General features: G+C 70.6%; 39 protein-coding genes and 3 pseudogenes (1 of these 42 running past the window's edge). 16 read left to right on the forward strand and 26 right to left on the reverse strand.

Annotation, left to right across the window (positions count from 1 at the left end; translation table 11 throughout):
- Window positions 1-205: 205 nt before the first annotated feature.
- Window positions 206-574, reverse strand: a complete 369-nt coding sequence (locus SSP29_RS46290; RefSeq protein WP_089107015.1) for a VOC family protein — start codon at window positions 572-574, stop codon at window positions 206-208.
- 547 nt (window positions 575-1,121) lie between these two features.
- Here SSP29_RS46290 and SSP29_RS58970 point away from each other — a divergent pair.
- Window positions 1,122-1,283 carry a hypothetical protein gene (locus SSP29_RS58970; RefSeq protein ID WP_167450174.1) on the forward strand — a complete coding sequence of 54 codons (162 nt, stop codon included), beginning with the start codon at window positions 1,122-1,124 and terminating at the stop codon, window positions 1,281-1,283.
- Between the two features lie 95 nt (window positions 1,284-1,378).
- On the opposite strand, the gene SSP29_RS46300 is transcribed toward SSP29_RS58970, so the two are convergent.
- Both SSP29_RS46300 and SSP29_RS46305 read right to left on the reverse strand, forming a co-directional pair.
- Entirely contained in the window at window positions 1,379-2,278 is a 900-nt protein-coding gene (locus SSP29_RS46300) for an NAD-dependent protein deacetylase (RefSeq protein WP_089107017.1), read from the reverse strand.
- A 523-nt stretch (window positions 2,279-2,801) separates the two neighbouring features.
- Window positions 2,802-3,431 (reverse strand): hypothetical protein, encoded by a 630-nt coding sequence (locus tag SSP29_RS46305; protein ID WP_145969051.1) that lies wholly within the window; start codon window positions 3,429-3,431, stop codon window positions 2,802-2,804.
- Window positions 3,432-3,660: 229 nt separating this feature from the next.
- Here SSP29_RS46305 and SSP29_RS58975 point away from each other — a divergent pair, with 229 nt between their 5' ends.
- The gene (locus SSP29_RS58975; RefSeq protein WP_167450175.1) at window positions 3,661-3,810 is read left to right on the forward strand and encodes a hypothetical protein; all 150 of its coding nucleotides are present in this window, start codon (window positions 3,661-3,663) and stop codon (window positions 3,808-3,810) included.
- Between the two features lie 76 nt (window positions 3,811-3,886).
- Here SSP29_RS58975 and SSP29_RS46310 read toward each other — a convergent pair whose 3' ends face one another.
- From SSP29_RS46310 to SSP29_RS58980, 9 genes are all read right to left on the reverse strand, one after another.
- Window positions 3,887-5,665, reverse strand: coding sequence for a hypothetical protein (locus SSP29_RS46310; RefSeq protein WP_089107019.1), 1,779 nt, complete (start codon window positions 5,663-5,665; stop codon window positions 3,887-3,889).
- Window positions 5,658-10,874: a hypothetical protein gene (locus SSP29_RS46315; protein WP_089107020.1), complete on the reverse strand. Its 5,217-nt coding sequence runs from the start codon at window positions 10,872-10,874 to the stop codon at window positions 5,658-5,660. Before SSP29_RS46315 ends, SSP29_RS46310 begins: the two co-directional genes overlap by 8 nt.
- Window positions 10,871-14,065, reverse strand: coding sequence for a hypothetical protein (locus tag SSP29_RS46320; protein WP_089107021.1), 3,195 nt, complete (start codon window positions 14,063-14,065; stop codon window positions 10,871-10,873). Before SSP29_RS46320 ends, SSP29_RS46315 begins: the two co-directional genes overlap by 4 nt.
- The gene (locus SSP29_RS46325; RefSeq protein ID WP_089107084.1) at window positions 14,062-15,237 is read right to left on the reverse strand and encodes a Kelch repeat-containing protein; all 1,176 of its coding nucleotides are present in this window, start codon (window positions 15,235-15,237) and stop codon (window positions 14,062-14,064) included. Before SSP29_RS46325 ends, SSP29_RS46320 begins: the two co-directional genes overlap by 4 nt.
- 26 nt (window positions 15,238-15,263) lie before the next feature.
- Window positions 15,264-19,817 carry a DUF6603 domain-containing protein gene (locus tag SSP29_RS46330; RefSeq protein WP_089107022.1) on the reverse strand — a complete coding sequence of 1,518 codons (4,554 nt, stop codon included), beginning with the start codon at window positions 19,815-19,817 and terminating at the stop codon, window positions 15,264-15,266.
- A gap of 46 nt (window positions 19,818-19,863) precedes the next feature.
- Window positions 19,864-21,822 (reverse strand): S8 family serine peptidase, encoded by a 1,959-nt coding sequence (locus SSP29_RS46335; protein ID WP_167450176.1) that lies wholly within the window; start codon window positions 21,820-21,822, stop codon window positions 19,864-19,866.
- Window position 21,823: 1 nt separating this feature from the next.
- Window positions 21,824-23,794: a S8 family serine peptidase gene (locus SSP29_RS46340; RefSeq protein WP_145969052.1), complete on the reverse strand. Its 1,971-nt coding sequence runs from the start codon at window positions 23,792-23,794 to the stop codon at window positions 21,824-21,826.
- Window positions 23,791-24,756 (reverse strand): DUF6603 domain-containing protein, encoded by a 966-nt coding sequence (locus SSP29_RS59450; protein WP_089107025.1) that lies wholly within the window; start codon window positions 24,754-24,756, stop codon window positions 23,791-23,793. Before SSP29_RS59450 ends, SSP29_RS46340 begins: the two co-directional genes overlap by 4 nt.
- Before the next feature lie 836 nt (window positions 24,757-25,592).
- Window positions 25,593-25,754: a hypothetical protein gene (locus tag SSP29_RS58980; RefSeq protein ID WP_167450177.1), complete on the reverse strand. Its 162-nt coding sequence runs from the start codon at window positions 25,752-25,754 to the stop codon at window positions 25,593-25,595.
- A gap of 471 nt (window positions 25,755-26,225) precedes the next feature.
- Here SSP29_RS58980 and SSP29_RS46360 point away from each other — a divergent pair, with 471 nt between their 5' ends.
- The 5 genes and pseudogenes from SSP29_RS46360 to SSP29_RS46385 form a co-directional block, all read left to right on the forward strand.
- Window positions 26,226-28,298, forward strand: a complete 2,073-nt coding sequence (locus SSP29_RS46360; RefSeq protein ID WP_089107028.1) for a glycosyl hydrolase family 28-related protein — start codon at window positions 26,226-26,228, stop codon at window positions 28,296-28,298.
- A 683-nt stretch (window positions 28,299-28,981) separates the two neighbouring features.
- Complete coding sequence (locus SSP29_RS46370; protein WP_245883553.1) at window positions 28,982-29,779, forward strand: ion transporter; 798 nt, start codon at window positions 28,982-28,984, stop codon at window positions 29,777-29,779.
- A gap of 235 nt (window positions 29,780-30,014) precedes the next feature.
- A complete protein-coding gene (locus SSP29_RS46375) occupies window positions 30,015-30,254 on the forward strand; it encodes a hypothetical protein (RefSeq protein ID WP_150136256.1) in 240 nt (79 codons plus the stop codon).
- Window positions 30,254-30,634 carry a toxin Doc gene (locus SSP29_RS46380; RefSeq protein WP_089107031.1) on the forward strand — a complete coding sequence of 127 codons (381 nt, stop codon included), beginning with the start codon at window positions 30,254-30,256 and terminating at the stop codon, window positions 30,632-30,634. The genes SSP29_RS46375 and SSP29_RS46380 overlap by 1 nt, the downstream gene beginning before the upstream one ends.
- A pseudogene (locus SSP29_RS46385) lies at window positions 30,631-30,957 on the forward strand (ATP-binding protein); the annotation flags it as partial. The gene SSP29_RS46380 and the pseudogene SSP29_RS46385, both read left to right, overlap by 4 nt.
- A gap of 57 nt (window positions 30,958-31,014) precedes the next feature.
- On the opposite strand, the gene SSP29_RS46390 reads toward SSP29_RS46385, so the two are convergent.
- The 5 genes from SSP29_RS46390 to SSP29_RS46410 all read right to left on the reverse strand — a co-directional run bounded on the left by SSP29_RS46390 (window position 31,015) and on the right by SSP29_RS46410 (window position 37,397).
- A complete protein-coding gene (locus tag SSP29_RS46390) occupies window positions 31,015-31,653 on the reverse strand; it encodes a class I SAM-dependent methyltransferase (RefSeq protein ID WP_167450185.1) in 639 nt (212 codons plus the stop codon).
- Between the two features lie 200 nt (window positions 31,654-31,853).
- Window positions 31,854-32,525 (reverse strand): formylglycine-generating enzyme family protein, encoded by a 672-nt coding sequence (locus SSP29_RS46395; protein ID WP_089107033.1) that lies wholly within the window; start codon window positions 32,523-32,525, stop codon window positions 31,854-31,856.
- A gap of 12 nt (window positions 32,526-32,537) precedes the next feature.
- On the reverse strand, window positions 32,538-32,963 hold the full coding sequence (locus tag SSP29_RS46400; protein ID WP_145969053.1) for a transposase: 426 nt from the start codon (window positions 32,961-32,963) through the stop codon (window positions 32,538-32,540).
- A gap of 266 nt (window positions 32,964-33,229) precedes the next feature.
- Window positions 33,230-34,870, reverse strand: coding sequence for a carboxylesterase/lipase family protein (locus tag SSP29_RS46405; protein WP_150136257.1), 1,641 nt, complete (start codon window positions 34,868-34,870; stop codon window positions 33,230-33,232).
- A gap of 76 nt (window positions 34,871-34,946) precedes the next feature.
- Window positions 34,947-37,397, reverse strand: coding sequence for a glycoside hydrolase family 3 C-terminal domain-containing protein (locus SSP29_RS46410; RefSeq protein WP_150136258.1), 2,451 nt, complete (start codon window positions 37,395-37,397; stop codon window positions 34,947-34,949).
- 186 nt (window positions 37,398-37,583) lie between these two features.
- Here SSP29_RS46410 and SSP29_RS46415 point away from each other — a divergent pair, with 186 nt between their 5' ends.
- From SSP29_RS46415 to SSP29_RS52150, 4 genes are all read left to right on the forward strand, one after another.
- Window positions 37,584-38,735 (forward strand): ROK family protein, encoded by a 1,152-nt coding sequence (locus SSP29_RS46415; protein ID WP_089107037.1) that lies wholly within the window; start codon window positions 37,584-37,586, stop codon window positions 38,733-38,735.
- A gap of 287 nt (window positions 38,736-39,022) precedes the next feature.
- Entirely contained in the window at window positions 39,023-39,598 is a 576-nt protein-coding gene (locus tag SSP29_RS46420; RefSeq protein ID WP_089107038.1) for a hypothetical protein, read from the forward strand.
- A gap of 1,206 nt (window positions 39,599-40,804) precedes the next feature.
- Window positions 40,805-41,443, forward strand: a complete 639-nt coding sequence (locus SSP29_RS52145; protein ID WP_107436420.1) for a hypothetical protein — start codon at window positions 40,805-40,807, stop codon at window positions 41,441-41,443.
- The gene (locus SSP29_RS52150) at window positions 41,440-41,763 is read left to right on the forward strand and encodes a hypothetical protein (protein ID WP_145969054.1); all 324 of its coding nucleotides are present in this window, start codon (window positions 41,440-41,442) and stop codon (window positions 41,761-41,763) included. Before SSP29_RS52145 ends, SSP29_RS52150 begins: the two co-directional genes overlap by 4 nt.
- Here the strand turns inward: SSP29_RS52150 and SSP29_RS46425 are convergent.
- From SSP29_RS46425 to SSP29_RS46440, 3 genes and pseudogenes are all read right to left on the reverse strand, one after another.
- Window positions 41,760-42,371 (reverse strand): transposase family protein, encoded by a 612-nt coding sequence (locus SSP29_RS46425; protein ID WP_167450178.1) that lies wholly within the window; start codon window positions 42,369-42,371, stop codon window positions 41,760-41,762. The two genes, SSP29_RS52150 and SSP29_RS46425, sit on opposite strands and share 4 nt — an antisense overlap.
- A gap of 864 nt (window positions 42,372-43,235) precedes the next feature.
- A pseudogene (locus SSP29_RS46435) lies at window positions 43,236-44,007 on the reverse strand (ATP-binding protein); the annotation flags it as partial.
- Window positions 44,008-44,308: 301 nt separating this feature from the next.
- Complete coding sequence (locus tag SSP29_RS46440; protein ID WP_089107040.1) at window positions 44,309-44,797, reverse strand: MarR family winged helix-turn-helix transcriptional regulator; 489 nt, start codon at window positions 44,795-44,797, stop codon at window positions 44,309-44,311.
- 96 nt (window positions 44,798-44,893) lie between these two features.
- Here SSP29_RS46440 and SSP29_RS46445 point away from each other — a divergent pair, with 96 nt between their 5' ends.
- Window positions 44,894-45,277, forward strand: a complete 384-nt coding sequence (locus tag SSP29_RS46445) for a tautomerase family protein (RefSeq protein WP_089107041.1) — start codon at window positions 44,894-44,896, stop codon at window positions 45,275-45,277.
- A gap of 970 nt (window positions 45,278-46,247) precedes the next feature.
- Here the strand turns inward: SSP29_RS46445 and SSP29_RS59455 are convergent.
- From SSP29_RS59455 to SSP29_RS57825, 5 genes and pseudogenes are all read right to left on the reverse strand, one after another.
- Window positions 46,248-46,436 (reverse strand): hypothetical protein, encoded by a 189-nt coding sequence (locus SSP29_RS59455; protein WP_218036975.1) that lies wholly within the window; start codon window positions 46,434-46,436, stop codon window positions 46,248-46,250.
- A 711-nt stretch (window positions 46,437-47,147) separates the two neighbouring features.
- Window positions 47,148-47,855 carry an SDR family oxidoreductase gene (locus SSP29_RS46455; RefSeq protein WP_089107042.1) on the reverse strand — a complete coding sequence of 236 codons (708 nt, stop codon included), beginning with the start codon at window positions 47,853-47,855 and terminating at the stop codon, window positions 47,148-47,150.
- 48 nt (window positions 47,856-47,903) lie between these two features.
- On the reverse strand, window positions 47,904-48,338 hold the full coding sequence (locus SSP29_RS46460) for a GNAT family N-acetyltransferase (protein ID WP_089107043.1): 435 nt from the start codon (window positions 48,336-48,338) through the stop codon (window positions 47,904-47,906).
- Window positions 48,335-48,832: a YbaK/EbsC family protein gene (locus SSP29_RS46465; RefSeq protein WP_167450179.1), complete on the reverse strand. Its 498-nt coding sequence runs from the start codon at window positions 48,830-48,832 to the stop codon at window positions 48,335-48,337. Before SSP29_RS46465 ends, SSP29_RS46460 begins: the two co-directional genes overlap by 4 nt.
- Window positions 48,833-49,159: 327 nt before the next feature.
- Window positions 49,160-49,839, reverse strand: a pseudogene (locus SSP29_RS57825) (transposase); the annotation flags it as partial.
- A gap of 73 nt (window positions 49,840-49,912) precedes the next feature.
- Between SSP29_RS57825 and SSP29_RS46475 the strand changes: the two are divergent.
- Together SSP29_RS46475 and SSP29_RS46485 are read left to right on the forward strand one after the other, a co-directional pair.
- Window positions 49,913-50,302 (forward strand): hypothetical protein, encoded by a 390-nt coding sequence (locus SSP29_RS46475; RefSeq protein WP_089107045.1) that lies wholly within the window; start codon window positions 49,913-49,915, stop codon window positions 50,300-50,302.
- Between the two features lie 447 nt (window positions 50,303-50,749).
- On the forward strand, window positions 50,750-52,129 hold the full coding sequence (locus SSP29_RS46485; RefSeq protein WP_275539790.1) for a cytochrome P450: 1,380 nt from the start codon (window positions 50,750-50,752) through the stop codon (window positions 52,127-52,129).
- A gap of 2,118 nt (window positions 52,130-54,247) precedes the next feature.
- On the opposite strand, the gene SSP29_RS46495 is transcribed toward SSP29_RS46485, so the two are convergent.
- Window positions 54,248-55,093, reverse strand: coding sequence for a DUF6544 family protein (locus SSP29_RS46495; protein ID WP_145969055.1), 846 nt, complete (start codon window positions 55,091-55,093; stop codon window positions 54,248-54,250).
- Between the two features lie 221 nt (window positions 55,094-55,314).
- On the opposite strand from SSP29_RS46495, the gene SSP29_RS46500 reads away from it, so the two are divergent.
- Together SSP29_RS46500 and SSP29_RS46505 are read left to right on the forward strand one after the other, a co-directional pair.
- Window positions 55,315-56,250: an ABC transporter ATP-binding protein gene (locus SSP29_RS46500; protein ID WP_089107049.1), complete on the forward strand. Its 936-nt coding sequence runs from the start codon at window positions 55,315-55,317 to the stop codon at window positions 56,248-56,250.
- Window positions 56,247-57,671, forward strand: partial view of an ABC transporter permease gene (locus SSP29_RS46505; RefSeq protein WP_089107050.1) — the 5' portion only. Its footprint extends 213 nt past the window's final position; 1,425 of the gene's 1,638 nt are visible here — the first part of the coding sequence; its start codon is at window positions 56,247-56,249; the stop codon falls past the right edge of the window. Before SSP29_RS46500 ends, SSP29_RS46505 begins: the two co-directional genes overlap by 4 nt.

Consider the following 57,671-nt stretch of genomic DNA (forward strand, 5'->3'; position numbering starts at 1 on the left):
CCCGCGTGGGACGGCTGCGCGGCCGACGAGGTGGTCTCTGGCACGGCGCCGCAGCGGCCGGGCGGGGAGCACGGCTCCGTACTGACCCCGCCCGCGCCACCCACATGTTTCGCGCGCTGCTCGTCCTGGCGAACACTGAGGCCACTACCGGCAATTGATCGCTACTGCGGGTGGCCCACGACCAGCACAAGCCACCCGAACAGCGTCAGCGGGCCGGGATCGGCTGAGTGAGATTCACCGGGTTGCCGTCGGGGTCCTGGATGTGGGCGACGCGCTGTCCCCACGGCATGTCGTTGGGGCCGCCGCGGACCGAGCCGCCCAGCGCCACCACCCGCGCGAGGGTCTCGTCGACGTCGTCGACCCCGATGCTGAGCAGGATCCGCGCCCCCGCCCCATCCCCGGGGTCCGCCTTGGCCACCAGCCCGAGGTCGGTGTCGCCGATGCGCAGACCGAGGTAGAAGGCCGGGCCTTCCGCCGGCACCCGGAAGATCTCCTCAGCGCCGAACAATTGTGTGTAGAAGCCGAGCAGAACGTCCTGGTCGGCAGTCACGATCACTGGCTGGATGGTGGACATGGCGCTCCTGTCGAGGACGGTCGTGTTGCCGGATGGACCGTTCGAGGACGGTGAACTCATCGGCAGACCGCTTCGCCGGACGCCCCACACCACAGACTGCCGCCCACGACCAGCACGAGCAGCCCGAAACGAGTCCACGCCACCCTGCTGACCAGCCACTTCAAGACGGCGGGAACTTCCCTGCACATGGCCACCCCGCCTTCACCAGGGACGGCGCATCGTCCTGGAGGCCGTCCTCGGGCAGGATGCCAGCTCGCTCGCGGAGGCCCGCCGTGGCGGACCGCCGCGATTGCCGGACCGTCAGCGGGGACACAGGCCTTGGCACCGGGTCCGGCACGAAGGGACCGGTGCCCGGGCTACCTCGGCTGGAAGCTGCGCAGCGCCGACGCGAACGGCCAGCCGTTGGCGCCGCCTGACGGCGAGTTGGTGGCAGGGCCGAGCCCGTCAGGACACACGTAAGGCACGTTGGTCCGCGTTCGCCGACGAAGTTGTGGCTCAGGGGACATCCGGCGACCGGACCGCCCCGTTACTGCCCGCCCTTGAGTCCATGACGGTGCTGGTCGCCGCTGCCATCGTCCATGTCCAGGCCGCCTGGGGGCTGTTCTTCCGGGTTCGGTCGGAGCAGTCGCCGGATGTCACCGCGTACCCGGTGGAAGCCGCCGGCCGCCGTGTGCGAGGAGTCCACCCCGGGCTCGCGTATCGTCCGTGAGCTGGGCGCTCACGAGTACATCGACAGCTCGGAGACGGACCCCGGCGCGGCGCTGGCCGGCCTCGGCTGTGACCGCTCACCGGGTGGGCGCCGCCTCAGTCCGCGGACCCGCCGCCGACCGGGATGCCCAACCGGTGGGCCACGGTGGTCAGGGCCGGCCCGAGGGGGAGCGCGACCCGGGTGAGGGCGAGCGGGTCGCCCCGGGTCGGGTCCTGGTTGACGATCAGCACCGGCTTTCCCTCCTGGTGCGCCTGGCGGACGAACCGGAGCCCGGACATCACCGTCAGCGAGGAGCCCAGGACCAGTAGTGAGGACGCTTCACGGACCAGCCGCCGGCAGTGCTCGACGCGCTGCGGCGGAACCGCCTCGCCGAAGAACACCACGTCCGGTTTGAGGACGCCGCCGCAGTGGGCGCAGGGCACGATGCGGAAATCCCCGACCTGCGCGTCGGTGAGGTCGGCGTCACCGTCCGGGTTGATCCCGGCGGCCACCGGGTCGAAGCCCGGGTTCTCGGCCTCCAGCCGCCGGGCGAGTTCGCGGCGGGGGCTGAAGGCGCCGCAGGAGAGGCAGACGACCCGGTCGAGGCTGCCGTGGAGTTCCACGACGTCCTCGCTGCCGGCGGCCTGATGCAGGCCGTCGACGTTCTGGGTGATCACACCCGAGACGTGGGCGTGCCGCGCGTAAGCGGCCACGGCCCGGTGCCCGGCGTTGGGGAGGGCGCGGCCGAAGGTGCGCCAGCCGAGGTGGCTGCGCGCCCAGTAGCGGCGGCGCGCGTGGACGCTGCCGGTGAAGTCCTGGTAGGTCATCGGGGTGTGCCGGCTCAGGCTCCCGCCCTTGCCCCGGTAGTCCGGGATGCCTGACTCCGTGGAGATTCCCGCGCCGCTGAGCACCAGCACACCGCCGGTGTGCAGTGCGCGGACGACCGGATCCAGATCGGTGGTGCCCGGCGGCAGATCGGCGGCAGGGGTCCAGCTCAGGGTGGGGCGCATGCGCATGCCGCCAGGGTACGGAGTCGGCGGCGCCCCACAGCCTGCTCCGGCCGGAATCCCGCCGGAGCAGGCTGGGTCCGCCTTGAGGCGCTCTACGTGCGGGAGGCGAACCCGCTGTTCACAGGTCGACACATGCACCAGATCCCCGCGCACGCGACACCTCACCGGTTACCGCCCGGACCGCCGTGAGGTCGAGACAGCGTCAGTCGGGCTGCTCCAACCCCTCCAGGTTCTCTCCGGGGCCGGACCGCCGTGCTGGCGGCCGGCCGCGCTCCCGTCAGCGCCCGCTGCACCAGGGAGTGACCGACGCCCCGCGTCGGTGGCGGCCGAGAGCGGCGGGCAGGACGAGGTGGGCCAAGCGGACCAGATCCCCGTACTGCTCGACGAGGACGGACTCGACCTCCTGGACCGGCGGCCTGGCACCGCCTGCGGAACGTCTGAGCGGGCGAAGGCACATGGAGCGGAACGCTCTCGGATCAGATGAGGTGACACGGCGGTATGCCGCTCCGTCAAACGAGTGAGCGCCTCGTCAGCAGTATCTGCTGACGAGCCAGAAGCAGGTCCCGGCTCCCAGACCGAACACCAGATGTGCGCTCAGGTCGTCAGCCAATGTCCTCGGGCTGTACTTCCAGATCGGCTTGTAGAGCCCGGCCTGCGGGAGGACCAGATACGCACTGGCCCACACAGCCGCGCCGAAGGGAATGCCGAGCAACGGGTTCGGGCGCCGGACCGATCCGGCAGCGATCCCGTACAGCGCACCCCAGACGGAGCCGTAGGACCAGTGCATCGCGGTGCTCATGAGCCATGCCCACCGGTCAGGAACCTCGCGCTGGGTGAACCCCTCCAGGAGCCGCTTCGCCACCTTGCCCGGATCCGGGGCCTCTTCCCAGCCCTCGACCGGTGCGAACTCCCAGTCCTTGGGACTTTTGGTCCCTCCTGTGCGGCGATATCGCAGATAGCGCGTGGCATCCATGCAAATCGTCCCCGCGACGCCTGCGATGACGCCGTCGACGACGGCGGCCAGCGGCGTGAGGGGCCGTCGCCGTGGACGTCCTGTTCCCATGATGCCCATCACTTCAACCACCTCGGGCAACTGCCCGTGCCCAGGGTCGCGCTGTCGCCCCCTGACTCCCAGGAAGTACAGAATCCCACTGGTCACCTTCGCCCGCACCCCAGGAACGCACCGTGGCGCCAGGGCCGACCGGTGGCGGTGATCATCTTCGGGCCCATGCCCGCCCCTTGCGCTACCCCACCGTCCGCCCCCGCGCGGCAGCGTGAAATCGCACGGGAGTCTGTGCTGGAGGCTGTGCGACTTCGGCTTCCGGCGCGCACGATGTGAAACTCCCCGAAGTGGATGCAAGGACTACAACTGCCCCGGGAGCGGCGGAGTGGGCATCGGCGGCAGTCTGCGGGACATCTGTCACGACTCCGGCGGCTGGGAGCTGGTCTGGCTCACCAGCGGTACGGCCCAGAACCACGTCGGATTCGCGCCTACCTGGTTCATCAACTCCCCGCGCACGACCAACACCTGGGTATGACCTGAGAGAAGCGGCGGCCACCGACACCATCGTGGCCGCCGTTCAGGCACATGATGCGTGCCCAGGAACCAGGATGTCAGCCGGCCTGCTCGTCGCTGGGGATCAGTTCGTCGAAGCCCAGGCCGCTGGAACGCTCGCCGCGGCCGGTGTCGCGCTGGATGCTCAGCCACACGACCACTCGGCCGGTTCGGGTCCGGGTGCGGTTGTACGCCGCCGTCAGGCGGGTGCCGGAGCGCGGCACCTCCTCCTCGTTGATGTAGTACGACCGGCCGGCGTCCAGGCCCTCCCGCAGCAGGGCCGTCCTTGGCGGGACCGGGGTGGTGCCGTCGGCCTCGCTCAGCATGGATGCTCGCTGCAGCTGCACGTTCCGGTTGTCACCGGGGACGTGCACCGGGATGAACGGGATCCAGTTCTCCGGCACCGACCCCATGACCTCGTAGGAGATCGGCGCGTGCGGTGCGTCCGGAGTCCCGGGCTGGTGCAGACGGCGGCGGAAGGCGAGCGACTCCGCCGCGACCTCGTCGCCGGCCCGGCCTTCGCCGCTCGTCATGCGCACGGTCTGCTCGATGCCCCAGACCAGGTTCGCGCTCTCGTCGCGGACCAGTGCGACCTCTTCGAGCGCCGGGCCGGTCGCGACCTTGGGGGTACCGGGCGGGAGGAGCAGCCCGGCGTCACCGTCGAGGGTGTACATCGACCAGTGGCGCCGGTCCGTGCCCTCGTTGGCCGATGTGATCCAGCGGCGCTCACCGAAGACGTCGGTCACCGCCAGGCCCTGGATCTTGGCGAGCGTGCCGGCCGGCAGATCGCACGGCAGCTGATACCAGTCGTTGCTGAACACGAGAGCGAACTCGAGGAAGATCAGGCGCGCCAGGTCGGTGCTGTCCGGGGTGACGGCGGCGAAGTTCGTCCGCCCGTCCTCGACCGCCCACCAGCGCGGCAGCGGCATGCCCGAGAACCGCACGGGCGAAGGGAAGACCGTGCGGTTCAGGGCGGGCGGTGCCGTGCCGGCGCCGCCGAGCGAGCCGCCGTCCTCGACCGAGAACGCGTGCCAGTCGAGCTCACCGCCGGGATATTCGGGCGCCGTCAGTACCCGTTCCCCGTCGGGACCCGCGGCGGAGATGGAGAACCGGTGCTCCAGCCGTCGCGGATCCCACGCGTCGTCACCGCCCGGCTGGTCGATGAGTTCGTCGAACCAGGCGACCAGCCGGAGGCCGAGCGCGTCCAGCGCGTCGCGGTCCTGGCGGCGCAGGCCGGAGATGCCGTCGGAGGCGTGGCCGCCGCCCTTGACGTGCTGGTAGAGCGGGTATCCGTCCATGCGCCGGCCGGCCACCGTCTGAAGGGTTGCCCACACCTGCGGATGCGCGGTCGGCGCGTCGTCGGGCCCCGGCAGGGCGATCGGGTAGTCGTGGACGTACTCCTCGGCGACGTCGCGCCGGTTCCGCACCGACGACGCGGCGACCAGCTTCAGCCAGCGGCGGCCGAGCGAGAGCCGCAGGTCGAACGAGATCGGCTCGGCACCGAAGGCGAACGGCAGGGGCCGCCGTTCCGCCACCGTTTCCAGTGGACGGTCGGTGGGCAGCGGCTCGGCCTGGCCGCCGCCCGGCCGGAACCGGGTCGGTGGGCTCGCGACGACGGAGTAGGTCGCGGTCACCGGCGAACCGCCGTCGGTGCCGCGGAACTCGCCGAGCTGCCACTGCCGGGCCAGCAGCCACAGCGGGTCGCGGATCTCGGCGCGCAGCGCCCGGGCGAAGTCGGTGGTGCGGGGCCGCCCCTCCAGCCGGTTCCACACTCCGACCGTCGGGTTTTCGCGGCGGAGGAGCGCGCCGGGGAGGTCCGCGATGCGGGGCTCAGTCATGGTCTGCCTTCCAGCGCACGTTGGCGATCGCGAGGTCGGTGCTGATGGTGATCGGCTGCCGGGTCGCCGACAGCACGGTCGCCGGCAGCAGCTGGGCGTACCCGGTGCCGTCCAGGTGCGCCGGTTCGACCAGCCGGGTGCGCGCCAGGTCGAAGGTCTCGGTGACCGCGGCGACGAGGTCGGCGACGTCCCACGTACCGGTCCGTACCGGTGGGGCGACGAGCAGCATGCTCTGCGGCGGTTCGGAATCCGGGCTGTCGGCGTGCACCGCGATGCCGGTCGTCTCCTTGTCGGTGGGGAGCACCTCGGTCCACTCGTCGAACAGCAGCCCGCACTCGGTGTCGTCGCCGCGCGACGGTTCGTCCGCGTAGTGCGCGGTGAACAGCACACGGTCCTCGGTCAGGTCGGCGCCCGCGGCGAGTTCCATCCCGAGCCAGTGGTCGTCGGTCCGGAAGGGCAGCTGGATCGGCACCAGTCCCGGTTCGTCGTCCGGCTGACCGGACAGCAGGCCGTCGTCCCCGCGCAGCGCGTCGCTGAGCAGCACGACCCGTTCCCAGAGCCGGGGCATGTCGCGGACCCTGGCGACGCCGTGCAGCCAGTCGTCGACGGGGAAGTCGCGGCGGAACGGCGCCTGGGTCAGGTGCCGGACGAGCTTTCCGCTGTCCTCGAACGCGTCGTGCTGCTCGTCCGCGAAGTCGCCCGAGATGTCGTACTCGGGCACGACGAGGACGTCCGGGCCGAGCATCGCGCGCAACGCCCCGGTCGCGGCTGACGCGCGGTCCGCGGATGTCGCGCCGGGCTCGTCCGCGACGGCCAGCGCCCGATCGCCGGCGGCCACCCGGTTCTGGAGCTCGACGGCGAGGGTGCGAGCCCGCGCCAGCAGTTCGGCGCCGAACGCGACCACCCGGTCCTTCAGGCCGGTCAGGTCGAGGCCGGTGGGGTCGATGTCGGTCAGCGGCCCCAGGCGGTCGACCCGCTCCAGCAGGCCGCCGAGCGTCGTCTCGTCCGTCCCGGCGAGGGCCTTGAGGTCGTTCCCCCGGCCGCTGAAGATGTTCCGCGCACGGCGGATCGCCGAGAGGAAGTCGCGGGGCGTGCCCGGGCTCACGGCCGGTGTGGTGGTGAGCAGCCGCTCGATCGCGCGCAGCAGGCGCAACCGCTCCGGGTCCGGGGTGGACTTCGGCAGCTTGTCGTACGCGGCGAGCTGCGCGTCGGCGTCGGCCAGCGCGTGGGCCAGGCGGTCGGCGATCGCGGCCACCGCGGCCAGCACCTCTGCGTAGGCACCTCGCCGCCACGTGGTCAGCTCGCCCCAACCGCTGCGGACCACGCCGAACCCGGCCGAGGCCCCGGCCAGGCCGGCGTATCGGGTGAGGAAGACGTCGATCCGGTCCAGCACCTCGCCACGCCGTGGCGGGGCGGGCGCCGTCGGGTAGAGCCGTGCCAGGTCGCCGATGTAGTCGGCCACGTCGTCGGCGAGATCGGTGAGCGACTCGCGGACCGCCTGCGGCCGTTGCCGCGACACCGAGACACCGTCGTCGAGGGACCGGTCCGGGGTGGTGGGGCCGGCCGCCGGCACCAGGTCGCTCGGCCGCAGGGGCCGGCCGGTGGTCAGCAGCGTCCGCAGGGCGATGATCAGCGGCGAGAGCTCGAAGAAGGTGATCTTGTCGGGGATCCGTTGGGTGTAACGAATGGTCAGCTCGCGGTCGGGCCGCGGGTGCGCGTCGTCGACCACGGCGCCGATGATCCGGTCGTCGAGGTCGGTCATCGCGGCGTCCCCGACCGGCCGTACGGCCCACAGCAGGTCGATCGGCGCCAGGCCGATGTCGTCCTGGGTGACCGCGTGTTCCTGGGCGTGGCCCTTCTCGTCGGTCCACGTCACCAGCGCGGCGACGTTCCGCGGCGACGGCAGCAGGGACGGCAGCCAGTCGTTGACCGCAGGCTCGGCCTGGGCCCTCGGAGTGTCCCGGCCGGCCGGATTCAGGCCCGTCTTCAGCCGGAGACCGAACCGGTGGGTGAGCGTGGTTCCGCTGCGGGGCGTCTCGATCACCGCGGGCTCGGGCGGCAGCCCGTCCTTGGCGTAGGAGTCGAGGGTCGCGGCGGCGCGCTCGACGTTGCCGGCCAGCGCCTGGTGGGCGGACTCGGCGACTGCGAGGTCGGCGACCGCGTCGTTGATGTCGAGCAGCCGGGCCGCTTCGGCGGTGATGGCCGCGGCCTGGGCCGGGCTCGCGTCGGGCAGTGTGTCGATTCCGAATTTGTACGTCTGCGATACGGCGTTGCGGGTCAGGTGCCGGACCAGGGCGAGACCGTCGACGACGTTCCTGGCCTCCACCTGTCCGATCTCGACCTGCCCGGGATCCGTGCCGGTCGCGGTCTGTTCGATCTTCCCCGCCCGCAGGGGGAACTGGAGCCGCAGTGCCGCGATGAACTCGTCCACCTCGGCGTCGCCGTGCCGGTCGTGCAGGCCGCGCTCGAACTGGTAGCCCAGCAGCGCGCCGAGCGACTGGCCCTGCCGCAGGCCGGCCAGGACGGACTGGGCGGTGCGGACCCGTCCCGCGCTGAGGTCCACCGCGAACGCGCCGGGGTTGTCGGGCGTGCGGTTGGCTGCGTATCCGGCCCGCAGCACGGCCGCCGTCCGGGCGTGGCCGGGTGACGGCGTGTGCACGAACCCCTCGTTGCGCGGGTCGTGCAGCAGCGGCTTGCTGCCGGCGAACACCGTGGCGAGCGCACCGGTCAGAGTGACCGGTTCGAGGGCGGTGGTGTCCGGGCGGAGATCCTCCAGCCAGCCGTACGCGCCGAGGTGCAGTCCGGTGCGGGCCGGTGCGGTGCCGTCCGGGCCGAACCGGAGCTCGGACAGCCGTTCGGTGGCCAGGCCGAGGCGCCAGGCGTCGAGCCGGTGGGTGGCCAGGTCGAGGTGCTCGGCGAGCACCCGTTCCAGCCGGGCGGTCGGCAGGCCGGCCAGTACGTCCAGTGCCTTGGCCTGCTCGGCGAGCGGGGCCGCGGGGCCCGGCTGGGACAGCACGTCCGGGATGAAGTCGACGAGCAGCCGGGCCGGGTCTCCGGTGACGGCGGGGGCCGGGGAGTACAGCAGACGGAACCGGCTCTCGCTTTCCGTGGAGCCGGCCCGGATGTGGACGAACGGTGCGTCCGACGGCGACGGCACGGGCATTCCCGCAGCGGCCGCGAGGGCGCGCGCCGTGTCGTCCCAGCCGAGCAGCACGGCGTGGCGCAGCAACAGGTAGAGCAGCGTGGCCGGGCGGGCGTCGTCGGTGAAGCCGAGCTCCAGCCGGATGGTGTCCAGGTGGGTCTGCGCCGGTTTCGCGCCGGCCAGGTCGGCCAGCCAGCGCACGTAGTTCTTCCTGTCCGTGGTGTACGCCCTGATCGGTTCGGTTTCCGACAGCGGGCGGTCGTCGACCAGCGGGGCCAGGAAGGGCTGCTGGAAGTCGGTGAACAGCCGGCGGAGCAAGTCCGGGGACGGGCCGGACGCGGCACCGAACCGCTCCAGCAGCGCGCGCACCGGTTGTGGCTGGTGCAGCGCGTCCAGGGCCGGCAGCACGGTGCCACCCAGTCCGGCCAGGTTCTCCCGGTTGAACAGGTCTTCGACGCTTTGGGCGTACCGCTGGTGGTATTCGGCCGAGGTCGGGTGCAGCGCGAGGAGGTCCAGCAGCAGCTGGTGCGGGTCGTCGGTGTCCTGGCCCAGGTGCGGCACGTGGGTGGCGGCCGCCCCCCAGTCCTCGGCAGCCGCTTTGAGCACCTTCTGCAACGCGAGGCGGTGTGTCGCCGACTGCGGGTAGGTGAGCCGGGAGAACGCGGTCGTCGGCAGGATGCCGTACGGCTGCCGCCCGATCTTCACGGTCGGCAGGGGACCGCGGCCGGAGACGTACTTCAGGAAGAAGTCGCGGGTCGCCGCGACGGCGGCCGGGCCCAGAAGCGGGTTCATGGCGGTCTGGAGGAAGTAGCCCCAGGTCGCCGGCCACAGCGCGGTGTTCGCGGCACGGGCGTCGCGGTGGTCGGTGCCGTCCGCGTTCGGCATCCCGGTCAGCACGGCCGGGTCGAGGCCCAGCAGCTCGACGAGCTGCTGTCCGTCCGTTCGGGTGGTCCAGTCCGCCGGAGCCGCCGCCGCGAACGCCGTCGTGCCGGCCCGCAGGGCGGCGTCCGCCTCCTGGTCCGCGTCGACGCCCGCGGACGCCGCTTCGGAGTTGTTGGTCGGTGTCCCCTGGGGCAGCAGGCTGAACCCGTCCGGACCCCGCAGCTGCCGGGTGACGAGGTCGGCGAGGTCGAGAGCGGTCTTCGCCGGCGTGGACTGCTCACGCAGCCCGAGCACGACCAGCCGGTCGAGCCCGTCGCGGAACTGGTCGGTGCGGGGGATGCGCACGCCCATGCCGACCGCGACCGCCCGGTCGAAGTCGGTGAGCCAGCGGAGCCCGTCCGGGACATGCAGCACCCCGGTCTGTTCGTTCACGCTGATCTGGTCCGCGGCGGTGGGGTCCGGGCTCACCTGCAGCGTCGCGGGCACCGGGGCGCCGGTCACCGACACCACCTGGGCGCCGCCTACGAACCCGAGCACCCGGAAGCGGTCCGGCAGCAACCGGGCCTGCGCGGCACCCGTCCAGGAATCCGCGGCCACACTGCCCGCCGCGGGCGCAGGCAGCACGAGGAACGCGACGACGACGTCGTCGATCGCGCTCGCCGCAGCACCGTCCACTCCGAACGGACGACGGGCGCGGATCGCGTCGGCGCGATCGGTCCTCACGGCGGCGTTCAGGGCGGCGTCCGCCCGCCGTACGGCTTCGGGGTCACCGTGGGCCCGCCAGATCGCGGTCCAGTAGGTGATCGAGGGCTGGCGGTCGGCCGGAGCGGGAGCGGTCGTGCTGCGGATGACCAGGACCACGGCACCGTCGGGCACCCCCGCCGGTTCGTCCGCGGGGTTGGCGGGCGTCCTGGTCCGCAGAAGCCAGGACGCCCGTCCGGGGGAGACCCGCCCGGCCAGTTCCCGCCACGCGGTCTGGAGCTCGACGGCCCGACCGCCCGCGGCCCACCGGGCGGTCCAGTACGCGTCGAGCGCGCCGATCTCGGCGTCGGTCGGCTTCGGTTCGAACTTGTCCACGGCCCATTCGTCGGGGAACACCCGGACCAGGAGCTCGGTGGGGGTGAAGCGGGCCTCGACCCGGACCGGGGCCAGCAGCACCGGGAAGTCGTCACTCAGTGCGGTCATCGCGGCAACATTTCCTGTGCGTGCACGGCCACCAGGACCGGCACTTGGAAGAGGATGTAGGCCAGGTCGGCGGAGCTGAGCCCCGCGGACCACAGCGGCAGGTTGACGTCTTCGGCGCGCTGGTCCTGCTTCTCCGCGTCGTCGGTCCCGTCGAAGCCGGCCAGCGGCACGGTGACGGCCGGGTCCAGGTCGAGGAACCCCCGACGGCCGGGGTCGACGTCGTCCCAGGTGAGGTCGTTCCACACCTCAAGGTGGGTGGGCGGCCCGTCGTCGACGCCGAAGCGCGGGTCGCCGGGACGCTCCTTGATCACGAAGAACCAGCCGGCGTCCACGCCGGGGCGGCCGAGCGCCTGGTCGGCGTCCAGGTCGAAGCCGAGCAGGTAGATGTCCGGGTCGGCCTTCGCCTCGTACGTCGGCAGCAGGAGCTGTTCCGGCGAGGGCAGTCCGGTCGGCGGGAGCTCGACGAGCCGCCGGGGCTGGGTCGGGTCGGGCAGTCCGTCGCGACCCGGTGGCCATTCCGCCTTCTGCGCGTAGATCGCCGCCGTCGGGTACTTCTTCAGCAGCTCGCCGCGGACCACCAGGACGAGGTCGTCGCCCTGGGGCCGGCCGGTCTTCCGGTTCTCGTTGTCGCCGAGCCGGGTACCGAGGGACCACTCGTGGATCGGCGGGATGTCGTAGCCCCGCTCGCGGCGTTCGGCCGCGGTCTCCCGCGGCAGGGGCAACGCGGTGACCGGGTCCCAGAACTGCCGGAACGGTGTGCCGCGCTGGTCGGTCGGGTACTCCCGCCAGAGCAGCTCGCGGGCCATCTCGTGGTTGAGCCCCACGAGGTAGGACTCGATGAACTCCCGGTTGTTCGCCAGCAGGGTGATCGAGTTCGGCGGCACCAGGTTCAGGTTCGGGACGAACGAGTCGACCGAGAGCGCCAGCAGCGTCTGGTACATCGGCAGATCGAAGACCGGGTAGGCCATCGCCTCGGTGAATTCCGCCGCGAACGGCCGCAGCCGTTCGGGCAGGCTGACCGACCCCTCCAGCAGCGCCCGGGGCACGGTTTCGTCGGCACGCAGCCCGGCGAGCACCGAGGTCGTCGTGCCGAGCACGTCCAGCTGGGGTGGCCTGCGGGTGCTTCCCACCGCGATGCTCGTGTCGAACCCCTGGTGCAACTCGCGCAGCGCGGCCTTGAACCGGAGCGCCTCCTCGCTGTCGATGGTGCCGGGGTGCGGCCGGACCGGGTCGTCAAGGGCGCGGAGCACGAAGTCCGGGCTGTGCGCCAGGACGTCGACCGGGTCCGCGCCCGGTGGCCGGTCCGGGTGCAGCGTGGCGGCCAGGTCGGCCGGGGTGACCAGCGCCCCGGGCGTGACCTTGACCGGCGCCGCGGTGACCGGGTCGACGGGCGCGTCCATCCGCGACAGCAGGCCGTCCGCCCGCGCGCCGTCGAACGGCAGGGTCCGCATCAGCCGGGAGCCCGGCCGGACGATACGGCGCATCGCCGGCGACACCGGCGCCGCCGCGACCTGGCTGGTCGCCACCCGGAACCCGACCGCGACCTTGTCCGCAGTGTCGGCCACGAGGCCGGTCTCGGTGCTCGCGGTGGTCGTGACCCGGGAGTGGGCCGGCGCCGTGAGGGTCAGGGAGCGGCCCGACAGCGCGGGCGCCGCCGCGAGTGCCGCCGGGCTGCCGCCGGTCGGCGGGTCGACGTGCTTGGCCTGGAGCACGTGCCCGACCTCGCGGGCCAACTGGGCGGCCCGGATCCGGCCGTTGGCGACCAGCACGTCGCCGATCTGCGCCCACGCGGCCGCCATCAGGTCTTCCTGGCGCTCCTGGACCACGCGGGCGCCGAGGTTCGCCGCGACCCGGAACCGCGGGTCCAGGTTCAGCCGGTGCACCCAGTTGTGGCTGATCTCGTCCGGCACGTCCGTGCCGTTCCCGTCGTTCAGCAACCGGGTGGTCAGCGCGTGCCAGCGGCCGTACAGCGGGGGCGTGATGATCGGGTCGGGGCCCGCGCCGTCCGGTCCGGCGGCGAGGGCCGCCGCAGGCCCGGCCAGCGGAGTGGCCGCGTGCGCCGCCGCGGGTGCGTGCCGCTGGTAGTCGTCGGCCAGGTTGAGCACATCGGCCAGCGCCCGCTCGAACGGGTGGGGATACGGCGGCGCCGAGGGCGGCGTGCCCAGGAAGTTGTCCCAGTTCTCGGCCGGGTCGACCGGCGCGTCCTGCCGTACGGGCACCTTGAGGGCGCCGCCGAGGGGCAGCACCCCGCCGAGCTCGACCGGCGTGTCGATCCCGTGCAACCCGAGGCCCGGTGACCGGTGCACGTCCATGCCCCGGCGGCCGACCCGCGGGTCGGGGGCCTGTGGCCGCAGCAGCCGGACCAGGAACTCGAAGTCGCCCGCAGTGCCGGTGCTGAACCCCCACCGGTGGTAGTAGGGCAGTTGGCCCTCGGCAGGCCGGTTCGGGTAGGGCGGGCCCCAGCTCGAGTACAGCGCGCCCGGCGACGCCGCCGGGTCGAGCCCGAGGCCTGCGAGCCGCCCGGTTTCGAACGCCGGCACCAGGAACGCCTCGTACGCGGTGTCGGGCCGCAGGCGGCGCGGGCAGATCAGCCGAGAACAGGCGCTGTCCGGGTTGGTGCGCAAGAGTTCCCCGAGCGCGGCCAGCGCCGCGACCGTGTCGTCGGTCGCGACCGGAACGGCCAGGGAGCCGTTGACGTGGACATGCGCCCAGGCGCCCAGCTGGGCGGGCGCCGGCAGCGTGCCGGCCGGGTCGGCCACGGTGATGGCGGGCAGCGGGTGCCCGGGCCCCGGCACCTCCGCGAACTCCGTGCCGGCGGCCAGCACGACGAGCGCCAGCCACGGCGCGAGCCGCTTGGTGGTCCCGTCCGGTGCTGCCGGGCTGTACCGCCAGACGAAGTCCTCCTCTGAGAACTCGATATGGGCCAGGAAGTTCGGCTCCACGGTGCTCACGCCCGGCCGCGGCTCGGTCCGCGAGATCGCCCTCGGGTCCACCCCGACGACGTCGCCGGGTCCGTAGAGCTGGACGTTCTTCGTCACGGGCGGCAGGGTGATCGAGCCGCCGTCGAGCGCGTCGCCGAAGACCTGGAGTCGCACTTCGACATGGGCCCGTTCGGCGGTCTGCGGGTTCTCGGTGATCCGGGTACTGATGCCGGTGCGCAGCCACGGCAGGAAGGAGTACGCGTTGGTCACGGAGTGCTCCCGTCGAACAGTTCGGTGGTCGGGGTGAGTTCGACGCCGGCCGGGTCGGCGGCCGCCAGGCCGGACCGGAGCACACCCCCGGCGACTAGCACCCGGTCGTCGGACAGTGCGGTGGCGGCGAACGACCACCGCCCGGCCGTGAGCCCGGCCGCCGGCGTCCACGTGTTGCCCGCGACGTCGTAGACGAACGCGCTGCGGTACCCGGCCTCGTCCCGGTCGCTCGCGGCTCCGCCGACCACCAGGACCTGGCCCGATCCGAACGCGACGGCGCGGTGGAACGCCCGGCCCGACGGCATCTCGGCCCGCTCGGTCCATGTGCCGGTGTCCAGGTCGTACCGCTCGACAGTCCGCTGGCTGAACGGGTCGAACGGCGCGGCGCCGGGCGAGCCGGGGGCGGTGCCGCCGGTGACCAGCACGGTCTTGTCGGAGAGCCGGGTGGCCCGGTGGTGGTGGCGGGCGTGCCCCAGGTTCCCGGTCGGCGTCCACTGTCCCGGCGCGTCGTCCTCGCCCGGGGTGTACAGCTCGCAGAATGCGAGGGCCGCGTCGTCGGCTGCCCCGGTCGGGGCGACCCCGCCGACGACCAGGACGACCCCGCCGGCCAGCGGGACCGCGGTGTGACCGGTCCGGGCGTCGGTCATGGCGGCGACGGTGTGCCACTCACCGCCTTGGCCGGGGTCGTACCGCTCTGCCGACCGCAACGCGGTGGTACCGCCGCCGGTGCGGGCCGCGCGGCCGCCGGCCACGAGGACCGACCCGTCTGCCAGCAGCGTCGCGCTGTGGCCCCAGCGAGCCGTTTCCAGCGGACCGGTCGCGGTCCACTTGCCCGTGCCGGGGTCGTAGACCTCGGCGGTCCGCAGGCCGGCGGCGCCATTGAGTCCACCGGCGGCGAGGACCTTCCCGTCGGCGAGGAGGGTGAGGGTGTGCAGTTGCCGGGGCGTGTGCAGGGGGTCCTTGGCCCGCCACTCGCCGGCCCCGGCCGCGGGCGTGAAGACCGCCGTGTCGGGGATCGCGGAGGAGGTGGCGTCGGCGCCGCCGGCGACGAGGACAGTGCCGTCCTGAAGCAGCACGGGGCCGTCGTGCTGGCCGTACCAGGCGGCGGGGGTGATCAGGTCGTGAGCGTCGGTCGTCCATGTTCCGACGGTGGCCGCGGTGAATGTGGTCATGGTGTGTCCTTCCTCCAGGAGCCGGGTCACGGGATCAACACCTCGCCGGTGCCGGCGGGATCGGTGGTCGGACCGGCGGCACCGGCGGCGACGAGCACGCGGTCGTCGGTCAGCTCGGTCATGGCGTGGCCGAAGCGGCCGAGGGCGAGGCCGGCGACGGTGGTCCAGACGTCGTCGCCGGGGTCGTAGACGAGGGCGGAGCGGTAGCCGGCGGTGAGCTCCGGGGCCCCTGAGCCGCCGGTGAGGAGGACGACCCCGGAGCGCAGCAGCAAGCACCGGTGCCGGCTGCGGCCCCCGCCCGGCATGGCCGCCACCGCCGTCCACAACCCGGTCACCGGGTTGTACAGCTCGGCGGAGGCGAGGCTGTGCGGGTCGAGGGTGCCATCGGCGGCGATGACCGGGTCGCCGCCGGTGACCAGCACCTTGCCGTCCGGCAGCAGCGTCGCCTGATGGCCTGTGCGGGCCTCGGCGAGGCTGCCGGTGGGGGACCAGCCGGTGACCGGGTGGTACAGCTCGCAGTACGCCACTGCGCTCGCCCGGCCGTTTCCGGTCGGCAGGGCACCGCCGACGACCAGCACCCGGCCGTCGGCCAGCGGCACGGCCCGGTGCCCGGTGCGGGCGTCGGTCATCGGCGGGGCAGCGGTCCAGGTGCGCGTGAGCGGGTCGTACAGCTCGGCCGACGCGAGCGCGCCGTCCTCCTGCCCGGGCCGCACGCCAGAGCCGCCCGCGACGAGCACCCGGCCGTCGCGCAGCAGGGTCGTCGTGTGCCCGTGCCGGGCCGTGCTCATGTCCGGTACCGGCGTCCAGGCGCCCTCGGCGGGGTCGAAGACCTCGGCCGAGGCGAGCGCGTTCGTGGCGGAGCGCCCGCCGGTGACGATGACGCGTCCGTCGGCGAGGCCGGTGGTCGTGTGCCGCTCCCGGGCGGTGCGCAGCGGCGGACCGGCTGCCCATGAGTCCGAGGTGGGGTCGAACAGGGCGGCCGCGGCGACCGGTGCGCCGGCCGCGTCGGTGCCGCCGGCCAGCAGGGTCCGGCCGGTGGCCAGCGGCACCAGGTCCACTTCGGACACCGGCACGGGCAGGACACCGGCGGCGGACCAGGTACCGGGGACGCCCGGGGTGATGGCCGCTTCGGACGCCGGGATGACGTGCAACAGCCCGGCCAGGCTCTGGTCGTCGGCGACGAAGTCGGCGAGCGCGTCCTCGGCGGTGGTCCGGCTGCGGAACGTCGCCGGCGCACCGCGGGACGGCCGCCCCGGCACGCTCGGCGGAAACGCCTGCCGGTTGCTCTTGAGGTAGGCGACGACGAACCGCTGCTCGGTGACACGGACGGTGTCGACGGTGGCGAACGGCTGTTTCTGCTGTGCCTGGCGGGCGGAGAGGGCGGCGCGGCTGGTGCTGCTGCCGTTGAGCAGTTGGTCGAAGACCGGCCCGCTGACGGTGTGGAAGCGCTTCACCGGTGTTGCGGCTGCGGCCAATCCCGCCGCTGGGGTGGTGGTGCTGTTGTCGATGATGTGGAGTTCGTAGCGTGCGCTGCGGCGGACCACCCTGGCGGTGGCCAGGGCTTTGTCGGCGACGAGTTCGAGCCCGGCGTCCTGTGTCTCGTAGGAGGGCCGGGACAGCTTGGCGGCATCGGAGAGATTTTGGAACTGACCCATGGCGAACCGGTCAGCCGTCTCGCCGGCGGTGGTGAGTCCGCTGTTCGGCACCGGGGTGACGCGGAAGCGTTTGCCGTCCGCGGCGCGTTGGCCGCCGATCCGGTCCACCCGCACGTTCAGCGGCAGGGCCCGTTGCCGGACGAACAGCCTGCCCAGGGGGTGCAGGACCAACTCGCCGGTGTCCGGCAGGTTCCGCAGGTTGACCAGCGCCCGGTTGCCGCCGGAAGGCAGCCGGGTTTCCCACCCTTCGGTCTTGCCGATCTCGGCGGCGAGCAGGGGGAGTACGGCGACCGGCGGGAGTGTGGTGTCGCGGTCCTGGCCCCAAGTGATGTCGAAGTTGGCGGAGATGGAGAAGAACAGGAAGCCGATGGAGCCGCGTCCGTGTGCGCGCCAGGGCGCGGGGCCTTCGAGTTGGAAGTCGAGGTCGATGCCGAAGGCGCCGACACCGAAGGCCTTGAGGGTCACATGGGCGGAGATGTGGACGGCGAACCGGAACGGGGAGAACTGGAACAGTCCGTCGAAGCCGAGGTGGCCTTCGACGCCGAAGCCGCTGAATCCGAGCCGGACTTCGGCTTTTGCGCCGAACTGGACCGTATTGCTGGTGATGGCGAAGTAGCCGAGCACCCGGATCAGCTGGTTGCCGCGGTTGAGCAGGTCCACCGACAGCCGGTCGGGAACGGGGAACGGCAGGGGTGGCGGCCGGTAGGCGGGGTGGAATCCGCCGACGGTCAGTACCAGATCGGGGTTGTCGCCCCAGGCGACGAGGGCGCCCATGCCGCCGTCGATGGTCATGGCGAGGATGCGTGAGTCGAAGAGCTTCGCGAAGAACCACAGCCGTGACTTGTCGAGTTCGAGTGCGCCGACGAACTGTGCCTGGACGACCAGCAGCGGATCGTCCACCGTGGGCAGCGCGGCTTTCAGCACGCCGAGGACGGCGATGTTGCCGGGGATCTCGATGATGACGCCGAGCGAGATGCTGATCAGGGTCGGTGTGCCCCAGCCGATCTTGGCCATCGGTCCGATGAGGAAGGTGCCTTGTTCGGGTGGGAAGAACCGATCGAGGTCGGACAGGATCCGGGGTGCGTTCGCGATGACGTCCTTCGGGAAGGCCACCGACTCGATTGCCCCGGTGCGCACGCCCTCGACGAGCGCGGCCAGGTTCATGCCGCGGTTCAGCCCGACCAGGCCACCGACGGCCAACAGCGTGAACCCGTACCCCAGTTGGATTCCGCTGCCGAACTCCGCCGTCAGGAGAAGCAGCAGGGAGAACCCTGCTGAGCCGTCCGGCTGGCGCGTCGTGATCAGCCCGATCGCCTTCAGCGCCAGGAAATCCGCGAACTCCAACTCCAGCGCACCCGCGTACTCCCCGCGGTCCGGGTCGAACGCCAGGAACCCGCCCCCCGAGATCCCGCCCGCGTCGATCGACAGGCCCGCCCCGGAGGGCGGTTTGAACCCGAGGGAGAAGTCGGCGAGGCCCAGACTGCCGCCGCTGTCCGGTTGCGACATCCGCAGCACGGCACCGGTCCGCTGGACCGCCACGAAGACCGGGCCGAGCCTGGCGTCGACCGAACCCGACGCTTCGAGTGTGACGTCCCCACTGGCCAGTGACAGCGCGAGGTGCAGGCTGGTGACGGTCACGGGACCGACGCCGAGATTGACCGGAACATCGACCTCCGCCCCGGCGGCCCCCTTGAAGCGCAGCCCCGTGGCGGACGACCACGCCAGCGCGAGGTCGACGTCCAGCTCGATCGAGCCGGCGGGCAGGATCGTGCTGAGGAACCCGTCCGCGTCGGCCAGGTTCAGGACGACCTTGCCGCCCTCGATGGCCGCTTCCACCACGAGTTCGCCGTCTGCCCGTCCCTCGGCGGCATTCCATTCGAGGTCCGCGCCCGCAGTCGCGCGCAGCAGCCGCGCCTCGATCCGCGAGCCGCCGGCCGTGCCCAGCACGAGGATCGGCGGGGCCCCGGCGACGTACGGGGCCTGGAAACCGAACCGCACGCCGCCCCGGACTTCGGCCGCTGGCGGGACGACCCGGAGATCGGCGGGCGGCAGCAGTTCGACCCGGGCCTTCTCCTCCAGGGCTGCGTCGGACGTCACGACGAGCGCCACGGTGTCGCTGATCGGCAGTACCAGGTTCAGTCCCTCGGCGGCCGCCAGACGCAGCAGGGCCTGGACGCCGGGCACCGGGTCGTCGGTGACGACGATGTCGACCGCGGCGACACGTAGGAACGGCGGCGGCCCGGTCTGCACGAACGCGAAGTTCGTGACCGCGCCGAGGAAGATCGCCAGCCGGCGCAGCAGCAGATCCCAGTCGAACTCGGGCGTGCCCCAGCGATACAGCTGCGAGAGGACGTCGACCGGATCGTGGAGCAGCGCGTTCAGCCGGTCGAACCGCAGGACGCGGCGCACGTGCGCGGGCGCCGCCGGCGTCGCGGCCTGGGGAGTCGACTCAAGGACACCGAGCAGCTCCAGTGAATACCCGGCCATCGGTATCTGCTCTTCGAGGTAGGTCGCCAGCGCGAAGCCGAGCAACCGCTGCCCCACCTCCGCGGCGAACGCCTCGACCTCGGCCTGCCGCGATCCGGCCGCCCCCGCCCCCGCCTTGATCGCCGTGGACACGACGTCGATCGCCGTCGTGACGGTCTTGATGATCTGCGCCGTGGCCGCCACGGCCGTCGCGATCCGGGCGGTGACACGGGAGTCGATAGCCGCGGCCAGGTCCGTCACCACGCGAGGCAGCGCGCTCAGCGCGGTCGCGGTGTCCCCGATCGCGGTCTGCACGGCTTGCGAGCTGAGGACCACGTCGGGTGCGGGCAGCCCGATTTCGGCGAACAGGAGGGGGATCTCGCCGCCACGCAGGCGTTGTTCGAGCGGCGCGAACGCCCGCCCCATCTCCAGCATCAGCGATTCGACGGTCAGTGCCATTTTTCGCTCCCGGTTCGGCGGTCGGGGTGGCCCGTAGCGGAGGCGTTCACTTCAAAGCCCCGGACGTGACGAGCGCGTAACCTTGCTGACCGAAGACGACGGACCCCTCGACCGTGATCTTCCACTTGCCGACCGGCGGATGGTCGACGATGACCATGTGCACGTTGTTGCGGAGATCCGGTGGGCCCGGCGGGCCGGACCCGACCGGCCTCGACAGTCCGGTGGGAATGTCGATGTCATTGCCGACGTAGGCGATTCCCCCGGGGTCCTCGGCCTCCAGCCTGAGGAGGTTCCGCGCAGGCAGGGTGTGCAGGGTCTCGGCGGGTGGAACGTCCGTCCACACCAGCGTGATCTTGAGCTGTTCGGTGATGCTGCTGACGACGATTTCGTGCGTGCGTCGTTGCCCGATCTCCAGGCCGGCGCTGTGCCGCACGTCGTGCACGTCCACCCGGCGGTGAGCGCCGTCGAAGAAGAGCGTGCGATCGAGTCGGATGAGCCCCCAACCCTCGGTGAGGCTCGGATATCCGGGTCGACCGGTCATGTCGACGGTCGAGTTGAGCAGCACCGCCCGGATCAGCGCGCCGGTCGGCAGCAGTCGGCGGTCCGGCCGCTTCCTGCCGGTGGGGTACCACCCCTCCGTGAAGTACTGGCGTACGAGCGCGGCAGCGGCCGCGGCGTTCGGAGCGGCCCAGCTCGTGGCATCTGCTGCGAACACCTGCGGACCGCCGGTCAGGCAGTACGGTGCGGACGGCGACGCGGGGTTCACCAGCGCCGAGCTGATGCCGCCACCGACGGCCATGATCTCGGGCTTCCGGCGCTTGTCGGGGCTCGTCGGCCCGGGAAGCCCGTCACCGTCGCTCATCTCGAAGGGGAAGGCCTTGGCCGCCGCGACGCACAGCACGTTCTTGGCGATCCCGGGCGGTGTGTTGTCCGCCTCGTGAAACCCGGCGCCGGCGCCGACGACCACATGGTCCTCGTTGCGGAAGCTGAACTCGTCCGCGTCCCGTGCCGTCTTGTCGTAGCTCGTGATGTCCGCGAGCCCCCAGCTGTTGTTGTGGATGGTGGCGCCCGCGGCCTTCGCGTCCCCGAGCATCTTCAGGAGGTGGTTGTCGCGGGTGCGGACGACGAGCTTCGCCGCGAACGCCCCGCCCCGGTGCGGGTGGGTGCCCGGGTTCGCGCGGTCGTCGCCGGCCGCGATGCCCGCGACGAACATGGCGTGCTCGTTCACCTTGGTGTCGTTCTTCCTGGTGAGCGAGAGGACCTTGCGGTGGCCGGGGCCGGGGACGTTCGGCTCGTCGGCGAAGAAGCAGTGGTTCAGGTCGATCGTCCCGTCCTTCTCGATGATGCCGATCACCTGGCCCTCGCCGTGCAGTCCCTGGTCCCAGATCGTGCCGCCGTGCACGCCGACCCCACCCGACTGGATCGTCTGCGCCGCCTCCACGTTGAAATCCACGGCATCCGGTTCGGGCTCCGCCCAGACGACGTCGTCGATGGCCGCGATCCGGGGGAGAGCCGCACGGTCGTCGAGAGCGAACTCCGCGAAGAGATGGCTGCCGGCCGGGCGGTCGTCGATCAGCTGGACGTCCCGGGCGCCGGCCGCGTCCAGTGCCGATCGCACGGTGCCGGCGTCCGCGTCGTCGAACATGGTCGTGATCAGCCGAAGCGGTGTTCCGGTGGCGGGAATCCACGGCGCCAGCTTCAGCGCCGGATCGAGTGCGGTGCACGACCGCACGAGGAAGTCGGCACGCAGCCTGCCTACGGTCCCGTCGTCGAGCCGCTCCAGGAAGGCCAGGTTCGGGATGAACCGATCGAGGACCAGACCGTACGCGGCTTTCACCCGGGCGACGTCGGGCTCGGTCAGCAAGGCGGTGAACTGGACGATGGTCGCCTTCTTCGCCGGCGCGAGCCCCTCGTCCGGTACGGGTACGTCGATGGGGTCGAACGGCTCGTCGCCGATCATGAGGCGGAAGTCCGGTGACTGCCGCGCGGTACCGGGTGCGTTCACGTCATCCCCCCGACACGACCAGTGCGTAGCCTTGTTGTGCGAACACGAAGCTTCCTCGAAGCGTGATCTTCCAAGAACCCGTGGACGGGTTGTCGACGATGACCATCTGGACGTTGTTGGCGAAGTCCTGGGGGCCGGTTCCGCCCGCGTTGGAAACACCTTTGGCGGGATCGATGTCATTCCCCAGGTACTTGACACCCAGCGCATCCTCGACTTCCAGCCGGATGACGTTCCGCCACGTCTGTGTGGAACCCTCGAACGCGGGGATGTCCGTCCACACGAGCGTGATCTTGAGCGGCTCGGTTCTGGCGTCGACGGAATAGCGGTACGTGGCACTCGTCTGCGGCAACAGCCCGGCACTGTGCCGTACGTCCTTCACGAACAGACGGCGGGAGGAGGGCGGATCCTTCTCGAAGAAGAGCGTGCGATCGAGCTGGATCAGCCCCCAGCCCTCGGTGTTGGACGGATAGCCGGCGATGCCCGTCATGTTGACTGTCGAGTTGAGCAGCACCGCCTTGATCAGGGCGCCGGACGGATTGACGCTGCGATCTGGTTCCTTCCTCCCGTTGGGGTACCACCCCTCCGTGAAGTACTGGCGCACGAGCGTGGCCGCGGCAGCGGCGTTCGGTGTCGCCCAGCTCGTGGCGGCAAGCGTGGGGTTCTTCTTCGGGAGGCCGGTGTCGCAGTACACGCCGGGTGGGGTCCTCGGGTTCAGGAGGGCGGACTGGATGCCGTTGCCCACCGCCATGAGATCGGGTTTGCGCCGGCCGTCCGTGGTCGGCCCGTTCTTTCCGCTGCCGAAGGTCATGTGGTCGGGAAAGGCCTGAGCGGCGGCGACACACAGCACGTTTTTCGCGATTCCCGGCGCGCCGTTGCCCGAGCCCCGGTCGGCCGTGTTCGACGCCGCGCCGATAATCAGGTGTTCCTCGTTCTTGAAGCTGAAACTGTCCGCGTCGACCGCGTCGGCGTTGTAGGTCGTGACCAGACCGGACCAGCTGTTGCTGTGGATGAAGGCCCCCGCCTTCTTCCCTCTGTCGAGAAGCTCCACATATTTGCGATTTATCGGTGCGAACAGATCGCCCATGCTGTTGCAGACGATCCTCGCCTCGTACGCACCACCCCGGTTCGCGTGAAGGGTGCTCGTCTTGCCGTCGGCGCTGCGTTGGTCGCCGACAGCGATGCCGGCGACGAACATGAAGTGGTCGTGCGCCCCGATGTCGTTCTGGTCGAACATGCCGAGTACCTTGCGGTGGTCCTCATTCGCCTTGGACTCTTTGGGATCATTGAAGAAGCAGTGGTTCAGGTCGAGATGGCCCTTGTCGATGAGTCCGAGGATCTGGCCCTCGCCGTGCAGCCCGCGCCGCCAGATCGTGTCGTCGGCCGGACCGCCGGTCCGTCCCGACTGGAACACCTCGGCCGAGGGGACGTCGGTCACATCGCGTTCCGGCTCCGGCTCGACGAACACCACCTCGTCGAGGGCCGCGACCTGCGGCAGTACGGCCCGGTCGTCGAGGGCGAACGAGGCGTACTGCTCGCTGCCGAGCGGCCGGCCGTCGCTGAGTACGACATCGCGTGCACCCAGCGCGCTCAATGCCGCGCCGACGGCGGTCAGGTCCGCGTCGGCGAACAGGGTCGCGATCAGGTCGAGCGACGTGCCGGTGGCGGGGAGCCAGGACGCGAGTTTCAGCGCCGGGTCGAGCGCGACGACCGAGCGCACCAGGAAATCGGCACGAATCCTCGCGACGGTCGCGTCGTCGAGCCGCTCGAGAAACGCCAGGTTCGGGATGAACCGGTCGAGCTTCAAGCCGTACGCGGCCTTCAGACGGTCGGCGTCGGGCCCGTTGAGGGAGGCCGCGAACTGGACGACCATCGGCTTCCTGGCCGACGCGAGGGCTTCGGCTGCCGCCGGTACCTCGATGGGGTCGAACGGCTCTTCGCCGATCATGAGCCGGAAGTCCTGTGGCTGAGTCACGGTATGAGCACCTCTCCGATTCGTGCAGGCGTGGCGGCGCGGGGACTTCCGGCCGCCGTGCCGGTGGCCGCGACGCCGGCGGCGACCAGGACGCGGCCGTCGTGCAGCCGCGTTGCCGCGCGGCCGGGTCGGGCGGTGTCCCTCGCCGGACCCGGCCGCCACGATCCGGCGGCCGGATCGAAAGTCTTCGTCGAGGCGAGCGCGTCCGTGGCGGAGCGTCCGCAGGTGACGATGACGCGGCCGTCGGCGGGCCTCGTCGTGGTGTGCTGCCGCCGGGAGGTGCCCAGTGGCGGGCCGGCCGCCCACGCGTCGGCGGTGGGGTCGGACAGGGCGGTCGCGGTGAGCGGCGCCCCAGCCGGATCGGTCCCGCTGACGAGGAGATTGTGACCGTTCGGAGGCACGCCGAGGACGGCGATGTTGCCGGGGATCTCGATGATGACGCCGAGCGGGATACAGATCTGGGTCGGTGTGCCCCAGCCGATCTTGGCCATGGGCCCGATGAGGAAGGTGCCTTGTTCGGGTGGGAAGAACCGGGCGAGGTCGGAGGGGATCCGGGGTGCGTTGGCGATGACGTCTTTCGGGAAGGTGACGGACTCGATCGCTCCGGCGCGCACGCCTTCGACGAGGGCGGCCAGGTTCATGCCTCGGTTCAGCCCGACCAGGCCACCGACCCGGAGTTCGAGGAAGAACGGAAGACCGCCGCAGCCTCCCGGGCGATCGGCCCGGACGGAGAGCCGGGGCTCGGTGAACCCGCTCGGGTCCACCGGTGCGAGAGGCCGCCTCAGGCCGTGCCCGCCGACCAGTGGAGTCGCGCAGACCTCCGTGCCGCGCCGGTCGGAGCCGTAGCCGAATACGACCGTCTCGTCGACGACGGTGACCTCGGTGGACGGCGTGGAGCAGTCCGGCCTCACGGTCGCCTCCGGGGCCGCGTCGCCCAGGGGTTCGATGGTCCGGGCGGTCATTGTCTGCATCCGTGCCTGCATCCGTGCTTTCGCATGCCGTCGACGGTGCAGGGCCCGCCGTCACCACACCGTCAGGGCCGCGTCACCGGGCCCGACCTGCGACCGTTCCCGTCTTCCCGCCGGACCGCCATGCACGGTGAGCTGCACCAACGGTGACGGTCCGCTGAGCGGAACGGGTCGAGACAGGGGGCAACATGGAACGCACGATGGCTACCGGTGGTCGGCAGATCGGACAGATGCCGACGCCGGCGGGGGTTCCACCGGACGCGGCGTCCAGCGTTGCGTGGCGAGGAACGGTGCGGATCGTCGTTCCGAGCACTGGTACCGGTTCACGGCTCTGCCGTTCACCCTCGTCGCGATACTGCTGTCACTTCACGCCGCAGCCGATGCCCCCTCGGGCCGACGGCGCGGGTCGACGGCAGGCGTCTGGCCGGGAGCCACCCCTCCCGCTTCCGGCCAGGCGGAGCATGTCGGCCGTCCGTGTGCCGGCGGTCTCACTGCCGATGCGTCCGCCGCGCAGCGTCACCGCTGCCGCGGACCGGCTCGGGCTCGGCCTGGCCATGGGTCCGATGCCCGCCACTCGATTCGGACAGCTCGTCCACCCGCTGGTGCTCGCCGTGTGGTTTCGCCAAGCGGGTGGGCGCCGGAACACAGCCCCCGCACGCCACGCTGAACCAAGCGCGGAGAAACGAGGAGTTGCACAAGCCGTCATGCGTGCAGCGGTTGCGCTCATCAAGGTGCAGGTCCTTGCTGTAGATCTGGGGGATCTGATCCACAGATCATGAGGGCGGAGCCGGTCGCATGGTCAGTGGTGATGGGGGAGACGCTATGTCCACTCACACGTCGTCCATGTTCGCCGGGCCTGCGACACATGTCCCCGCCTCGTCCACCACGTAGATGATGTCTCGGGTGCCGACTTCGCCGTCTGCTTTGGCGGGCTCGGGGTCGACGACGGGGCAGACCGACTCCACTCCCCGGACGACCCCCCTGTACGTCACAGGCCAGGTACCGCCGCCCTCGTCCGACGTTCGGTCGGAGCCGCCCTCGACCGTGAGACCGCGCTCTCCGCATGACGGACAGCCGAGCACGCGAGCACTCCAGGCCGACTCGTTGATGGCGGTGATGCCCAGTGCCGCCAGGAGCGTGGTACGTGGTCGTTTCAGGCTCCGACGGGACAGGGTGTGGTGCCTGTCCGGTCTCAAAGGTCCCACGCTTCGGACTCCCGGACGTGGACGGTCGGCAGCGCCGCAGCGTGAGCGCGGCTTTCCGTGGAACGAGATCCAAACGCAAGTAATCGACAACTGATTGCAGGATCTGTATCGATCAATGGAAAGAAGTGCCCGCTGTCTTGTCCGGCCGTCCTGTCGCGCCCTAATGTCCCGGTACGCAGCGGCACGGCCCGTTCCCGTCGTGCTGCCGCGCACCGAGCTGCCCTCGGTGACCTCCGCTCCCAGAGAAACGAGAATCCGATGGCGCGGTACACCGACCACGTTGCTGCGGAGCGGCTGAGAGGCCGTGCGCGAAGACCGGCTCGGACCCTGGTGGCGCTGACCGCGGTCACCGCCGGACTCGTGCTCGGCCTCGGCGCTCCGGCCCCGGCGTCGTCGTGGCACACCGGCCGTGCGGGCTTCCCGACGGTGACCCGGGCCGGGCTCGACCCCGCCCTTGTCGCGGGGCGGGGCGCCGCGGTGGACTTCGACGAACAGGAGGCGGAGAACGCGGCGACGGACGGCACCGTCATCGGCCCCGACCGCACCGCCTACACGCTGCCCTCGGAGGCATCCGGCCGCACGGCGGTGCGCCTGAAGCCGGGCCAGTACGTCGAGTTCACCCTGCCGCGCGCGGCCAACGCTCTCACCGTGCGGTACAGCATCCCCGACGCTCCCGCAGGCGGCGGCATCACCGCACCCCTCGATGTCTCCGTGGACGGCCGGCACCGCACCACGATGACCCTCACCTCGCAGTACTCCTGGCTCTACAACCAGTACCCGTTCAGCAACGACCCCCAGGGCGACCTGCTGCACCCCGACTGGTGGATCACCGAATGCGGTTGCGTTCCCGCCGCCACCACCCCGGCGCCCACCATCGACAAGCCGTTCAGGCCGAGCCACTTCTACGACGAGCAGAGACTGCTGCTCGGCAAGCGGTACGCGGCCGGTGACACCGTCCGCCTCACCGCGCCCAGAAACAGCACGGCCGCCTGGACCGTCATCGACCTGCTCGACACGCAACTCGTCGGCGCGCCCCACGTCGAGACGCATGCCGCGAACGTCATCGCCTTCGGAGCCGACCCCACCGGCCGGCGTGACGCGGGCGACGCCTTCGACCGGGCCATCGCCTACGCCAAGAAGCGGCACCTCAAGGTGTACCTGCCGCCGGGCACGTACCAGGTGAACCGCCACATCATCGTGGATGACGTGACGATCGCCGGGGCCGGCAGCTGGTACACGATCGTCAAGGGACACCAGGTCACCCTCGCCACCCCCGCCCCCGACGGCTCGGTCCACACCGGGGTGGGCTTCTACGGCAAGGACGCCGCGGACGGCGGCAGCCACGACGTCCACCTGTCGGGCTTCGCCGTCGAGGGCGACGTACGTGAACGCATCGACACCGACCAGGTCAACGCCCTCGGCGGAGCGCTCAGCGACTCGACGATCGACGGCCTCTACCTCCACCACACCAAGGTCGGTATGTGGTTCGACGGCCCGATGGCCCGTCTGCGAGTCACCCGCACCCAGATCGCCGACCAGATCGCCGACGGCCTCAACTTCCATACCGGTGTGACAGATTCGAGTGTCTCCGACACCTTTGTCCGCAACACCGGCGACGACGGTCTGGCCATGTGGTCGGAGAAGACGGGCGACGCGCGCAACGTCTTCGCCCACAACACCGTGCAGACCCCGGTCCTCGCCAACGGCATCGCCCTGTACGGCGGCACCGACAACACCGTCACCGGCAACCTCATAGCCGACCCGATCAGAGAGGGCAGCGCCATCCAGGTCGGCTCCCGGTTCGGCGCGCAGCCGTTCACCGGACATCTGGAGATCTCGGACAACACCACAGTGCGTTCAGGGCCGTTCGAGCTCAACTGGAAGATCGGCCTGGGAGCCATCTGGTTCTACGCCCTGGAAAGGGACATCGACGCCGACATCCAGGTCACCGGCGACCACTTCCTCGACAACACCTACAACGCGATCATGCTGGTCTCCGACTTCCCGGTGAAGGACAAGTACGCGATCCGAGGCGTCCGTTTCAAGGACATCCGCGTGGACGGCACCGGTACCTCCGTGCTCAGCGCCCGCTCCGCCGGATCGGCGTCCTTCGAGAACGTGGACGCCCGCAACGTCGGCGCGGTCGGCATCAACAACTGCGGATCCTTCAACTTCCCCGCCTCCGGCTCCGAGTTCACGGTGAACGACCTCGGCGGCAACGACGGCGGCGGCACGACCGGCCCCTGGCTGGCATCCTGGGAACTGCCGAACACCATCACCTGCGACGACCGACCCCCGGTGTCCCCGCCGCCGGCCCCGGCACCGTGGTGAGGTAGGACGACGGGCGAAGCAGCCACGCCGTCGCAGGGGCGGGCGGGCCGTCTCCACCGGTGGGAGGCGGCCCGCGCGCCCAGTGGCCCTCCGAGACGACCGACGGGGGGACAAGCCGCGCGGACGAGGCCGTCCTCGCGTCCACGGGAGGGCTCGGGCATCAGGGTCGTCACCGCCTCGTGCCTGCTGCTTGTGGGCGCGCTTGTGTCGGGCGCCGACGTGGGCTCCACCAGGCTGAGCCCGGCCGCCTCATGGAGGAGACGATCGAGCTCTTCGTCGCCGCAGGGGCGCTCTCGCGCCGAGGTTCTCGCGGCCGTGTTCGCCGCGGCCCGGCGGTGTCGGACGACCCAGCCCCCACACTCGTCGCCCTCCTCGTCATCCGTGACCTGGGCGCCGCGTACGGGAGGCCGGAGGGGGCGTGTCCATCGTGCGGCAACGACGTCTGCCCGGACGCGGACATCGGCCTGGTGCCGGGCGTCGGCCAATGCTTCCCGTGCCAAAGCCACCGCGCCCGTCTCGAACACGAGGGACCGACAGCCATGGCACCCGCGCCCGACGGGTCCTGTTCCTTGAGCGCCTTGGCCTCACTCCTGAAGATCCGGGCTGCCTTCCGCATTGGATCTACAGTGCTGTAGAAGTTTCCCTGGAAGGCGATCACTGGACAAGCCTGCCTTCCGGCCGGGTTGGCCGGGAACGTCGTACGAGCCGAGGGGCAGAGACAGCAGGATCCCGGAGCAGCATGGCCGGCCGAGCACGGCTGCCTGGCCGTGTTCACCGCCGAGATCCTCCTGCGCCTGGGCGCGCACGCCGACCGCCCCCGGGACTTCCTCAGGGACCCGTGGAACCTCTTCGACCTCGCCGTGGTCCTGTGCGCCTTCCTGCCGCTCGTCCGCGAGAACACCACCGTGCTGCGCCTGCTACGGCTGGCCCGGGTACTGCGCACCGCCCGCTTCCTGCCGCAGCTGCGGATCGTGCTGACCGCCGTCGCCCGCAGTCTGCCCGGCACGCTGAGCTTCCTGCTGGTGGGCGCCCTGCTGCTGTACGTGTACGCCATGGTCGGCTGGGTCTTCTTCGGCCGTCACGACCCCGAGCACTACGGCTCCATCGGCCGCGCGGTCCTGACCCTCTTCCTCCTCATGACCCTCGACGGCATAGGCGACGCGGTCCACTCCGGCCTGGAGGTCTCCCGCTGGAGCCTCGCCTACTACGCCTCCTACGTCCTGATCGCCTCCTTCGTCCTCGTCAACGTCCTCATCGGTGTCGTCATCACGTCCCTCGACGAGGCCCGGCAGATGGAGCAGGAGGAGGCGACGGAAGAGCCGCCGTACCCGGCCCCCGGGCTCGAAGACCGACGCCTGCTGATCACCCGCAGCACCGCGGCCCGCCAGGCCCTGGACGACCTTGAACGCGATCTCCTGCAGAGTGCGGCAGCGGACGGCTCACCGGACATCGGGGCCGCGCCGGCCGCGTTTCGATCATGACCCCCCTGCCCGGGCATCCGGCCGGTCCCGGTCGATGGCTGCTCCGCGGGCAAGGGCGACGGTGGTAGGAGGGGGCAAGGTGCTCGGCGAGCGCGGTCTGGAGCCGGTCGTCCTCACGACGGTGACCCGAGTCCGGCCCGGGGACCTTGTGAGTGCCGGACCGCGGGCGGGGTGCTGGACCGCCCGCTCCGGCCTCCCGCTTCACCCGCAGGCACCTACTAGGTACCATCGCTCTATGCCATCGCTGAACGTGTCCTTCACCGACGAGGAACTCGAAGGCGTGCGGGCCGCGGCCGCCGCCGAGGGCAAGAGCCTCAAGCAGTACCTGCACGACCTCGGAATCCGCGAGATGCAGCGCAAGCAGTTCGTCGCCGGTGCGACCGAATGGGCCGAGCGGCTGCGTGGCGAGTTCGACGAGGCCTTCCCTGACGAAGTGCCGCCCGCCGAGCGCGGCACCGGGGCTGCTGCCGCCTGATGCCGCCTCTCTACATCGACGTCTCCTGGCTGCTGGACGTCCAGGAGAACGCGCTCGGCCACGACGACCTGACCGTCTCGGACTACTCCGCGCTGGTCGCGGCCGTCGCCCGCCACAAGACCCGGTTGCCCACCCTCGCGGCCGCCGACCCCGACACGGCCTGGCGCGCCGCGGCCCTCCTGCACACGATCGTCCGCCTGGAGCCGCTCCCGCACCGCAACAGCCTCTACGCCGCGTTCCTCGCCGCCCAGTACATGGCGCAGGCCGGCGAAGGCATCGACCCACCCTACGGTGCGCTGCCCGACCTGGTCCGCAAGGTGCGTGACACCCGCATAAGCGTCCAGGATGTTGCCGACCAGCTACGCGGCTGGAAGCTGTAGCCGTGGGCACCGCGATAGCCAGGGCCGGCTACCGCGTCCGCCGCACCACCGCAGCAGACTCGGTGAACAGGCCGGTCGAGGCGGCAGACGGGAAACAGCCGGGCAGGACCATCGCCCGCTGCGGGCGCGTCCACCTTCTCGAAATCGATGAGCTCGGCTGGCTCGAACGGGACCGCCGCGCCGCGGAGATGCCCTTCCCGGTTCTCGCGGTGCGCGCGGAGAGGGGGAGGGGCATCGCGATCGCCTCCCACGAGGCGTTCACCGGCTGGAGCCGGACCTTCACCGACCGGCGGCTCTGCGCGGTGATCGTGGACCGCCTCACGAACGACAGGCCAAAGCGGACGCTCACGACAGCAGCTCAAGCGAGGCGGCCGAGCGCGTTAGGCGACGGGCACGGAACGTGGTTCGGCGATACCGATGATGAACTCCCCCCGTGGCCGGATGTCGGCCAACCACCCCAACGCGGCCAGTTCACCGGTGAGTTCTGCCGGTTCGTGGAGGACCTTCACGATGCGGTACTGGCTGCCGTCGTCGAGCCGACGCACGTCCGAAGCCACTTCCTCACGGGCGGCCGCAGCGGGGCCCTCATCGACGAAGACGGCCTTGCCACCGGGCGCGAGGGCGGCAGCGACGGTGTTCCAGAAGTCGCCGAGCCGAGACGGCGGGACATGGGAGAGAAAGAACGCGAAGAACACCGTGTCGTAACGGCGCGGCGGCTGCCACCGGAACACGTCGGCCCGATCGAACCGGACGTTGGAGGAAGTGACCCGCGCCCGCGCAATACCCAAGACCTCCGGTGACGCGTCGACAGCAGTCAGCGAGCGCGCCCGCGCGGCCAACGGCCCGGTCCACTGCCCCGTTCCGCAGGCCAGCTCCAGCACATCCCCGGCAACCGGGAGGTCGCCGGCCAGGGCCACCAGCTTGCGCAGATCCTCACGCTCGGCATAGACCCGGTCGTACTCGGGCGCACGAGCTCGGTAGTAGGAAATCTGCTCCGCCAAAAGGGAATCCTCATCGATTTCCACGACCTCGACTCTAACGGGCCAAGGCACCAGCGGTCCCCGAACAAGCCAATCCCGGGGGCCACTTGAAGACGTCGAGGCAATACAGGATCTTGTCTCAGGTGAACGGGTTCGATTCGCTCGAAGTCTCAGATGATCGAGTCCCCAGGCAGTTTGATCGGCCGGCATTGCGTCCGTTGACGGGCCTGAGCCGGTCGTCACACGACGGAACGCGCGATGCGGAATCCGACGTCGTCGACCTGGAAGGTCGGGTGGCTGCGGCGCCGCGCGGAGGCCCGGCAACTCCAGTGCTCGTCGAACCAGCCACCGCCACGGAGCACCCGGTAGGTGCCGTAGACCTCGGCGTCGTAGACGTCCCAGCACCAGTCCCAGACGTTGCCGAGCATGTCGTAGAGCCCCCACGGGTTGGGGCGTTTCCCGCCCACGTCGTGGATGCGCTCGTGCGAGTTGCCGCGGTACCAGGCGATGTCGTCGAGCTCCCCGTAACGAGGTCCTGTCGTACCGGCACGGCAGGCGTGCTCCCACTCCGCTTCGGTCGGCAGCCGGTACCCGTCGGCGGACGCGTCCCACTCGACGCCTTCGCCGTCGGCATGGAAGCGGTACGCAGGCGTGAACCCGTCGCGCTCGGACAGGGCGTTGCAGAACCGCGCCGCCTCCCACCAGGAGACGGACTCGACGGGCAGCGGGTCCCCCTGGGCTGTGCTCGGCCGCTGGCCTGTGATCTGCGCGTACAGCGCCCGGGTGACCGGGAAAGCCGCGAGCCGGTAGGGCGCAAGCTCGACCGACCAGCTGCGCTGTGTCCGCCGGTCCGACAGCGTCACCTGCCCCGGCGGGATGGCGACCATCTCGTTCCCCGTCATCACGTCCATGATCAGGAAATCCTAACGCGACCCGCCCTGGCGCAACGGCGGAACCGAAGCAGGATGGCTGACTGACGGCGGTATGAAGGTACGCAGGCAATCGCGACGGGCTACGACCGCCTCCTCGGCGGCTTGGCCGAGGTTCTGGAGCAGATGAAACCGGTCCGCACCTTGCAGCGCCTCCGGGGCGCCGAGCGCTGCATCTTCGGCATACGCCCCCGCGCGGTCCCTGCAGATCACCTCCACCCCTGGATGCGCGTTCAACCAGGCCGCCAGCGGTGCTGCTTCGCGGCCGGACAGGACGTCGATGGGGTGGTGGCGCTCGCCGTCCGTGATCACGGTGGCGTACGTGTGGCCGCGGCGGGTGGCGAAATCGTCGACCCCGATCACCCGCGGCGTGCTGAACCGCGGTTCCGGGAAGGCCATCACGCGGCGCGGCAGCGTCATCCGCCCAGCGCCAAGGCCCAGCTGCGCCGCCGGCCTCCCACCGACGCGTCCGGCCGGCGCGAGCCCGATCCGAGTAGTGGCGTCGACTTCCACCACTACGGCCTGGTGCCGTTCTTTGTCCTCTCTTTGTCCTCGAACACAGCCCCACCGCCCCGGCAGCGACAGCGTGACCTCGGCGTAAGGGCGGCGCGCTCGAAGGTGACGGCGGCCGGCGCCACGCCCGTATCCGCTTGACCCGTCCGATGCCCGCTGCACAGAACGCTCTTTCAGGAGTTGTGTGTGACCGGCATGGTGTCCCAGAGCGAGCACTGGTGTTTCGCGGAGAACCGGGCGTCGTCGATCAGGACACTCCTGCCTCCCGCCCGCAGTGACAGCGTCACTTCCTTGCCGCTGTGGTAGGCGGGCCAGGCGGCCTGCCGGGCGGCGTGCGGCCGGCCGGTCTTCGTGAAGGCGCCCCAGTACTGCGTCATCTCGCGGGCGAGCCGCCGTTCGGCCGCGTTGAAGAGTGGGGCGATCGGCGTGCCGTTGTCGAAGCTGGGCCAGATGTAGGCGAGTTCCGCGGCGTGGCCGGCTCCCCAGACGTAGCCGGGTATCTGCGTCAGGCCGGGCCCGGTCCGGTGGTCGAACTCGTACGAGTAGGTGGGGGTGTACCGCTCGAAGGTCCCGACGAGCGAGCGTTGCCCGCACCCGCCGATCCCGCCGATCATCCCCGAGTCGGTCATGATCGCGCCGACGAGGTACGCCGCGGTGTACGCGTCGGACGTCCCGGGCCAGGGGTAGCGGGCGAGGACCTCGTCGGCACGGTCCCCGGCGACGCCCTGGACGAAGGCGACGTAGGCATCCTTGCCCGCCCCTATGTAGCCCTGGGCGAAGGTGCGGCCCTCGTCACGGTTGGCGCCGACGAGCACGGGCACGCGGGCGAACCGCCCGCTGTCCACCGCCTCGCGTACGTTGACCGGGAACGTCGGGGTCCCGTCCACGAAGGCGGCCGAGAAGGTCCGGCTCGCGTCGAGGAGAGAGCCCGCCGAAGCCGACCGCAGACATCCGAGGACGGCCGCCTGGTCGGTGCCGTCGCAGCCCGCCTGGCGGGCGAACGACGTTCCGGTGGTCTCGGCCTGAGCCTGCGGCTCGCTCGGGCAGGAACCGCTCTGGATCACGGCGCGGGCGAACAGACCGCGTGAGCCGGGCGACACCAGATGTCCGCAGACGGACCAGCCGCCCGCGGACTCGCCGTCGATGGTGACCGCGGCGGGGTTCCCGCCGAAGGCCGCGATGTTGCGCTGCACCCAGCGCAGCGCGGCCTGCTGGTCCATGAAGCCGTAGTTGCCGGACTCGCCGCCCTCCCCGGTGAGGGCCGGCAGTCCGAGGAAGCCGAAGACGCCGAGCCGGTAGTTGAGCGAGACGCCGATGACACCCGTCTGCCGGACGAGCTTGGACTCGTCGTTCTGTGCGCCGCTGCCGTTGGTCAGGCCACCGCCGTGGATGAACACGTGCACGGGAAGTCGGTCGCCGGCCCGCACTCCCGTCGGCCGCCACACGTTGATGTCGAGACAGTCCTCGGTCTCGCTGCGCGGGCCGTTGCCGCTGGGCAGTACGGGGCAGGGGTTGCCGAAGGCGGTGGCCTCCCGAGCGCCGGTCCAGCGCGCCGCGGGCCGCGGCGGCTTCCAGCGCAGGGAGCCGGTGGGCGCCGCCGCGTAGGGGATGCCGAGGAACCGCTGGACGCCCTGGGAGACGGCACCACGTACGGCGCCCTTGTCGGTGGGCACCACGGTCGGCGCACTCGCGGCCGACGCCACGGCCGCCGTTCCGGACGCCGCCGCGGCCGCCGTCGCGGGCAGCAGCCCGACGGCGGTCATGGACAGGATCAGCGCGCCGCCCAGGGCAGTACGGATTCTGCTCGCAGTCATGGGGACCTCTCTGGCGGGATGCCGGCCGCGACGGTGCGACCGGCACGCGTGGTCGTGCGGAGGAGGAACCGGGCGGTCAGCGAGTGACGCCGACGCTGCCGTGCAGGGGGAGCGTCCGCGACGAGGAACCGACCCACACGTCCCGTTTCCCGGTACCGAGTACCCAGGCGTGGGAGGACGTGTTCCAGTACTTCAGCTGCTGGGCGTCGACCCGGATGCGTACAGTCTTCGACTGACCCGCGCGCAGACGCACCTTCTGGTAGCCGCCGAGCGAGCGCACCGCCTGCGGCGCGGTGGTCCCAGGGCTCGCGCCGACGTAGACCTGGGCGACCTCGGCACCGTCGCGGGTGCCGGTGTTCTTCAGGGTGAACGAGACGGTCAACGCGCCGTGACTCTGCCGTACCGCGAGGTCGCGGTAGGCGAAGGAGGTGTACGACAGTCCGTAGCCGAAGGGGAAGAGCGGGGCGGCCTGCTCCTTGTCGTACCAGCGGTAGCCCACGTAGATGCCCTCGGAGTAGTTCTCCTGGTTGCCCACTCCCGGGTACCTGAGCGGGTCGCCGGCCACCGGCGTGGCGGACTCGCTCGCGGGGAACGTCTGCGTGAGCTTGCCCGAGGGGTTCACGTCGCCGTAGAGCAGCCCGGCGGTGGCCTCGGCCCCGTTCTCCCCGGGGTAGTACATGTCGAGCACCGCCTTGACCTTGGACAGCCACGGCATGGTGATCGACGACCCGGTGTTCAGGACGACGATCGTGTTCGGGTTGGCGTCGGCGACGGCGGAGATGAGCCCGTCCTGGTCGGCCGGCAGGGAGAGGTTCTTCCGGTCGAAGCCCTCGGCGCCGTCGTCGTAGGCGAAGACGACGGGGGTCTCCACCTGGCGGGCCAGGGTCACCGCCTGCTCCCGCGCGGCCTGCGCGGCCTGCGGGGTGACCCAGTTCAGCCGGACCTTCGTCGGTCCGCCCTGGATCGCGAGGGCGCCGGCCGCGAAGCTGTGCGCTCCCGCCGTGAGGTGCACCGTGGCGCTGCTGGAGCCCAGGAAGCCGGTGATGACGCTGTTCCCGTCGATCCTCAGCACGCCGTACGCGGCGGGAAGGTCGAAGACGAAGGAGTAGTCGCCGTCGGTGGGCACGGTGAGGGTGCCGCTGTAGTAGAAGGAGGCGTCCGGTGTGACGGGGATCGTGCCGTCCGAGTCGACCTGCAGGGCGGGGCTGAGGGCCGAGGCGGGGATGGGGACTCCGGTGTTGTCGCCGCCGGCCGCGTAGCGCACCGTGGTGTGCGGGCCGGCCCGCTCCGTGATGGTGTCCAGCGGCGAGGCCGCGGAGTCCGGTACGACGTTGGAGCTGCCGCCGCCGGTGACCTTCGGTGTCCTCGCGGTCGGGCCGATGAGTCCGATGCTGGTGTCCTCGCCGGTCAGCGGAAGCGCTTCGCCGGTGTTCTTCAGCAGGACCGCGCCGGATTCGGCCACCTTCTGGGCGACTTTCGCGCCGCCTTTCGGATCGCGTGCGGGCCGCAGGGCCGCCGCACCGTCGAGGAGACCGAATTTCGCCATCTCCTGCAGAATGCGCGCGACCGAATCATTCAGCTCCGAGACCGGAATGGTGCCGTCGGTTATCGCGGTCTTCAGTTCCTCGCCCAGGAAGACACCGCTCGGCATCTCCTGGTCGAGGCCGTTCACGATGTCGGTCGTCGCATGGGTCGCGCCCCAGTCCGACATGACCCAGCCCGTGAAGCCCCACTGCTCCTTGAGGATCGAGTCGAGCAGTTCGTCGCTGCCGCAGTCGTGGCTGTCGTTCACCGAGTTGTACGAGCACATCACCGCCCCGGCGCCGGCCTTGACGGCGGCCTCGAAGGCGGGCAGTTCGATCTGGCGCAGGGTCTGCTCGTCGACGTTGACGTTCACCCCCATGCGGTTGTCTTCCTGGTTGTTCTCCGCGTAGTGCTTGACGGTGGCGATCAGGCCCTGGCTCTGGACGCCCTCGACCTCGCCGGCCACCATGCGGGAGCTGAGCAGAGGGTCCTCGCTGAAGGTCTCGAAGTTCCGCCCCGCGTACGGCACCCGGATGGTGTTCGTCATGGGGGCGAGCAGGACGTCCTGGCCGAGCGCACGGCCGTCGCGTCCGACGGCCCGGCCGAACTCACGGGCCAACCGGTCGTCGAAGGACGAGGCCAGGGCGACCGGTGCCGGCATCGCGGTGGCGTGCTCGTTGACCCGGACGCCCGCCGGGCCGTCGGTGAGCCGCAGTTCGGGGACGCCGAGGCGGGGCACCCCCGGGATGTATCCGGCCTGCCCGAGCGCCCGGGGATCGGTGCCGCCATGGACGAAGGACAACTTCTCGTCCAGCGTCATCCGGCCGATCAGGGCGGCGACGCGGGCAGACACCTTGACGGTCACACCCGCGCTGCCCGCGCCCGAGGCGCCGGGAGCCACGGCCGCGCTTCCGGCCAGTACCGCCGCGCTCACTCCCGCGATCAGCGCCGTACGGCGTAAACGACTACTGCGGCGTCGTACCGATCTCCGATCGAGCTCCATGCGGACTCCTCACCACTGAAGTGCTCGACGATTTATGTCTCCGCTGGACAGAATTCGAGTCAAAGCAGGTGGCTCTATAAAAGATCGAACGTTCAAGGAGGTTAAATTCGCACATTCGATGCGTCAACCCTCTGGAATTCCGTTCTTGCCAGACATAAATTGACGCCCTCACAAGGGAGGTGACACGTGTCTCCACGTGACGAGATCCTGACCCATGTCCGGCGGCACGGGAGCGCGTCGCGCCCCGAACTGCAGACGGCGCTCGGCATGAGCCGTCCGGTCGTCGCGGCCGTCGTCCGCGACCTCCTCGCCGAGGAGTTACTGACCGAGCACCAGGGGGAGAACCGGGGCGGCCGTGGGCGCCCCGGCCGCCGCCTTCGGCCCCGCTATCCGGCGGGCGCGGTCGTCGGAGCGGACGTCAGCCACCGGCATCTCACCGTCGCCGCGGCCACCCTCGACCTGACCGTCCGGACCGAGCGGCGAGTGGCGATCGATGTGGACACCCGCCCGACCGCGGCCCTGGACGTCACGGCCGACGTGATCCGGCAGACGGTCGAGGAGGTCCGGCGCACGGTCGACGGGCCCGTGAACGCGTGCGTCGTCGGCATACCGGGGCCGCTGGACATGAGCAAACGGGCGATCGCCTCGCCCACCATCCTGTCCAGCTGGTCCGGGCTCGATCTGGCGGCCGAACTGGGCTCCCGGACGGGACTGACGGTCTCCCTCGACAACGACGCGAATCTCGGCGCCCTCGCCGAACACCGGCACGGTGCCGCCGACAACCGCGGCAACCTCATCTACGTCAAGGCGTCCGACGGCATCGGGGCGGGCCTCATCGTCCACGGGATCCCGGTCAGCGGCAGCTTCGGGGCCGCGGGCGAGATCGGGCACACCCAGGTGATCCCGGACGGAGACTGGTGCCGGTGCGGCAACCGCGGCTGCCTGGAGACCATCGTCTCGGTCCGCCAGGTGCTCCAGCAGATCCAGCACTTCTACCCGGGCGACACCGACCTGCGGTCCCGCCTGCCGGAGATCGCCCACCACCCGGTGGCCCGGAAGATCCTCGCCGAATCCGGCCGTACCCTCGGCCGCGTCCTGGCCAATCTGTGCGCACTGCTCGACCCCGCGGCCGTCATCATCGGCGGCGAGATGAGCCAGGCCGGCGAGGCGTTCGTCGACGGCGTCCGCGACTCGATCGAACGGCTCGCCCAACCGGGCTTCGACAATCGCGTCCTGGTCGCCGCGTCCGCCCTCGGCACCCGCGCCGAGCTGATCGGGAGCCTCACGCTCGCCCGGGACATCGCCCTGCGGGACGGAGCCCGGCGGGCGGAGGCCTGATCGGAGGCGGACGGCCCGGCGGGTCGTCCTGCGCCCTGACGGCCGGGGCACCACTGGCGGACCTTGGGCATCCCCACCGGCCACCGGTGGCCGTACAACCTCTTCGTCGCCGACAAAGTCAGTGGCTCTGCCTGCAGACAGGATGGGAGCTCGCCGTACCATCGAAGAGCGATCGACAGGTTTCGCGGCGTGGCCTCACGCCCGCGCGTTGCCCATGTGAGCGATCAGCAGTGCGGTCACCGACGGAGTTGGCCCGGGCCGGGAGCTGATGTCAGGAACAGGCAAGGATGAGCGAGCAGAGCAATCCCACCGCCACGACAGGTACGACGGTCGAGGCATTCTCACCGGACAGTTCCACGCTGCGCCGCCGCCACCGGCGGGCGGTGGGGCAACTTGCCTTGTGCGTGTTCGTGCTCGCCCCTTGGACCGTCTACCTGGCCGTTTCGTTGCCCGATCGCTTTGAGGCTCGGTACTGGCCCATGGTGTGGGTGGGCTTCGACGTCATGCTGCTCGTGTCGCTGGCCGGCGCCGGGGCGGCAGTCTGGCTGAGACGGCAGGCCCTGATTCCGATGTCTTTCGTGGCAGCCACACTCCTGGTCTGCGATGCCTGGTTCGACGTTTCCTTGAGCTGGGGGAGAGGCGACGTGTGGGGAAGCGTGGCCTCGGCCGTGCTCGTAGAACTGCCGCTCGCCTTCTTGCTCGTCATGCGCGCGCGCCGGGTGCTGAAGATCTCGGCTCGGCTGGCCTGGCAGCGACTCGGCCTGGCGGGCGAACCTCCACCGCTGTACAAGTTGCCGCTGTTCGTCGCTCTCGCATCCTCAAGCAGCATCCAATTGGACTTGAAGGAAGCCAAGGACATCTGAACCGCTCCGGGTCTGATGGAGGCTCCATTCCCTGAGAGGACCGAGTCATGGAACTACTCGACCGAGTGGTCCGCGATGAAGGCAGTCCGGCAAAGCCGGGCATCGGTCATAGGCAGGGGGCACAGTGAACGATCCGCGCGGGATGCGCGCGCATCAGGCACGGTTGGTCAACCGGGCGCTTGAGGATGCGCAGCGAGACCAGTTCCTCGAGGGTCGGCCTGTTCGCCCCGAATCCACCGGCGTACACCGTCACTCGGCCCCCGGAGCCGACTAGGCCTGTCCGATGGGTCGGCATCAAGCAGTTCCGCTTCTCCGCGGAATCTGTGGACGACACAGAGCTGCTTGCCGCACTGACCAGGCATGCGCAGTTCCGGGACGACCATGCAGGTGATGGGGTGCTTCCGGAGGGGAACCCGGCACGGTCCGTACTGGCTGCGGTTGATCACCCCCGCCTCTACGAGCTCATCGGCCGGGAGATGTCCGTGCAGATCCTGCGGGAGCGGGTGGATCCGCTCTGGGACGTGCCCATCGAGCTGGAGGCGGTTCTGCAGCGCGAGACGGAGTCCCCTGATGGCGGGATTCCGGTTTTGGAGCCAAAGGCTGTGAAAGCGGCGGTCGAGCAGGTGAACAACAAAAGGAGGAGTGGAACCTGGACGTATGGATTGAGCCCCCGGCGTTCGGTGCGACTCGCGCCCGGCACGGCGTCGTCGTTCGCCCTGGCATGCAAGAAAGCGCGGTGGACATCGCCATGGCGATGTCGCCTTGAAAGGAAGAATCCTGTGCATCCCATGGTGAGCCGCCTGACCCAGTTGCTCCCGCCACCCCGGACGGCAGTGGAATCGCTGCCCTGGGAAGAAATGCGGGCCGCGTGCGGCGCGGCGGTGCCGCGCGATTTCAGGGAGTTCGTCGACATCTACGGCTACGGTTCGCTGGACAACGTCATCAGCGTGTTCCCACCTGGTAAATGGGGCCAAGAGATCTCCGATCCCGCCATGAGGGCCTTGCCGTCTGTGGCCGAGGGCGAGCTCAGGACTTCCCAGGGGACGGTGCGGTCCGCCATGGCCTGCCGAGGGGGCACTCCTCAGCTGGGGCACCACCCCGGTCGGCTACGACCTCTTCTGGCGCCGTCGGGGCAGCGATCCCGACCTCTGGCCCCTGGTGGTTGTTGGTCATCGCGCCGGGACTGCGCTCGAACTGCCCTGCACCATGGCGGAGTTCGTCGTCCGCATGCTCGGCGATCCCATCGACCGTCCGGCCGACATCACCGGAATCCCCGGGCACCCGCACTCGCGGTACCTGAATGCCCGGGACGAGGCCGCGCTGGACGACGCCGGGGAGGACCCCTGGGAGTACCTCGACGACTTCCGGGACGCACAGGACGACCAGCGGGCGTCCAGTGCGTCCATCACCTGGGTGGAGGGACCGGGACGGCATCGGGGCGACAACCCTCCCGTACCCCGACTCACCATCCAGGGGTTCGGGCTGGACGGTGACGAACTGTGTGTGTCGGCGACCCTGGACCTCGCGCTGGGCGACCCGGTCACCGGCACCGTGCGGATCGGCGGCCCGAACGGTGGCGTCCTGCGCCTGGCCGGCGTACCGGTCGCCGTGTCGGGCGGTGCCGCAGACCACTCCGCGCTGGACATCCGGTTGTCCGAGTCGATGAACGACACGGGTATGACGTGGCAAGAGCTCTTGGGTGCCATGACCCACGAGTCCGAATGGCGGCTGTCGGTCTCGGTGAGGGATCCGGCCATCGGCGCGGCACGAGCCCGGCACGGCATCGTGACAGGTGCGGGCATGCAGGAGAGCGAGGTGAACCGGGCATGGGGCCAATGGCCGTGAGCCGGAACAGGAGACGTGCCGTCCTGGCCGCTGCCGGTACGGCGACAGCCGGACTGGCGCTCGCCGCGTGGTTGCTGCCGGCCGGAAGCGGCGCCGTGCCGTCCGCCCCGGCTCCCGTCTCCCACATCGACACCGCCACCCGGGCCTGTCTGCTCACCTCGACGGACACGGACACGGCGGGCACCTGGGAGGCGATGCGGCAACTGGCCGACGCGAGCGCCGAACACCTGACCTGGAGGGCCTGCGGGGCACCGCGGGTGGCGCCCTCGGCAAAAAAGGGAGCCCGGTCACGGCAGACGATCTCGATGCCGGGCCGCTAGGCGAGCCAGGCCGCGAGCGTGTCCGCCTCCCGGTCCGGCAGGAGGTCGACCGGTCGACGTGTCTCGACGTCAACGAGCACGGTTCCGTATACACGGCCCTTGCGCTGGGCATACTCGTCCACGCCGACCACGCGGGGTGTGGCGCCGACGGGGTCCGGAAGCGAGGCCATCAGCCTCAGCAGAGTGTTCCGGCTGACCGGAACCTTGAAGGCGTCCGTCATCCGGGCGCCGGCCCGGCCCGCGAGCGCAAGACCGACCGACACCAGCGTCGACCGCAGCCGCTCGGTCCGTCGCCCGAACCTTCGAGTGAGGCCCGGTACTTGCTCGACGAAGGTCTTGCGCTCGCAGGACTCCTCCTCGCAGACGAACCGCCGTACCCGCAACGACACCACAACGAACTTGCCCGCGGTCGGCAAATCGCGAGGAAACCGCAGGTAGGAGCCATGTATTCGTCCCGACCGGCATCCACACCCCGGACAGGCCGCCCGCCCTGCGGTCGTACGAGCCCTGACCCGGACGACCGTGTCGCTCACCTCGACCGACTCCACCAACACACCCTCGACCGAGGAGAACAGCAGCTCGTCCAACTCCGGCAGCACTTCGTTCACGGCGAAGGACTGTCGACCGCACCACCGTCCAGTCGGGCGATTTTCGGGCGAACTCAACCGCCATCACATGAAGATCAACAGTCACTCTGCGTACGCGACCACAAGAAGTGGACCAGAGCCCCGGTTGTGGAGTCGGTTGTCGATCTGCCGGCTCGTGGATGTCGGCGGGAGCCGATGGGAAATGACGGCACTGTAGGTTCCGCGGACGCGGGACGGCCGCTGTCCGTCGGGGCAGTGGGCCGTCGAGTCGGGTAGCGGCGGGTGTGAGACATGTGCGGCCGGTGTGGTGCTACTTGAGGATCTGCAGACTCCAGGTGTCCGCCTCGGGACTGCGCCGGTAGAAGACGTTCGCCTGAACCGGGTCGCAGGTGGCCAGCAGAATGTCTCCCTGGCCGAGCACAACCGTCCGCTCGACTCGTGTGGAACGTCGCCTGCGGGGGCGAAGAACCTCAAGCCGTAGCGAGTGCGGTCCTGGAGGAAGAGGGACGAAGCGAACCGTTCTGATGGTGCTCCGATCCACGCTGCAGAGCTGGCGTTCGTCTTCCGTGACGGACACCAGGCACCACTTGGGTGACATGCTGCGGGACGGGCCGCGCAGGTCCACCTGGATCAGCAGGCCGGTCCGGCCTCGCCGGCGGGCCTTGCGGATGAGATGGCGGGAGCGCCACTTCAACCGGCCGTCGAAGGCGCTGTTCACCTGTACCGCAACGTCTCCCACGCTTCCCCCGTCTGCTGGCCGGTCAGGTCATCGACCGTCCAGGCTGGCACGTTCGCACGGGAACCAGAAGTGCCCCGGCCGGCAGCGTGACCCGGCAGAATCCGTCGGCGACAGCGATAACAGGCCCGCTGGAGCCGGCCGGTCCTGGCAGGCCCTTCGGCCCGTGCTCGGGTGCCGGCAAGGCGGTATGAGTCGGTCCCGGTCTCGGTGATGGTGCCGTTGGAGGTGAGACGGTCCGCGATCGCCGCGCGGAGCTGCGGGCCGGTGAAGGTCTTGGTCCGGCAGCCGTAGGATGCGTTCGAGGCGATGGCGACGCTGTTCTTCTCCTCCCGCTCGGCCAGAACCGGAACGGCAGTTCGGTACCGTGGCGGTCCAGTTCTGTATGTCCCGGCTCGTCGATACACAGGAGATCGGCGGGTCCGCAGCGGGCGGTGGTGTTGTTCAGCTGCTTCTCGTCGGCGGCCTCGACCAACTTGTTCACCCGCTTGTTCACCGGCTTGGCGGCGAGCGTGCAGCGGACGCGGTGGCTCTTCGTCGCGGCCTCGGTGCCCAGGACGATGAGCATGTGGGACTTGCCGGTGCCGCAGTCGCCATTCAGGCGGAGCGGCTGGCTCTTCTTGATCCACCCGCAGCTGGCGGGTGTGCGGACGGTGGCCGGGGCGGCGTCGAAGCCGGAGGGCCGCAGGGACTTCTCCCGCGGGAAGCCGGCTGCCTTGATCTGCCGCTCCGAGCAGCGTCGGGCCCGGTCGTCGTAGTGGGCCACCGGCAGCTCGGCGCGGAAGCCGCGGTAGGTCATCGGGTCCTTCATCGCCCGGTCGGCGGTTTCGGGGAACTCGTTGCGGACCGATGGCAGCCGCAGCGTGCTGTGTCGGTGGCAGCGCCGGCGGCCTGCTCGGCCAAGCCTCGCCGGCGGGGCAGGGGTACGGTGCTTCCCCGCCTGCTCAACCGTGACGGCGAGGACTTCGTCCGAGGCGGTTCGCCATCGCCGGCTTGAACCACCCGGACCGCACCGTGCAGACCCGGGCCCTGCACGCCGGCCTGCGCAGGCGCGACGCCGGCGCCTGCCACCGCGCGTCCTGGCCGCCGAACGCAGGGAACGCGTCCGTATCCGCAGCGAGAAGGGCATCCGCCAGGGCACGCCCCAGCCGCCGGGGTTGCATGATCACAGTGCCCGGCACCGGCTGCGCACGGGGGCGACGCCGGCGCCACGGGGCTCGGTTCAGTTTTGCTCCTCGCCGCTGACTGCGGCTTCGTACGCGAGCAGGGTGTCGATGAACATCTGCCGCTGATCCGGTGTCAGGGGCGCCAGTGCTGTGCGCCATGCGGATGCGCCCGGGGCGAGCCAGGCAGTGATCGCGCGTTGCTGGTCGGCGGCGATGGCGATGATCCGGCGGCGCCGGTCGGCCTCGTCCTCACGCCGCTCCACGATCCCCTTCCGGCTCAGGTCGCCGACCAGCAGGCTCACCGTCGTCGGTGCGACCTGCAGCCGGGCGGCCAGCTCGTTCACGGTCATCGGGCCGTCGAAGAGCAGGTAGGAAAGGAGCGAGAGATGACGGGGAGCCAGCGCAAGGGACTGCAGTGCCTCGGGCACGGGGATCTTCTTCGCCCTGCCTACCATCCGGGGCATGAGCAGCAGCAGGGCCCTGACCGCGTCGTCGACTCCGCTCGCCTGGTCTTCTCCCGCATCACGCGCCTTGGGCGTTGACATCACGCACCCCTCACCATTTAACTTTGTATCCAAAGATGTTTTCTCTGCAAAGTGAACTTGGCCCATGGTAAGCACCGACCCCAACGGAGATTCACCATGCCGCACTTCAGCCTGCACATCCGCGAAGAAACCCTCGACGGGACGGTCGAACCGAAGCTGATCAGCGCTCTGACCGACGCGGTCGGTGCCGTCTACGGCACGCAGTTCCGCCGCCTGGTCGGGGTCGAGTTGGTCGGCATTCCCCAGCGCCGCCGGGGCATCGGCGGCGTCCCGACACAGGACGACGTCCCACTCGTCACCCTCGGCATGCGCGAGAGCGCCCTCCACCTTCCGGAAGTCCCCGACGCCCCCGCCCGACTGGTCGCCGCCATCACCGACGCACTGGTCAGCGTGCTCGGCGAGGACATCCGTGAGCAGATCGTCGTGACGATCGTCGGCGTCCCCCACGGCCGCTCAGGAACCGCCGGCGCGATCGCCTGACGCGCCTGCGCGGGCCGCATCGGCTCTGCCCACCCGGCCCGCGCAGGCACCGAACCGGTAAACGCTGCCGGTCAGAGCCCTCGTGACCGTGCTGCGCAGTGCCGGACTGCGGGCGAGGACACAACGACAGCGGCAGACCCACTCGGTGTTCTCGCTCTCCGAGATGCGCCGGGTGGCCCGAAGACCTGCGTCCACTGCACCGGCTGTCAGTCCAGCGAACGTCATCACCCGTTCCCTGCCGACACCGGCACCCGGAACGGACGCCCCCTCGAAAGAAGTGCGACCTCATGCCCAGGTACTCCGGCACCCTGAAGTGCACCTCGCAAAGACCCGCAAGTGACTGGTCAAGGATGTGCGTGCCTGCGAGGTTGCCGCCGGACCAGACCTGCCGGGACACGGTCCGGGTCTGCAGTGCCAGGAAGATCAGCGAAACAACCAGCCCCAGCAGCCCCCTGACAGCCGGTACGCCTGTCAGCACGGTCCCGGTCCCCCCTCAAGGAAGGGCGGAAGCATTCCCTTCAAGCGTCTGCATCACGACACGAAACGAGTCTGATTGCATGAAACGACTCTGACCGGCCGCCGAGCAGCGCCGGCGCGCTCGGCACCGGCCATCCTGACGGCGGCCCAGATGCACGTCCGCACTTCCGTGAAAGTCACGACCGGGTGAGGCCACGGGCCCGGAGAACTCCGCACGAGGCCCGGCCCTGCATCGCTCGCCCGGGCGTTCTCACCCTGCTCGCGTGCCCCCCCGACGACGCCTGAACTCCACGGGACAGCGAGGCGGTGACGGCGCCGAGGTCCCGGCGAAGAAAGCTGGCCAAGCCTTGCACCGGCTTGGGGCCGGTCCTGTTCGGCCTGGCGGATCCACTCCAGCAGCAGGTATCCGCGCCGGTGCCGGACGAGACCGGCGGACGTGCGGGCGAGGTCACAGCCTTTGGGCCCGGCAGGAAGAAGGTCACAGGCGTGCGGGTCAGGTTTGCCGGATGCTGGAACCCGCCAGGTCCCCGGGTGTGAAGACCGCCGCGGCAATACGGAGATGAGGTGGCAGCGCCGACCACAGCTCGTCGAGGAGGTCGCTGCGGGTCCCGGCAGCGGTGCGGATCTCCGTGAACGGTGCGCCGGTGGCGACCTCCTGCCCGTTCGAGTGGTAAATCGTCATGAGCACTCCCTCGCCGGGAGGCAGGTCGCCGATATGCAGGGCGAGCCGGTTGGTGGCGGCGCGGTCCCCGGCGCTGTGCCGGGCGGCGCCGAACCAGGCCTGGCCGCCTTCGTTGCCCGCCGGCCTGGCGGCCGAGGGCCTGGGCGACGTGGGTCCTCCCGACGCCGGTTGGTCCGAACACAAGGACGGACTCGCCAGAGCGAAGCCGGAGCAGGGCCGCGAGGCCACGGATCCGGGCGGCGGCCAGCTTCGGGGAAGGCACTGAAGCCGAAGCCCTCCAAGGGCGGCCTGTTGCTCGAACTTCGCTCTGCGCAGGCGACGTTCGAGGGCGACGGCGACGGACTCGCGGCGGGCATCTCGTCCTGGCAGCGGACCGGGAGGAAGCCGAGGTGTCCGAGTTCGCCCTTCCGGGGCCTGGACGAGGCGGGCGTCGAGTGTCTCGGGCATCCCGGACAGCCGCACAGCCGCAGGGTCTTGAACGAGTCGCGCAGGGCGGTGGTCATCACGCTCATCGGACGGCCTCCTCGGCGTCACCGTGGTCCTGGTCGTCGTGGACGCCGGACGCCAAGATGGGGATGCCGGCGGCTAACAGGCCCTCGGGGCCGCGCAGAAAAGAGGCGGCTCCGCCGTCACCGGTCCCCAGTCCCGGAACGATCCCGGTCCCGGCGACCAGGATCTCCTTGACGGTGCGGCAGGACGGGCCGCCGGCCGCTACGGGCGCCGGGCGGAAGCCGTCGTGCCGGGAGCGAGTCCCAGGGCCGCCTTGGCCCGCCGGGTACGCTCGTCGGCCAGGACCTCCGTCCGGCCCGCTTCGACGGCGGCGAAAGTCTGCTCGGCGATCGCTTCCGGGGTGTTCTTGGGACCGGTGACATGGGCGGCCATGTCCGTGTCGATGTATCCGCAGTGCACACCGACGACGAGGACGCCGGTGTCGTGGAGTTCGCCGCGGATCCCGTTGGTCAGGGCCCAGGCGGCGGCCTTGGAGGCACTGTAGGAGCCCATCGCGGGGTTGGTGAACCAGCTCGCGATGGACAACACGTTGACGATGGCGCCGGGTGAGTTGCCCATCAGCAGCGGGGCGAAGGCACGGCACATGGCGAGCGTGCCGAAGTAGTTGACCTCCATCTCCGCCCGGGCGGCGTCCAACTCGGGCGCGGCCAGCAGAGGGCTGTCGGCAAGCACACCGGCGTTGTTGACCAGCAAGGTCACATCGGAGCACATCTCGGCTGCCGCGGCCACCTGTTCAGGATCGGTGATGGCGAGACGGACCGGGATCACGCCGGGCTCGAGAACCGACCGCGGGTCGCGGGCCCCGCCGTAGACACGCTGTGCGCCGCGTTGCAGGAACAGCCGGGCCATCACCTGCCCGAGCCCCCGGTTCGCGCCGGAGACCAGCGCCGTCGCCCCCTGGATCCGCATGGCTTCAACCCCCCGTCCCGCCCGGCCGATCCGCCGGCGGCTTCCCGCTCACGTAGTGGACCACTTGAGATGAACGGCACTCTCGTGGAACCCCAGAGTGCGATAGAAGCCGGCCGCTCTGCGGGTCGGCACAGTCACCTCGACGTCCCTCGCCTCCCGGGCCTTTGCCTGTACAGCCCGGACCAGCGCCGAACCCGTACCGCGGCCGCGCACGGGCTCGGCCACGGCGAGCTCGAGCAGTTCGAGGATGGTCCCGCCGGCGAACAGAGTGGGCATGCGCAGCGCGAGCAGGTACCCGACCACGCACGAGTCCTGCTCGGCGACCAGGAACTCGGCGCTGCCCGCCGAGGAGGCCTCGATGATCCGGGGGAACGTGACGTCGTCGAAGACCGCCCGCTCGGGCCGGTAGCTCGTCACGAACCCGCTCAGCAGACGGTAGATGTCACCGGCGTCCGAGGGCGTGGCGTCGCGGACAGCCGTCATGTCGGCCCGTCCGCCGGGAGATCGACGACCGACGCCGTAGCGGCTGCCGGGACGGCGGCCGTGAGCTCCGCCGCTCCGATCTCGATACTGCCGCCGGGCCGACCGCTGCCGCAGCGCACACGTCGCAGGCTGCCGACCGTCCTGCCGAACGCCACGACCGCAGCCCGGTCCGCAGACACGGGACACACTCCGTCCGGCTGCATCCCCGCCCGCGCCGGCCACCCGGCATCTGCAGGAGACAGGTCGTTGCGGCGGATCCCGGCCGTGCGGGCGAGGGCGCCGTACCGCAGCCGTGCATGGCCGGGCGGCGCCGCCGACAGAAGACGGCCCTCGGGAATGACGAAGGCCATGGGCTTGACGGTCCGCTCCAGCGGAACGCCCGACGCCGCACAGACCGCCACCGGGCCCGTCACCTCACACTGCTCGTGCAGCCCGAAGGACACGCCGGGCGAAGCGAGGATCCCCGATGGACCCGTAGGCACGAGAGCGTTCACCGCGCCGAGACTACCGCCCACGGTAAGGGAGTTGATCGCCGTCTGCCGGACAGGAACCGGCCGACGGCGACAACAAGCCGGCCAACGGCGTCGATGACGCCCCGCTGGTTGGTGGAGTACCGACAGATCTTCGAATGCTCAGCGACCACGGGCTCGCGGGCGGGGACCAGAGTGCCGCCCACGATCAGCACAATCTCCCACGCAACCGCCTGCGCTGCCGCAGAGCGAGTAACAGCCCGAGATATCCGATGACCCTGAGGGATGCCACGTAAGCGATCTTCGAAGACAGCGGGATGCACGGCAGCACTGCCAAGGGGCGTGCTCAAGCCGGCGACACTGGCCCGACCGCAGCGGACACTTCAGCAAGAAATCGCGTTCGAAACCACGGCCGAAGTAGTTCCTGTCGCCGATGAGAGTCTGTCGGGGGCGCTCTCGCAGAAGCTCGCATTCGGCTGCCAGGAGGTCAAGGAGGGTCTCGCGTTCCTCGGCCTTGGTCCCGGTCAGGGCGAAGACGATGGGCAGGCCCTGAAGGGTGCAGACCAGGTGCAGGCGCAGGCCCCAGAAGAAGCGGCTGTGGCTGGTGCAGTAGCTGTATTCGGCCCAACCTGCCAGGTCGGAGTGTTTGACGGTCTCGCGGGAGCGGTCGCATTCCACCGGGGTGGAGTCCACGACCCATGCGTCGTTGCTCCACACTGAGGTGGTGGTCAGGATCCGGTTGACGTTTCGCATCAGACCGGCGGCTTGCGCAGCCGCTTGTTGTAGCCGGGCTGCTGAGGCAGGTGGGGGAAGAGGTGGCGCAGGTGGGCACGGGCATGGCGGAGCCATTTGGCCTCGGAGGTGTAGCCGAGTATGGCCTGCATCGTGGCGAGGGTGACCAGTTCGGCATCGCTCAGGCGGGGCGTAATGCCGACCGGCGGGCGCCACGGCACCAGGTCGGGATGCTCCTTCAGCATGTCGTCGGTCGTCGCACAGAGTGCTGTCGCGAGGGTGTCCACGTCGTGCGTCACAAAACGATCTTGGACACCCTCGTTCTCGTCTCCGCAGGCACCCCTTGGACCACACCACCACCAGGAGGAACCAGTGTCATACCCGCAACTGCTCACCCCCGAGGAGAAGCTCGCCGACGCGAAGAAGCTGTTGAGCCTCCCGCGTGTCGTCGTGATCTGCGGCTCCACCCGATTCATGACCGAGATGAACGAGGCCGATCTGCGGGAGACCAAAGCCGGAAAGATTGTCGTCAAACCGGGCTGTGACATGAAGTCGCCGCACGAACTTTGGTCCGATCCTGTCGAGGCCGAGGCGCTGAAGGTTCGACTCGACGATCTGCACCGGGCGAAGATCCGGCTCGCTGATGAGGTGCTCGTAGTCGGCGACTACATCGGAGACAGCACCCGAGCCGAAATCGCCTACGCCCGGTCGCTGGGCAAGCCCGTGCGGTTCACGCACCCCGAAGTCGACCCTGACGCCTGACCGCCCGCTGCCACCTCGACAACCAGGGCCGGCAGCCCGCCGCCTGACCGTCTCACGGTGGCTTCGGCCGCCGCCCACCCCACACCCTCCGCAGGCATCCCTTGGAATTGATCATCTAGTCGACGTACGGGCCGCGGAAGTTCGAGGCATTGGTCTGGCGGGCCTAGGCGATCACGTCGTCCAGCTGCTGCTGCAGGCTTGCGGGGCTGGTGCGCGTCCAGGACGGCCTGGGCCTGGTGAGCAGGGAGCGCTCGTTCTTGAAGGACGCGGCCGCGACGCCGACGGCTAGGGCTGGCCGGTGAGGAATGAGGAGCCGGAGCAGTTCGCTGGGGTGACTGCACTGATGCCCGGCGCCGCAGGTGACCAACCGGCTTGTCCCACGTGGCGCAGGGCACGTTCATGACAGGATTGCGCTGGGGAAGGTTCAGGGCAGTCATAAAGGCGCCCATGACTGCCGTGAAGGGATCACCCGTGACGTCCACTGCGCCTCCCCCCATACCCCGGGCCGCAGGATCGTTTCCGCTCATCGGCCACGCGCTGAAGATGCGCGACAACCTCGGCTTCATCGACTCGCTGCGCGAGACACGGGAACCACTCGTCGAGATCATCCTGCAACCAGGGACGCGCACGATCGTGGTCCAGGACCCGGCCCTGGTCCACCAGATGCTCAAGGCCCTGGGACCCAGCCTCGACAAGGGCCGGCTCTACGACAAGCTGGGCCAGCTGCTGGGCGACAGCGTCGTCACCGCCACTGGCCGCGACCACGTACGCAGACGCCGCCAGCTTCAACCCGCGTTCGCCCACACCGAGATCAGCCGGTACGTCGACCTCATGCGCGCCGAGGTGACGGCCACCGTCGCCGCCTGGGAGCGCGGGCGGCCCCTCGACGTACACGAGGCGATGGTCGGGCTCAGTCTCGACATGCTGGCCAAGACGGTGTTCGCTGGTAGCCTCGATGACGCCGTCTTCCGCCGGCTGCGCAGCGACGTGTCGGTGGTGATGAGCGGCGTCGGTTTGCGCATGATGCTGCCCGACTGGGCCGAGCGCCTGCCGCTGCCCTTCAACCGCCGCTTCGACCGGGCCCGGGCCGGGGTGCGCGCCACCATCAGCACCGCCGTCGACGAACTGCAGGCCTCCGGGCACGACGCCGGGGACATGCTCTCCATGCTGCTGCGCACCATCGACGAGGAGACCGGCGAGCCGCTGACCGGGCATCAGATCTGCTCCGAGATCTTCCTCCTGGCCGTGGCGGGCACCGAGACGACCGCGTCCTTGCTGTCCTGGACCCTGTACGAGCTCGCCCGCAACCCCGGCATCGAGGCCCGGGTCCTGGCCGAGCTGGACGAGGTCCTCGGCGAACGGCCGGTCGCCTTCGACGACGTGGTCCGGCTGCCGTACCTGGACCGGGTGATCACCGAGACCCTGCGGCTGCACCACCCCGGCTGGCTGGTCACCCGCCGCACCACTGAGGAGACCCGGCTCGGCGAGTGGACGCTGCCCGCCGGCACCGAGCTGGCCTACTGCCAGCACGCCATGCACCGCGACCCCGAGCGCTTCCCCGACCCGCTCACCTTCGACCCGGACCGGTGGACCGACGCCGCTCAGGAGCCTCCGCCGGGCGCGTTCGTGCCCTTCGGGGACGGCAAGCACAAGTGCATGGGGGACCGTTTCGCCCTCACTGAAATGGTCACGGCGCTCGCGACGATGCTGCGTTCGGTACGGCTGGAACTCGACGAGGGCCAGGTCATCGGCCAGGTCGCCCGGCTCACCGTACGGCCGCGCGCCCTGCGGATGACCGTCCGCCCCCGAGCCGGGGTCGGCCTCTAGGGCCTGTCTGACAATTCCCGTCGTCGCCCGGAGGGCGGCCTCGCGGCGTCAGGTGCGTGCTCTCGGCGTGCCGGGCGTAGGCCCTCGTACTGGACGTACTTGGGTCTGCGCCCGGTGCGGCGAGAGTGCGTGCATGGCGTCGCGAGGCAGACGGGAATTGTCAGACAGGCCCTAGCGCGTGTCTCTTGCGGCACAACTGTCAGGGACAGTGCCGGCGGTGCCATCCCCTCGCGCGCGATGCCCATCAGCCTTAGTGCGGCGAAGGAAGAGGATGCCGGCCACTGGTGCGTGCCCAAGACGGCCTGGGCGCTGGTGAGCAGGGAGCGCGCGTTCTTGCGCAAGTGTGGGTTGTTGTTGGTGTGGTGGGGGGGGTGTTTTGGCGTGTGTGGGTGGAGTTGGCGGGGTGGGTGTTTTGGTGTGTTGGTGTGTGTGTTGGTCTGTGGTGTGGTGGGTGTGGTGGGAGTCCTGCGATTGCGTGGGGAGTTCTGGTGGTGGCCGGGGTGTGTGTTGTTCCTTGGGTGTTTTGTGTCGGTGTTCTGCTGGGGTGTGTGGTGGGGGGTCCGGGTCTGGCCGGTTGTTGTGGGGTGTGTGGCAGTGGGTGCCGGGGGCCGGCTCTCGTGGTGCCCGGGTCCGGCGTCCTTGTGGTCGCCGAGTCGGCTGCTCTGCGTGTGGCGGGCAGTCAAGTCGCTGTGGTGGGGGGGGGGCTTGCAGGGACAGGTCAGCTGATGCCCGGCCCGGACGGCCATGACCGGTTTTGGCGGCGGCTGGCTGGCTTTGTTCCGGTTGTTGTGTTTCGGTCCTGGCTTCGCTGTCGGGGTCGGCTGCTGGCTGTGTCTGGCCGGTGTCCCGGTCCGTCTGGCCGGTGCCGCTGCTGTGCTGGCGGAACTCGGTCCTGTCGCGTGGCCGGACGTGGTCCTGTGCCGCACCGGCGTCGGTGCTGTGGCCCGGGTCATGGTCCGTAGGGCCGGCGGGCACCGGGTTGCTCTGGCCGGGGGAGGGGATGGCCTGCATGCCCTGGCCCTGCTGTGCTCGCGGAACTCGGTCCTGGCCCGCGTGGTCCGCGGTTTCGGGGAAGGCTGCCGTATCCGCCGCCCCGGACTGTTCCTCTTGTCCTGCTGGGGGGGCTGCGGGACTGTGCCGTCCATGACCGTGCCGGGCGGGATTTTGGCCGCTGGTCAGCTTCGTCGGTGCCCGTGGTGCCGGTGTTGTTCTCGCTGCCGTCACCTGCCTTGCCCCCGGGCCGCACGCATATGTCACCGTCTCCGCCGCCTGCAGGGCCAGGGGCTGCGGATGGCTCCGTGTCCTGATCGCCGATGGCTTCGCGCGCTGTTTGAACGGCGCCTTCGCCGGCCGGGCGGGAAGTGTGCCGGCGCCCGTCCCTGGCTCTGTCGGCGATGCCGAAGTCTGCCTTGCCCGTGTCGCCGTCACCTGCACCCGCCGTCGCCTGCACCCGCCGTCGCCTTGGCCGGGGAGTCCTTTCCTGGGTCTGCGGCCGCCCGGAGGGTGCACCGCTGGGTTGGGGCCGCTCTGGGTGCTTGTCGGACGGGGGGTCGCGGTCGGGTGGTCTGCCGTCGTGAAACCGGCCTGCCGGGAGGGCGTGCCGGCCCCGGGGCGGCCGTGACGTGTCGTCATGGAGCGTGTGTGTGGGGTTGCGTTTCGCTGATGGGGATTCTTGAAAAGGACCAGGGCTGCTCCTCGCCTCACTCGATCACGCCCTCAAGCAAGTGGGGGAGTTTGGCGAGCACCGGACCCGGTGAGTCGCCTGGAGAACGCAGCCGACGGGACGTTGGACGCCCTGCGCACCGCAGAGCAGGCTTCAGTTTCGGCAGCAATCAAGGTGTCGCTCACGGCCACTGGCATCTGGCACCGCTGCCGCCCAGCGTGCCCTTCGCGGAGCAGCAGTTCGCCGCCGTGCCCCGGGCGGAGCAACTCATCGTGCCCGCACACGGACAAGCCGTACTCGCGGAGAATATTCGTCAGGCGATGCGCAGCTGACCACTTCACGTCCTGAGCGGCCCACCGGCCGAGGAGGTAGGGCTCCGTCTCACGGGGCTGCCGCACGGCGTGGTGCAGCGTCGGTTCCCTGTCTCCATGGCCTGTCGGCGGGCGGCCGCCGCCTCAGCCGGGTGCGATGTTGTAGGTCACCGTGCCGGGCATGAACCGGCCCTCGATGTAGGGGAACGGCCCGTCGGGCAGATCGTAGACGGCCTTGGCCGGGCCGGGCAGCGGCCGCTGCGACGGGGCGGTGTCCCAGGTCGTGACCGGGGTCCTCCAGCGAGCCAGGGCCAGGCCGCTCGGCAGCGTGGCGTAGCGGTCGGCGTGGAAGTCGACGGGAGCGCCGCGCTCGTCGAGGAACACCCGTGCGGTCACGGACTGCGCCGCATCGGTGAGTGTCACTTCGAACGAGCGGTCGTCGACCGCCGCCCACGATGCGGCAGGGCCGAGGAGCATCGACGGTGCGAGCAGGACGGCGTCGTTGAGATAGGTGATCAGCTCGCTGTGGTCGAACTCCTCGCCCTTGCCGTCGGCCACGGGGACGAGGTTCATCAGCTTGACGAGCATCCGCCCGCGTCCGTGGACGTACGTGTCCCGGCCGACGACCGGTACCAGGTGTGCGAGGCGGATCCGCAGGACGAAGACCCGGGCGATCTCGACGGCGGAGTTGTACTGCCACGCCTCCGCCGTTGCCCAGTCGGCGTCGGGCCGCATGCGGAAACGGCCGACGAAGCGGGCTCGGAACGACCAGTCGCGGGGCCTGCCGACGACGCCCATGAACCGCATGTAGCGCTGCACGGCGTCCGGCAGCCCGACCAGGTCGGCGTCGGTCACCACGCCTTCGGGGTGACCGGACCGCAGGCCGGCGGCGGCGACGTCCGCCATCAGCCGGTCGTGGAGGCGGTCCTTCGGCCGGAGCGGGTCCTCCCCCACACTCCCGCGGCCTGCTCCTGCGCGTGTGCTGATCATCGGCCCTGGCTCTCTGGCGTGATGCCGCCGTGCGCGGCACCACCTCCATGCGACGCCTTGGGGGACCCGGCGGACAAGTACCGTGAGTCCCGCCGCCCGGGACCGGTGGTCCCCACGTGCCGCCTGCCCGCCCCTCAGGACGATGGGCCCGGGACCCGGGACGGTTCGGCCCTACCCCGAGGCCGCTTTGTGCGTGGATGCTCGCCATGAGGTGAGCGGACGTGAATGCGACGATCTCGGTTTCCGGACTGGTCAAGGGGTTCGGTGCGACCCGGGCCCTCGACGGTCTCGACCTGACGGTTGGGACCGGGGAGGTGCACGGCTTCCTGGGGCCGAACGGCGCCGGCAAGACCACCACGCTCCGGGTCCTGCTGGGACTGCTGCGCAGGGACGCCGGGGCGGTTTCCGTGCTGGGCGGTGATCCGTGGCGGGACGCGGTCTCGCTCCACCGTCGGCTGGCGTTCGTGCCGGGGGAGGTGAACCTGTGGCCGAACCTCACCGGGGGCGAGGTGATCGACCTGCTGGGCACGTTGCGCGGGGGCCTCGACCACAAGCGCCGGGCCGACCTGCTGGAGCGGTTCCAGCTCGACCCGGGCAAGCGGTGTCGCGCCTACTCCAAGGGCAACCGACAGAAGGTGGCCCTCGTGGCGGCCCTCGCCTCCGATGTCGAGCTGTATCTCCTGGACGAGCCGACCTCCGGCCTCGACCCGCTGATGGAGGCGGTCTTCCAGGAGGTGGTCCGGGAACTGCGCGGGGCCGGCCGGAGCGTGCTGCTGTCCAGCCACATCCTGTCCGAGGTGGAGGCGCTATGCGACCGCGTCACCATCATCCGCGCGGGCCGGGCCGCCGAGTCGGGCACCTTCGACGAGCTGCGCCATCTGACCCGTACGACGGTGACCGTCGAGACCGCCGAGCCGATCGACGCGCTGGGCGAGGTGCCCGGGGTGCACGACCTGAGCAGGGACCACACCCGTGCGCGGTTCAGTGTGGACCCCGGTGAACTGGGTGAGGTGCTGCGGCGCTTGGTGACGTTCGACGTCCGTACGCTGACCAGCTCGCCACCCACGCTCGAGGAGCTGTTCCTGCACCACTACGGGGACGACACCCGCGCCACGGACGCCTCGGACGCCGAAGCGGGCCTGGGGAGTTCGCGATGACCGGGCGGACGGCCGGGCTGACCGGCACGGTCGCGCTCACGCGGCTCGCGCTGCGGCGCGACCGGTTCACCCTCTCCGCCTGGGTTCTCGGCCTGAGCGCCTTCATGGCCGGTATCACGGCCATGAGCGTCAGCGGTCTCCCCACGCGCCAGGACGTGATCGAACAGACCGAGCTCATGGCGGGCAACGCGGCGATGCGCATGCTCGGCCTGGCCTCCGGCGCCAGTGTCGGCGGTTACACGCTGGTCCGGGGCTATCTCACGCTGGCGGTGCTCACGGCGCTGATGAGCACATTCGCCGTGGTGCGGCACACCCGCCAGAACGAGGAGACCGGGCGCGCCGATCTGGTCGGCGCGACAGTCGTGGGGCGGTACGCGGGGCTCGCCGCGGGAGTCGTCGTCACGGTCGGCGCGAACATCGTGCTGTCGGCACTGCTGGGCCTGACGATGATCGTGAACGGTCAGCCGATGGCGGGCTCGGTCACGGCCGGCGCGTCGGTCGGCGCAGTGGGCATCGTGTTCGCCGGTGTCGCCGCGATCGCCGTACAACTGTCGTCCACCACGCGCGGGGCGAGTGGTATCGCCTCGGCGGTCCTCGGGCTCGCCTTCCTGCTCAGCGGCGTCGGGAACATGCTCGGCCGGGCCGACGCGAGCGGGCTGCGGGTGGTCAGTGCCTGGCCGTCCTGGGTGTCCCCGATCGGCTGGGGCCAGCAGATGAGGCCGTTCGGCGGCGACCACTGGTGGCCGCTCGCGCTGTTCGCCGCCCTTTTCGCCGTCCTGCTCGGCGTGGCCGGCGCGCTCGTGCGCCGACGTGATGTCGGCAGGGGCATGCTCCCCGAGCGGCGCGGCCATGCCGAAGCCGCGCCCGGGCTGCTCAGCCCGTTCGGGCTGGTCTGGCGGCTGCAGCGCGGCGCTCTGCTCGCCTGGGCGGTCGGCATGCTCGGTTTCGGCCTGGTCCTCGGCGCCATCGGCGGCGAGGTCGCGGACATGGACGGCTCGGCCCGCGACTGGTACACGCGTGTGGGCGGCACGGACCGGATCGTCGACGCCTATCGCACCTCGATCATCGGGATGGCCGGCATGGCCGCCGCGATCTACACGGTGCAGATCCTGCTGCGTATGCTTGCGGAGGAGACCGAGGGTCGTCTGGAGCCCGTCCTGGCGACCGCGGTGAGCAGGGCACGGTGGGCGACGGGCCACATCATGAACGCCGTACTCGGCGCCGCCGGGCTCCTCCTGCTCTTCGCGGTCGGCATGGGAGTAACGGCCGGCCGGACGCTGGGCGGAGGTGTCGCCGCCCAGCTGGGCGGCCTGACGACGGCCGCGCTCGCCCAGCTGCCGGGGATCCTGGTGCTCGGCGGTGTCGTGGTCGCGGTGGTCGGGCTGCTGCCCCGGTGGGCCGGCCCGGTCTCCTGGACCGTG

This window comes from Streptomyces hyaluromycini (assembly GCF_002217755.1).
GTDB lineage: Bacteria > Actinomycetota > Actinomycetes > Streptomycetales > Streptomycetaceae > Streptomyces > Streptomyces hyaluromycini.

Excerpts from the sequence above, each read along its gene's own strand:
- SSP29_RS46360 (WP_089107028.1), top strand. The coding sequence starts at position 26,226 with ATGGCGCGGTACACCGACCACGTTGCTGCGGAGCGGCTGAGAGGCCGT.
- SSP29_RS58970 (WP_167450174.1), top strand. The coding sequence starts at position 1,122 with ATGACGGTGCTGGTCGCCGCTGCCATCGTCCATGTCCAGGCCGCCTGG.
- SSP29_RS46380 (WP_089107031.1), top strand. The coding sequence starts at position 30,254 with ATGCCGCCTCTCTACATCGACGTCTCCTGGCTGCTGGACGTCCAGGAG.
- SSP29_RS46485 (WP_275539790.1), top strand. The coding sequence starts at position 50,750 with ATGACTGCCGTGAAGGGATCACCCGTGACGTCCACTGCGCCTCCCCCC.
- SSP29_RS46495 (WP_145969055.1), bottom strand. The coding sequence starts at position 55,093 with ATGATCAGCACACGCGCAGGAGCAGGCCGCGGGAGTGTGGGGGAGGAC.
- SSP29_RS46440 (WP_089107040.1), bottom strand. The coding sequence starts at position 44,797 with ATGTCAACGCCCAAGGCGCGTGATGCGGGAGAAGACCAGGCGAGCGGA.
- SSP29_RS46395 (WP_089107033.1), bottom strand. The coding sequence starts at position 32,525 with ATGGACGTGATGACGGGGAACGAGATGGTCGCCATCCCGCCGGGGCAG.
- SSP29_RS52145 (WP_107436420.1), top strand. The coding sequence starts at position 40,805 with ATGGCGGAGTTCGTCGTCCGCATGCTCGGCGATCCCATCGACCGTCCG.
- SSP29_RS46455 (WP_089107042.1), bottom strand. The coding sequence starts at position 47,855 with ATGCGGATCCAGGGGGCGACGGCGCTGGTCTCCGGCGCGAACCGGGGG.
- SSP29_RS46310 (WP_089107019.1), bottom strand. The coding sequence starts at position 5,665 with ATGACTGAGCCCCGCATCGCGGACCTCCCCGGCGCGCTCCTCCGCCGC.
- SSP29_RS46445 (WP_089107041.1), top strand. The coding sequence starts at position 44,894 with ATGCCGCACTTCAGCCTGCACATCCGCGAAGAAACCCTCGACGGGACG.
- SSP29_RS46405 (WP_150136257.1), bottom strand. The coding sequence starts at position 34,870 with ATGACTGCGAGCAGAATCCGTACTGCCCTGGGCGGCGCGCTGATCCTG.
- SSP29_RS46400 (WP_145969053.1), bottom strand. The coding sequence starts at position 32,963 with ATGACGCTGCCGCGCCGCGTGATGGCCTTCCCGGAACCGCGGTTCAGC.
- SSP29_RS46325 (WP_089107084.1), bottom strand. The coding sequence starts at position 15,237 with ATGACCACATTCACCGCGGCCACCGTCGGAACATGGACGACCGACGCT.
- SSP29_RS46420 (WP_089107038.1), top strand. The coding sequence starts at position 39,023 with ATGAGCGAGCAGAGCAATCCCACCGCCACGACAGGTACGACGGTCGAG.
- SSP29_RS46330 (WP_089107022.1), bottom strand. The coding sequence starts at position 19,817 with ATGGCACTGACCGTCGAATCGCTGATGCTGGAGATGGGGCGGGCGTTC.
- SSP29_RS46315 (WP_089107020.1), bottom strand. The coding sequence starts at position 10,874 with ATGACCGCACTGAGTGACGACTTCCCGGTGCTGCTGGCCCCGGTCCGG.
- SSP29_RS59450 (WP_089107025.1), bottom strand. The coding sequence starts at position 24,756 with ATGACCGCCCGGACCATCGAACCCCTGGGCGACGCGGCCCCGGAGGCG.
- SSP29_RS46290 (WP_089107015.1), bottom strand. The coding sequence starts at position 574 with ATGTCCACCATCCAGCCAGTGATCGTGACTGCCGACCAGGACGTTCTG.
- SSP29_RS46410 (WP_150136258.1), bottom strand. The coding sequence starts at position 37,397 with ATGGAGCTCGATCGGAGATCGGTACGACGCCGCAGTAGTCGTTTACGC.
- SSP29_RS46300 (WP_089107017.1), bottom strand. The coding sequence starts at position 2,278 with ATGCGCATGCGCCCCACCCTGAGCTGGACCCCTGCCGCCGATCTGCCG.
- SSP29_RS46375 (WP_150136256.1), top strand. The coding sequence starts at position 30,015 with ATGCCATCGCTGAACGTGTCCTTCACCGACGAGGAACTCGAAGGCGTG.
- SSP29_RS46460 (WP_089107043.1), bottom strand. The coding sequence starts at position 48,338 with ATGACGGCTGTCCGCGACGCCACGCCCTCGGACGCCGGTGACATCTAC.
- SSP29_RS59455 (WP_218036975.1), bottom strand. The coding sequence starts at position 46,436 with ATGACGATTTACCACTCGAACGGGCAGGAGGTCGCCACCGGCGCACCG.